The sequence below is a fragment of the Rhodosalinus sp. K401 genome, assembly GCF_041365735.1.
Lineage (GTDB): Bacteria > Pseudomonadota > Alphaproteobacteria > Rhodobacterales > Rhodobacteraceae > Rhodosalinus.
This window is the reverse complement of the sequence record NZ_JBGFSI010000017.1, coordinates 1-56,161: the sequence shown is the minus strand read 5'-3', so window position 1 is coordinate 56,161 and position 56,161 is coordinate 1. Positions and strand designations below refer to the sequence as shown.

The window sequence follows — 56,161 nt, the reverse complement described above, 5'->3', positions numbered from 1 at the left end:
GGTGTAGAGCCGCTCCACGTCCCAGTCGGCGAGCGCGGTTTCGGGGGCTGCTGTCCCGAGCCCCGCGGCGACCAGCAGTTCGGTCAGCCGGACGGCGGGGCGCGGCAGGGCGTGACCGGCGAGCAGGAGCGCCTCGTTCACGATGGCGTCGGCGGCGAGCGCGAAGCGCGCGGGATCGAACCCAGCGCCCTGGCGCGCGCCCATCGCCGCCTTGCGCGCGCCGTGGCCGAGCGCCGCGTGGAGCACGTGATGCCCGGCGAGTCCCACCTGTTCGGGCAGCGGGCGAAGCGGAAAGCCCGCGTCGTAGTAGATCGTCGCGCCCTCGCTGCGCATCTCGCCCGTCCCGTCGCGGTGGGCGCACCAGAGCGCGAGCGCGGCAAGCGCGGGGTCGGTCTCTGCGAGATGGGCGAGCGCGCGGCGTGCGCGGTCGGAATGCCCGCTCATTCGAGCCCCGCGGCGCGGCGTTCGGAAGCGTAGGCGGCGTAGGCCTCCGACCGCAGGAAGGCGTCCTGAAGCCCCGCTTCCAGCGCCTTGCGGATCAGCATCTCGAAGCCGAAGGCGGTGAGCTCGCCCAGCGGCAGGCGGCGGAACACCTCTTCCTCGCGGTGCTTCGGAAGCTCGCGGAGCCCCGCCATCACCTCGATCGCCGGGGCGATGCGTGCCGCGTCCGCCGCGCCTGCAAGCGCGTAGACCAGCGCGTTGAGCCCGTTCAGCGTGTCGGGGTAGAGCGCCCAGCGGTCCTTCGGCGGCGCGGCGAGCAGCGCGTCGAGTTCGAGCGAGGCCGCCACGTCCTCGGCCACCACGGCGAATTCCGCGGCCGGGGCCTCGCCCACGGTGCCCGCGATCATCGCCCGCGCGGGGCGGCCCCAGGGGACGCTCTTCATGATGTCGCTCACCCGCTCCCAGGCGCGGGGCGTGCAGGCGACGGTCAGCCCGCGCTTCAGCGTCTCCTCGGTGGTCTCCAGAAGGTCGGGGCGCGTGCGCAGGAAGGCGGTGACGGCCGGGTGAATGCCCCGGTCCACCGCGAAGTCCGACAGCCAGTCCTCCGCGCTGGCGCGGACGGCGAGGTGGATCAGCCGGTCCGAAAGCGCGGTGCCCATCTCGTAGGCAACCGCCCCGTCCTCCACGGTGTTGCCCGCCGCGACGACGAAGACCGAGGCGGGCAGGCGGTGCCGGCCCACGCGCCGCTCCTGCAGGAGCCCGTAGACCGTGGGCTGAAGCCAGGGCGCGGCGGAGGTGAGCTCGTCGAGGAAGAGGACGGCAGGCCGCTCCGGGTCGTCCGGCAGGTCTTCGGGGCGGTACCAGACGGTGCGCCGTGCCTCGTGATCGTAATAGGGCAGGCCGCGCAGGTCCTGCGGCTCGATGGTGGTGAGACGCAGGTCGTAGAGGTCCGCGCCGATCCGCCGCGCCAGCTCTGCCACCAACTGCGTCTTGCCCACGCCCGGCCGGCCGTGAAGCATCCAGGAGGCGGTGAGCCCGCCCGCGGACTGCGCGCGCCAGCCGGCCTCCAGCACCTCGAGCGCCTCGCCGGCCGAGACGGTCTGCGCGTTCACGCTCATGCCGGCACCTCGCGCGCGGGCGCGGCGTCCATCAGCGCGGCGAGCCGCGCATGGGCGGAGACGCCTTCGGCGGCGAAACCGACGTCGCGCAGGAACACGTCCTCGCGCAGGTTGGCGCGGTGCAGCGTCCGCTCGTCGAGACCCTCGGCAAAAAGCTCGGCGCGCAGCATCTCCTGTTCCGCCGTGTCGAGGGCCAGCACCTCGGCGCCCGGGCCCGCGCGTTGCACCGAGACGAGGGTGAGCGGCACGACACGGGCGAGTTCGGACTGCTCCACCACGAGATGCAGCTCTCCCTCCGAAAGCCCCCGCCGCGCGGCGATGCGCGAGAGTATCCGCGTGGCGCGGAAGCGCAGCGTGTCGAGCGCGCGGGCGGCATCGTCCTCGTCGATCACGTCCTTGCGGGCGCTCGCGGAGAGGCGCAGCACCTTCATCTCGACCACCCCCACGAGCAGCACCATCAGGATCGGGGCCTGGGCGATGGGAAAGGCGAGACGCGGCCAGATCAGCATGGCGGCGACGAAGGGCGCGAGCGCGCCGAGATAGCGCAGGAGTTGCGCGTCGAAGAGGATACGCGCCCATGCCGCCGGACCCGCGCGCCGGGGCAGGATCGCCACGCGGCGAAAAAGCTTCTTCGGCACGCGCCGGGTTTCCAGCGCGGCGGGGTTCAGGACGGTGTTGGGCGCGACGATCAGCATGGGTGTGTTCCTTGCCGGGCAAGCTAGGGCGCGGCGCGGCCCCGGTCGAGTGGTCAACCGGGCTTGCGCCGCCCGCCCGGCCTCCGGCAGTGTTCCTTCGGACGAAGCGGCGCGGACGGGAGGACCCATGGACCGCATCCTGTGCGTGAGCACGTTGCGCAACGAGGGGCCCTTCCTGGTCGACTGGGTGGCGCACATGCGCGCCATCGGCGTGACCGAGCTGCTCGTCTATTCCAATGACTGCGACGACCCCACGGCCCGGATGCTCGATCTCATGGCCCGCGCGGGGGCGCTGCGGCACCTGCCCCAGGAGGTGCCGCGCGGCGAGAGCCCGCAATGGCTGGCGCTGCGCGATGCCTGGCGCCAGCCCGAGCGCAAGGCGGCGGACTGGGCGCTGGTGGCGGACGCCGACGAGTATCCCAACATCCACGCGGGCGAAGGCCGGCTTGCCGACCTTTTCGCCCGGCTCGACGGGGAGGTGGAGGCGGTGGCGCTGCCCTGGCGGCTTTTCGGCGCGAACGGCCGCGCCCGGCTCGAGGAGGGGGCGGTGCCGGCGCTCTTCACGGCCTCGGCGGCGCCGGATCAGGATTTCCCCGTCGCCGCCACGCTTTTCAAGACGCTCTTCAGGCCATCGGGGCCGTTCACCCGGTTCGGCGTGCACCGCCCGGGCCAGCGCCGGGACACGGTCCCGGCGTGGCGGGACGGGGACGGGCAGCCGCTGGCGGGCCATGTCGCGGGGCGGGCCGGGCGGCTCTCGCTCTGGGGCGCGCCGGTGGCCCGGGGGCTGGCCGAGACGAACCACTACTCGCTCCGCTCGGCGGAGAGCTTCCTCGTCAAGCGCGACCGGGGCCTGCCCAACCGCTCGGCAAAGCGCGTCGATCTGCATTACTGGGTGGAGCGGAACTTCAACACGGTGGAGAACGCGACCATCGGGCGCAGCGCGCCCCTGCGCGCGGGCGAGCGGGCGGCGCTTCTGGCGATCCCCGGCCTCGCCGCGCTGGAGGAGGAGGCCTACGCCTGGCACCGGGCCCGCTTCCGCACGCTTCTGCGCGACGAGGCAGCGTATCGCCTTTACGCGCATTGCCTGCTGTCGGCGGCCAGCGCGCCCGTCTCGCCCGAAACCGCGCGATGGCTCATTGCCCGCTATGGCGAGATCGCGGGGTGAACGGCGGGGCGGCGCGCTCAGGCGCCCGCGCATGGGCGCCGATCCACGCGAGGGGGCGAAAGGGCCGCCGCGGCACGCGCCCCGCGCCGGGGCTTGGCTTCCGCGGGCGCCGGCTTATACCCGCACTGATCGGAGCGTTCCTTACGGAGGCCTCGAATGGACGACGCAGCTTACGACGTGGCCGTGATCGGGGCCGGGATCGCGGGAAGCACGCTTGCCGCGGAACTGGCCGCAAGCGCGCGCGTGGCCCTTCTGGAGCGCGAGGAGGCGCCGGGCTATCACAGCACGGGCCGGTCCGCGGCGCTTTTCACCATGAGTTACGGGCCCGGAGCCGTGCGCGCGCTGTCGTGCCTTTCCGAGCCCGTCTTCCGCTCGGCCACGGGCCCGGACGGGCATCCGCTGCTTTCACCGCGCGGGCTGCTTTTCGTCGCGCGGGAGGATCAGCGCGCGGCGCTCGACGCCTTCGCCGCGAAAGTGGGGAACGCGGTCGCGCCCGCGGGCACCGAGGAGGCGCAGGCCCGGCTGCCCATCCTGAAGCCGGGCTACGTCGCCGCCGCGCTTCTCGAAGCGGACGCCGCCGATATCGACGTGCACGCGCTTCACCAGCTTTACCTGCGCCGCTTCAAGGCGGCGGGCGGCACGCTTCTGTGCCGGGCGGAGGTGCAGGGCGTCGCGCGCCGGGGCGGGCGATGGGAGGTCGAGACGCCCGCCGGGCCCGTCCGGGCGGAGACGGTCGTCAACGCCGCCGGCGCCTGGGCCGACGAGGTGGCGCGCCTTGCCGGGGTCGCGCCGGTGGGGCTCGTTGCCAAGCGGCGCAGCGCCGCAATCGTCGCCACGCCGGGCGACGCGGACCCGTCGGGCTGGCCCATGCTCATGGATATCGACGAACAGTTCTACATGAAGCCCGATGCAGGCAAGCTCCTGGTCTCGCCCGCCGACACGACGCCCTCGGCGCCCTGCGACGCGCGCCCCGAGGAGATCGACATCGCCATCGCGGTGGACCGGGTGCAGCAGGCCTGCGAGCTGCCGGTGCGCCGGATCGAGCGAAGCTGGGCGGGGTTGCGCAGCTTCGTGGCCGATGGCGTGCCGGTGGCGGGCCATGCCGCGGACGCGCCGGGCTTCTTCTGGCTGGCGGGACAGGGCGGTTATGGCATCCACACCGCGCCGGGGCTCGCGCGGGTCGCCGCGGCGCTGGTGCAGGGCCAGCCCGCGCCGGCCGACGCGGCGGAGGCGGGGCTCGACACGCGCGCGCTCGACCCCGGGCGGCCCGGGATCGGCTGAGGCGCCCCCGGCGCGGGACGGGACGCCGGCGGACCGGCACGGGCGCGGGACGCGCGGAAACGGCGCGCGACCGCCACGCCCCTTCACGCCGAGAGGGCGATGCCGCGCGGCCTCATCCCGCGCGTGGCCGGGCCGCGAGGCGGATGAGCTCGGGCAGGAGCGGGTTCGGAAAGCGCCTTTCCAGCGTGACGGCGTGAAACGCTTCGGTGATGCCCGCAAGGGTCTGCGCCTCCTTCAGAACGCCGGTCGAAAGCTCGTCCGTCACCACGATGCTCGGCAGCACGGCGAGGCCAGCATCGGCGCGGGCCATGAGGCGCATCATCGCCATGTCGTCCACCTCGGCCGCGATCTGGGGGCGGATGCCCAGCCGGTCGCAGAGCGCGTCGAACCCGGTGCGCACGGGGCTCTCGGCGGTGGGAAGGATCACCGGCTCCCGGGCGAGCAGGGCGGCCGGGTCGCGCTCGCCCGCAAGCCGCGCGGGCGTGCCCACCAGGCTGACCGGCTGATCGTCCAGCCGGTGGGAGACGAAGGGGGTCACCGCGTCCTCCGCCGCCGCGCGGTTCAGGAGCGCCACGTCGAGGTTGAGCGTGGCCAGCCCCTGCATCAGCTCCGCCGGGCTGCCCGAACGCAGGACGATCTCGACATCGGCGCGGCCCAGAAGCGGGCGCAGGAAGCCCAGCGTGAAGTTGCGCGAGAGCGTCGCCATCGCGCCCACGCGAAGCGCCCGCCGCGCGCGCCCGGCCGCCTTGAGCGTATCGACGAGTTCGTCGCCCGCCGCGAAGATCTCGTCGGCGTGATCGAGCGCGATCCGGCCCGCCTCGGTCAGCACGAGCTGTCGGCCCCGCCGGTCGAAAAGCCGGTGGCCCAGGCGCTCCTCGAGCTTGCGGATCTGCGTGGACAGCGCGGATTGCGACAGGTTCAGCCGCTCGGCCGTGCGCGTGAGGTTCCCGTCATGGGCGACCGCGTGGAAATAGCGCAGGTGGTGGTAGTTCAGGCTGCTCATGATCGTTCTTTTTATTAGAACGACTTCGACCATACAATGAATTTATTATCCGGATCGGCCTCTGATACTGCATCGCGGCACGGGATTTTGCATCTGCGAGGGACAGACAGGCATGGACGTGTTTTCGATACCTCTACTGGCGCCGGCGGCGCTGATCGCGGCCGCCATCGCGGCCTTCATGAACCCCGGCGGCCGTCCTGGACTGGTGCCGCGCCTGGCCGAGGGCACCGCCATCGCCGCCTTCGGGGTGGCGGTCGTCTCGCTTCTGGTGCTGCTGACGCAAGGGGCCGGAACGGGCGTCGTCGCCGGTGTCGCCACGCGGCTCGACCCGGTCAGCGTGACGATGCTTCTACTGGTGAGTTTCGTGGGCTGGGTGGTACTGCGCTACACCGCGACCTACCTCGACGGCGAGGCGCGGCAGGGCGCCTTTACCGGCTGGATGGCGCTGACCCTCGCCGCGGTGCTGCTCTTCGTGCAGGCGGGCAGCCTCGCTGTCTTCGTAAGCGCCTTCATCGCAACCTCGGTCTTCCTGGCGCGGCTTCTTCTCTTCTACCCCGAGCGGGTGCAGGCGCAGCGGGCCGCGCGCAAGAAATTCGTGACCGCGCGCCTCGGCGACGCGTCGCTGATCGCGGCGGCCGTGCTGCTTTACACCGGCTACGGCACGGGTGACATCGGCGAGATCCTCGCCGCGGCCCGTGTGGGCGTGGCGCCCGACGCCGCGCTCTGGGCGGCGGGCTTTCTCGCCCTCGCCGCGCTTCTCAAGTCCGCGCAGTTCCCAACCCATGGCTGGCTCACCGAGGTGATGGAGACGCCGACGCCGGTCTCGGCGCTTCTGCACGCGGGCGTCATCAACGCTGGCGGGTTCCTGCTGATCCGCTTCGCCGACGTGATGGTGCTCGCGCCCGGGGTGCTGGCGGTGCTGGTGATGATCGGGGGCTTCACCGCGCTTTTCGGCGGGCTCGTCATGCTGACCCAGCCCGCGGTCAAGACCTCGCTCGCCTGGTCCACGGTGGCGCAGATGGGCTTCATGATCCTGCAATGCGGCCTTGCGCTCTTTCCGCTCGCGCTTCTGCACATCGTGGCGCATTCGCTCTACAAGGCGCATGCCTTCCTGGCCTCGGGCATGGCGGTCGAGGGTGTGGCCGCGACCCGGCGGCCGGGGCCGGTGGCGGTGCCCTCCGGCGGCGCGGTGCTGCGCGCCTTCGTCGCCGCGCTCGTGATCTACGCGGCGGTGGGCTTCGGTTTCGGCTTCGACGGCAAGTCGCCGCAGGCCATCGCGCTGGGCGCGATCCTGATCTTCGGCGTGGCCTACCTGCTGGCGCAGGGTTTCGCCGACGCCGCGCCCACGGTGCTGACCCAGCGCACCGCGCTGATGTCGGTGGCCGCGTCGGTGGCCTACTTCGCGCTGCAGACCGGGGCCGAGGCGCTGATGGCGGGCACGCTTCCCGCCACGCCCGTGCCGGGTCCGCTCGAATGGGCGCTGATCGTACTGGCCGTCATCAGCTTCGGCGCGGTGGCGGTTGCGCAGGCGATGTTCCCGCTCTGGGCCTATCACCCGGCCGCGGCGGGGCTGCGCGTGCACCTGGCGAACGGGCTCTACATGAACGCGGTCTTCGACCGCATCCTCGGCGGATGGCACATCCGGCGGATTGACTGACGATCTCGGGACGGAGCGAGCGACATGACCCATATCACCGAAAACACGTCTCTTCCCGCGGGAACCGTCATGGCGGCGGCCGGCGCGGCGGCGCGCGCGATCCCGCCGGTCTGGCCGCTGGCCTCTTCCGTGGCCGTCAACCCGTTTCTCGGCCAGACGGGCGAGACGCTGGCCGAGACGGGCGCAAGGCTCGCCCGGGTCGCGGGGCTGCCGGTGACCATGCCGCGCGAGTGGTATCTGTCCCGGCTGGAGGCAGGGCGGATCACCGACGCCGATCTGGAGGCAGCGCTCGCCGCGTCGTGCCACGCCGCCCGGCCGGCGAGCGTGAGCGATCTGAAGGAGGCGGCGGCGCGGCCACGGCGGCGGCCGCACGCCCTGCCGACGGTGGCGGAGATGGCGTCGGACCATTGCGGGCTCGACTGGCCCGGTCTCGTGGCGGACCGGGTCAGCCAGTGGGCGGCAAGCTTCTTCGACACGGGGCAGGCGCTCTGGAAGGCGCCCAAGCGCCGCGGCGCCTATGCCGAGTGGCGCGCCGTGGCGACCCATGACCTGACGCCGGAGATCCACGGCCTCGAGGGCTTCGCCGCCCATGTGGCCGAGGCGCCCGAACACGCCGAGGACGCGATCGCGCGCGCCGCGTCCCGGCTGGGCCTCGTCGACGCGGCGCTGCCCACCTATTTCCACCAGCTTCTCATGACGATGGGCGGCTGGGCGCAATACGCCCGCTACCAGCTCTGGCAGGCGGAGCTGGGCGGCGGGACCGATCCGGTGGTGACCGAGATGCTGGCGATCCGGCTCCTCTGGGAAGAGGCGCTCTTTATCCAGTATGAGGAGGCGATCCTGCACCGCTGGGAGCGCGTGCGCGCCTCTCACGCGGCGCCGCTGGCGCCGAGCGAGGATCTCGTGGTGGACGAGATCCTGCAGGAGGCGGCCGAACGCGCCGCGCAGCGCGAGATCGCCGCGACGCTCGCGACCCAGCCGCCCGCGCCGGCGACAGAGCGTCCGTCGCTTCAGGCCGCCTTCTGCATCGACGTGCGCTCTGAAGTGTTCCGCCGGGCGCTGGAATCGGTCGATCCGGGCATCGAGACGCTGGGCTTCGCCGGGTTCTTCGGGCTCGCCACGAAGCACCGCGGCTTCGCCTCCGACGTGGAGGAGCTGCGCCTGCCCGTGCTTCTGAACCCCGGCGTGTGCTCCGTCGCGGGCGGGCCCGAGATCGAGGAGGCCGACCGCCAGGCGCGTTTCACCGCGCGGGCGAAGCGCGCCTGGGGCCGGTTCAAGTTCGCCGCCGTCTCCTCCTTCGCCTTCGTGGAGGCGATGGGGCCGGTCTATGCCGGCAGGCTCGTGCGGGACGCGCTCGGCCTCGAGGAGGGCAAGCTGCCCGACGGGCCCGCGCCCCGGCTCGACCCGGCGCTTTCGCTGTCCGAGCGGGTCGGCGCGGCGGAAACCGTGCTGCGCGCCATGTCGCTCACCGAGGGCTTCGGCCGCATCGTGCTGCTGGCGGGCCATGGCGCGAACGTGACCAACAACCCGCACGCCTCGGCCTATCACTGCGGCGCGTGCGGCGGCTATTCCGGCGAGGTGAACGCCCGGCTTCTGGCCGCGCTGCTCAACGATCCGGAGGTGCGCCAGGGCGTCGCCGCGAAGGGCATCGAGATCCCGGGCGATACGCTTTTCGTGGCCGCGCTGCACGATACCACCACCGACACGGTGAAGCTTTACGAGGCGGACATCGACGCCGGCCAGCACAAGGCCCTGCTTGGGGACGTGAAGGGCTGGCTTGCCAAGGCGGGGCGCGTGGCGCGGGCGGAGCGCGCGCTGCGGCTGCCGCGCGCGGCTGGCGAGGCCGAGGTCGCGGCGCGCGCGCGCGACTGGGCGGAGGTGCGTCCGGAATGGGCGCTCGCCGGCTGCCGGGCCTTCATCGCGGCGCCGCGCACGCGCACCGGGGGCCGGTCGCTCGAGGGCCGCGCCTTCCTGCACAACTACGACTGGCGGGCCGACGAGGGCTTCGGCGTGCTGGAACTCATCATGACGGCGCCGGTGGTGGTGGCGAGCTGGATCAGCCTGCAATACTACGGCTCGACCGTGGCGCCGCAGGCGTTCGGCGGCGGCAACAAGCTGCTGCACAACGTCACCGGCGGGATCGGCGTGGTGGAGGGCAACGGCGGGCTGATGCGGGCCGGGCTGCCCTGGCAGGCGGTGCATGACGGCGAGGGCCTCGCGCATGAGCCCCTGCGCCTGTCGGTCTGCATCGAGGCGCCGCGCGAGGCGATGAGCGACATCCTGAAGCGCCACGACGGTGTGCGCGCCCTGTTCGACAACCGCTGGCTTCACCTCTTCGCCCTCGACGAGGCGGGGCAGGTGGCGTGGCGCTACACGGGCGACCTCGAATGGGAGGCCGTCGAGGGCGTGGCCCGGCCCGGGCCGGTGCTGAAGGCGGTGGGATGAGGGTGTCCGGGCCCGTGGGCCCGGCGCTCTGGGCCGGCCGGCGGGCGGTTCTGGCTACCATGCACGGGAAGCAGGCGGCCATCGCGCCGCCTCTTTCGCGCGTCGCGGGGCTGGCGTTGGAGGTGGCGCGGGGGCTCGACACCGACGCGCTCGGCACCTTCACGGGCGAGATCCCGCGCGCGGGCGGTCTGCGCGAAGCGGCGCTCGCCAAGGCGCGGCTCGGGATGCGGGCGGCGGGCTCGGACCTGGGGCTCGCCTCCGAAGGGGCCTACGGGCCGCACCCCTCCATCCCCTTCCTGCCGGCGGGGGCAGAAGTGCTGGTGCTCGTGGACGACGCCCGCGGCCTCGTCCTCTGGGAAGAGATCGTGGACAGCGCCCCGGTTTATGCCGCGACGGAGGCCGCGTCGGTCGAGACGCTGGAGAGCTTCCTCGCCGGGATCGGCTTTCCCCGCCAGGCGGCGGTGGTGCGGCCGAACGCGGGCGCGGGGCCGGTGCGCAAAGGGATCGCCGCGCGCGCGGCGCTCGCCCGCGCCGTGGAGGAAAGCGCCGCGGCCTCGCCCGACGGGCTCGCCCGCGTCGAGACGGACATGCGCGCCCACATGAACCCGGCGCGGATGTCCACCATCGCCCGGCTGGCCCAACGTTTCGCGGAGCGCCTGGCGCGGGCCTGCCCCGCCTGCGGCGCGCCGGGATACGGCCGCCTGCGCGCGGGGCCGGCGCGGCCCTGTGCGTGGTGCGGGGGACCGACGCTCCGCCCGGGGGAAGATGTGCTGGGATGCGTGGCCTGCGGCCACGAGGCCGCGCCCGCGGGCCACTCGCAACCGGGCGACCCCGGCGATTGCCCGGCCTGCAACCCCTGACGCGTCAGGAGCCGCGCCGCGTTCCGCGGCCCCCGCCGGGGGAGGTCCAGCCGGGGCTACGGGCGCCGAAGAAGCTTTCCAGCCCCTCGCGCCCTTCCGCGCTTTCGATCTGGTCGGCGAAGACGTCGGCCGCCATGTCGAGCTGCTCGTCCGGCAGCAGGCCGGGCAGGTCCAGCAGCAGGCGCTTGGTGGCCGCGACGGCGCCCGGCGCGCAGAGCGTCAGGCCGTCGCGGATCCGCGCGATCTCGGCGTCGAGGGCGGCGCTGTCGGGAAAGACGGCATCCGCCAGGCCGATATCGAGCGCCGCGCGCGCGTCGACATGCTCTCCCAGCAGAAGCAGGCGGCGCGCCGCGCGATGCCCCAGCCGCGCCAGCATGATCGGGGCGATCTGCGCGGGCACCATCCCGCGCCGCGTGTCGGTGAAGGCGAACTCCGCGCCCTCGGCGGCGAGCACCAGGTCGCCCGCAGCGGCAAAGCCGCAGCCCGCAGCGTGCGCGGGCCCTTCGACGGCCATCACGGTCAGCTGCGGCAGCGTGGCGACACGCCGGAGGAGCGCGCCGAACGAGCGGCTGGCCTGCACGAGCGCCTCGCGGTCGATGTCGCGGTTGGCCCCCGCGCGCAGCACGTCGCCGAGCGCGCCCTCGCAGAACACGCCGCCACGGCCGCGGAAGAGCACGCCGCGAATGTCGGGGCGCAGCGCCAGCCCGTGCGTCAGTCGCGCCAGTTCGGCGATCCGGGTCCGTCCGAGGGCGTTGCCGTTGGTAGGGTCATCGAACCACACCGTCAGCCACGGGCCATCCTGTTCCAGCGCGAGCGTCCGGGACCGGGGCAGTTGCTGATTCATGCCGCACCTCGCGGCGCGGACCCGGCCGGGCGCCCGCCCGAGACAGTTATCGATCGCGACTGCTGCCTCCGTCCCGTTTCCATGCGTCCCTCCCGCGTGGGCGCGGCCGCCGGAGTCGCGACCCCCTTTGTCCTAGACCTAGCATATCATGCGCACAAAACGAGGGGGCGCGTGAAGATCGGGCCCTCGGGGGATGGCTCAGGCGTCGCGCTCGGGCGGGAACAGCAGCGACTGGACCGTGTAGACGAGAATCGCCGCGCCGACCGCGCCGGCCGCCGCGACGCCGAGCATCACGATCACGTCGATCGGGCCCCCGATATCGGACATGCCCGAATCCGTGATCGCCATCACGAACCACACGGCGGCGACGGCGCCCACGGGCATCGCGAGCTGGGCCGCCAGGAATTTCTGCCAGCTCACTGCGCGGTCGCGGATCAGAACGTAGATGTAGCCCAGCGTGACCACCGCCGCGGCGATCACGAGGGCCCAGAACAGCACCGGTCCGAACATTTCTTCGAACACGGCGATCATGGTCTCGAAGGTGAGTTCCTGCATGGGGTATCCTCCTCAGGCCTTGCCGCGCAGCATGGCGTTGTAGGTGGCCTTCAGCGCGACCTCCTTCATGAGCCAGCTGATCCAGAGCTCCTCGAGCGGCGCGATCACGCCGGGGAAGCTCGGGGTGAGGTCGTTGTTGTAGTCGAACTCGATCAGCATGGCCCGGCCCACGCGCGTGATGAGCGGGCAGGAGGTGTAGCCGTTATAGGCCGCGTCCGTCGTGTCGCCCGCGATCTGGGCGACCAGATGCGCCTCGACCACCGGCACCTGCCATTTCACGCTCGCGGCGGTCTTGCCCTTGGGTACGCCGGCCACGTCGCCCACGGCGAACACGTCGGGGTAGCGGCGGTGGCGCAGGGTCTGCTGGTCCACTTCCACCCAGCCCTGGTCGGTCCACCGGTCGGCCCAGGAAAGCCCCGACTGCCGCACGACGTCGGGCGCGCGCATGGGCGGGATCACGTTGGTGAAATCGTAGGGCATCTCCGTGTCGCCGTCGGGCGTGGCGAAGGTCAGCAGCTTCCGGCCGGGGTCGATCGCCTTCAGCACGTGATTCTTGCGCGTCTCGATGCCCTTGTCGTCGAAGAGCATCCGCACCTTTTCGTGCACGATGGGCACGCTGAAATAGCTGCCCGAATGCGCGGCGTAGGTGATCTTCGTATTCGCGCGGTTGCCCTTGCGGCGCGCGTAGTCGTCGGTGAGGAAGGTGTATTTGAGCGGCGCGCCCGCGCATTTCATCTCGGTCGCGGGCCGGAAGAACACCGCCTCCCCGCCCTCGTCGGTGAAGCGGTCCATGGCTTGCCATGTCTTCGCGGCATGTTCGGGGCCCGCGTAGACCGCGCCGATGCCGTTCTGGCCCACCATGTCGAGAGAGAAGCCCTCGACCGCGTCCCAGTCTAGCGAGATGCCCGACGCCACGATCAGGTAGTCGTAGTCGAGGCTCTCGCCGCCGGAGAGGCCCACGCGCTTCGCCTCCGGGTCGATCTCGGCGGCGTATTCCGGCCTGAGCGTCACGCCCTGGGGCAGCCATTCGGTGGTCGTGCTGACCGAATATTCCGCCGGTTTCAGCCCCGCGGCGATCAGCGTCCAGCCGGGCTGGTACCAATGCTCGGCTCGGCCGTCCACGATGGTGATGCGCGCGCCCTCGAGGCGCTGCACAAGGCGGTTGGCGAGCGAGGTGCCGGCGGCGCCGGCGCCCAGGATGACGATATGGGCGTTCGTGGGCACGCGCGCCTGCGCCTCGGCGCCGGGCCCCGCGAGGGCGAGCGCGCCGGCCCCGGCCGCGAGGCCGAGAAAGCCGCGACGGCTGGCTTTCGGGAGTCGGGTATCGGTCATGTGCATCCTCCGCGTCATATCGCGGCTATGGAATACAACAGCATACCCTTCGTTGATCCAGATCAAGAAAGCTGAGTTTCGCGTGCGTCTTTCGGCGCGTCCTTACGTCACGCCTCGGCCCGGAGCCGGCCCGCCGCCTCGATCACCAGCGGGTCGAGGCCCGCGCCGCCGCGCTCGATGAGCGCGAAGAGGTCCTTGCGCATGCGCGGTTCCCAGAAATCGGCAAGGTGTCGGGCCACCTGTGCCGCGCGGTCCGCGTCGTGTTGCGAGTGGAAGAAGGTGGCGATCTGGTTCGCCATGCGGACGAGTTTTTCCTCGGTCATTCGATCGCTCCCTCGGTCAGTCGGTGCGGGTGGGCGTAAACCCGCGCGGTGTGCTTGAGCCCGGCCAAGAGCGTCAACCCCGCGGCCTCGGCCATCTCGACGGCGAGCGCGGTGGGCGCGGAGACGGCGACAACCGCCTCGGCGCCCATCGCGGCGGCCTTCTGCACCATCTCCACCGACACGCGGGAGGTCAGCACCACGGCGCGGCCGCGCCCCGTCTCGCCGGCGGCGAGGCAGGCGCCCGCCACCTTGTCGAGCGCGTTGTGCCGGCCCACGTCCTCGCGCGGGAAGAGGAGACCGCGCCCCGGTTCCCAGAGCGCGGCGGCGTGCATGGCATGGGTCGCGTCATGGCCCGGCTGGCGCCGGCGCAGCGCCTCGGGCGCGGCGCGCAAGTCGGGCGCCGAAAGGCGCAGCGCGTCGGTGGCGACCTGCGCGGCGGGGCGAAGCGCCGTCTCGATCGAGTCGATGCCGCAGAGCCCGCAGCCCACCGGCCCCGTCATCGCGCGCCGGCGCGCGGCGAGCCGCCCCGCCGCCGCCTCGGGCAGCCACATCCGCGCCTCGAACCCGCGCCCGTGGTCGACGATCTCGATTTCCTCGATCTCGTCGGCCGCCGTGACGATCCCCTCGGTCAGCGAGAAGCCTCGCGCGAAATCCTCCAGATCGCGCGGCGTGGCCATCATCACCGCCTGCGTCTCGCCGTTGTAGACGAGCGCCACGGGCACCTCGTCCGCCAGCGGCAGGGCGGCCCGGGGGCCGATCTCGATGCGCGGATCGCGGGTCATGTCACTCCGCCGCCGGCAGCACGCGGCGTGCCCGGTCCGCCATCGCCGCGTAGTCCTCCTGCCACTCCGTCGGCCCGTTCGAGGGGCTCACCTGCACAGCCGTCACCTTGTATTCCGGGCAGTTGGTCGCCCAGTCGGAATAGTCGGTCGTCACCACGTTGGCCTGCGTGTCGGGGTGGTGGAAGGTGGTGTAGACCACGCCCGACGCCATCCGCTCTGTCAGGTGCGCGCGCAGCGAGGTCTCGCCCTTGCGGGACGCGATCTTCACCCACTGGCCCTCGCGGATACCACGCAGTTCGGCGTCGTTGGGGTGGATTTCCAGCACGTCCTCTTCATGCCACACCGTGTTCGCGGTGCGCCGGGTCTGGGCGCCCACGTTGTACTGGCTGAGGATCCGCCCAGTGGTGAGCAGAAGCGGGAAGCGCGGGCCGGTCCGCTCTTCGGTGGGCACGTATTCGGTCAGCACGAACTTGCCCTTGCCGCGCACGAAGCCGTCGATGTGCATCACCGGCGAGCCCTCGGGCCTGGCCTCGTTGCAGGGCCACTGGACGGACCCCTTTTCCTCGAGCACCGCGTAGGAGACGCCGGCGAAGGAGGGGGTGGTGGCGGCGATCTCGTCCATGACCTCGGCGGGATGCGTGTAATCCCAGTCCGCGCCCATGGCGTTCGCCAGCATCTGGGTGATCTCCCAGTCGGCGAACCCGTTCTTCGGCTCCATCACCTTGCGAACGCGGTTGATCCGGCGCTCGGCGTTGGTGAAGGTGCCGTCCTTCTCCAGGAAGGTGGAGCCCGGCAGGAAGACATGCGCGTAGTTCGCGGTCTCGTTCAGAAAGAGGTCGTGGACGATCACGCACTCCATCGCGGCAAGGCCCGCGGCGACGTGGTGCGTGTCGGGATCGGATTGCAGGATGTCCTCGCCCTGGATGTAGATGCCGCGGAACTCGCCCGAGACGGCCGCGTCCAGCATGTTGGGGATGCGCAGGCCCGGCTCGGGGTCGATCGTCGCGCCCCAGATCCGCTCGAACACCTCCCGCGCCGCCTCGTCCGAGACATGGCGGTAGCCCGGCAGCTCATGCGGGAAGGAGCCCATGTCGCAGGCGCCCTGCACGTTGTTCTGGCCCCGGAGCGGGTTCACGCCCACGCCCGGCCGGCCGATGTTGCCGGTCGCCATGGCGAGGTTCGCGATCGCCATCACGGTGGTGGAGCCCTGGGAGTGCTCGGTCACGCCGAGCCCGTAGTAGATCGCCCCGTTGCCGCCCGTGGCATAGAGCCGGGCCGCGGCGCGGAGCTCGGCCGCCGGCACGCCGGTGAGCGCCTCGGTGGCCTCGGGCGCGTGCCGGTCCTCGGCGACGAAGCCCGCCCAGTCCTGGAACTCGTCCCAGTCGCAGCGCTCGCGCACGAAGCCCTCGTCCAACAGACCCTCGGTCACGATGACATGGGCCAGGGCGGTCAGCACCGCCACGTTGGTTCCCGGGCGCAGCGGCAGGTGATGCGCGGCCTCGATATGGGGCGTGCGCACGAGGTCGATCCGCCGCGGGTCGACCACGATGAGCTTCGCGCCCGCGCGCAGGCGCTTCTTGAGCCGCGAGGCGAAGACCGGGTGCCCGTCGGTCGGATTGGCGCCGATCACCAGCACGACGTCGGTGTGCTCCACCGAGTCGAAATCCTGCGTGCCCGCGGAGGTGCCGAAGGTGGTCTTGAGCCCGTAGCCCGTGGGCGAGTGGCAGACCCGCGCGCAGGTGTCGGTGTTGTTGTTGCCGAAGACGGCGCGGATCATCTTCTGGACGAGGTAGGTCTCCTCGTTGGTGCAGCGGCTCGACGTGATGCCGCCGATGGCCTGGCGCCCGTGCGCCTCCTGGATGCCGCGCAGGCGCCCGGCGGTGAAGGACAGCGCCTCGTCCCAGGACACCTCGCGCCAGGGTTCGTCGATCGTCTCGCGGATCATCGGGTTCAGGATGCGGTCGGGGTGGCTCGCATAGCCGTAGGCGAAGCGGCCCTTCACGCAGGAATGTCCCCGGTTGGCCTTGCCCTGCTTCCAGGGCACCATGCGCACGAGCTGGTCGCCGTTCAGCTGCGCCTCGAAGGAGCATCCCACCCCGCAATAGGCGCAGGTGGTCACGACCTTGCGCTCGGGCGTGCCGAGCTCGATCACGGATTTCTCCTGCAGCGTCGCCGTCGGGCAGGCCTGCACGCAGGCGCCGCAGCTCACGCATTCAGAGTTCAGGAAATCGTCGCCCGCCATGCCCGCCGACACGCGGCTGTCGAAGCCGCGGCCCTCGATGGTCAGCGCGAAGGTGCCCTGCACCTCCTCGCAGGCGCGCACGCAGCGTGAGCAGACGATGCATTTCGACGGATCGTAGGTGAAATAGGGGTTCGACTCGTCCTTGGGCAGGTAGCGCGGGTTCGCCTCGCCGTTCGAGCGCGCGACGGCATGGTTCTCGCCCTCGTAGCCGTAGCGCACGTCGCGCAGGCCCACCGCGCCGGCCATGTCCTGCAATTCGCAGTCGCCGTTCGCGGCGCAGGTCAGGCAGTCGAGCGGGTGGTCGGAGATGTAGAGCTCCATCACCCCCTTGCGGAGCTTCTGCACCTTGGGCGTCTGGGTGCGCACCACCATCCCCTCGGCCACCGGCGTGGTGCAGGAAGCAGGCGTGCCGCGCCGCCCCTCGATCTCCACCACGCAGAGCCGGCAGGAGCCGAAGGCCTCCAGGCTGTCGGTCGCGCAGAGCTTCGGCACCTGGATGCCCGCCTCGGCGGCCGCGCGCATGACGGAGGTGCCCTCGGGCACCGTGACGGCGATCCCGTCCACGCTGAGCGTCACCGGCGCGCCGGTTTTCGCCGGCGTGCCCTTGTCCGCGTCGTCCCAGGGAATGACGAAATCCTTCATTCGCCCAGTTCCTTCTTCTTGGCCCAAATACTCAGGGGAGACGTCAGTGCCGCGCCAGCTCTCCGCGCGGCGAAACCGGCCCCGGGTCTCATTCCGCGGCCTCCCGCGCGGCGCCGAACTCCTCGGGGAAGTGGCGCAGCGCGCTCATCACGGGGTAGGGGGTGAACCCGCCCAGCGCGCAGAGCGAGCCGTCCTTCATCGTCTCGCAGAGGTCGGCGAGCAGCTCCACCGCCGCACCGTCGCCGGCGCGGATGCGCTCGAGCGTCTCGACGCCGCGCACCGCGCCGATCCGGCAGGGGGTGCACTTGCCGCAGCTCTCCACGGCGCAGAACTCCATGGCGAAGCGCGCCATCTCCAGCATGTCGGCGCTCTCGTCGAAGACCACGATGCCCGCATGGCCGATGAGCCCGCCCTGGCCGTCGAATTCCTCGTAGCCGAAGGGCGTGTCGAACTGGGAGGCGTGCATGTAGGCGCCGAGCGGGCCGCCCACCTGCACCGCCTTCACCGGCCGGCCCGAGGCGGTGCCGCCCGCGATCTCCTCGACGAGGGTTCCGAGCGGCATGCCGAAGGCGGTCTCGAACAGCCCGCCGCGCGCCACGTTGCCCGCGATCTGCACCGGGATCGTGCCCTTCGACCGGCCGAGCCCGAAATCGGCATAGAAGGCCGCGCCCTTCTCGAAGATGACCGGCACGGTGGCGAGGCTGATGACGTTGTTGACCACCGTGGGCCGGCCGAGGAAGCCCTCGAGCGCCGGGAGCGGCGGTTTGGCGCGCACCACCCCGCGCTTGCCCTCGAGCGAGTTCAGCAGAGAGGTCTCCTCGCCGCAGACATAGGCGCCCGCGCCCACGCGGATCTCCATGTCGAAGGCGCGGCCGGAGCCGAGCAGGTTGTCGCCCAGCACGCCCGCCGCCTGGGCGCGGCGGACCGCCTCCTCCATCACCTCGATGGCGTCGGGGTATTCCGAGCGGAGGTAGACGTAGCCACGCGTGGCGCCCGTGCCGAGCCCGGCGATCGCCATGCCCTCGATCAGGCAGAACGGGTCACCCTCCATGATCATGCGGTCGGCGAAAGTGCCGCTGTCGCCCTCGTCGGCGTTGCAGACGATGTATTTCTGCGGGCCCTCGGCGTTCAGGACGGTGTTCCACTTGATCCCCGTGGGAAAGCCCGCGCCGCCCCGTCCGCGAAGCCCGCTCTCGGTCACTTCCTGGACGATCTCCGCGGCCGTCATGCCGAGCGCCCGGCGCAGCCCGGCAAGGCCGCCATGGGCCTCGTACTGGCCAAGGTCGAGCGGGTCGATCACGCCGCAGCGCTGGAAGGTGAGCCGGGTCTGCCGCTTCATCCAGTCGAGCTCTTCCACGGGCCCCAGCGCCTTGGGGTGGGCATCCTCGGTCTCGAAGAGCGCCGGCACATCCGCCGCCGTCATCGGCCCGAAGCCGTGGCGCTGGCCGTCGCGCTCGATCTCGAGAAGCGGCTCCAGCCAGATCATGCCGCGCGTGCCCGTGCGAACGAGCTCGAGCGGAACGTCGCGGCGGTCGGCCTCGGCGCGCAGGGCTTGCGCCACGGCCTCGGCGCCGAGCGCCTTCGCGGCGGCGTCGCGGGGAAGATGGACCTTCATGCGTCGCGCTCCTTCACCGTGGCCTCGATCCGCGCCGCGTCCGCGCGCCCGACGATCTCGCCGTCCACCATCGCCGCCGGGCCGCAGGCGCAGAGCCCGAGGCAATAGACCGGCTCCAGCGTCACGGCGCCGTCCGCCCGCGTCTCGCCCATGGCGACGCCGAGGCGCGCCTCGGCCTCCGCGGCGAGCGCGTCCGCGCCCACGGCCTTGCAGGCCTCGGAGCGGCAGAGCTTCACGACCCTGCGGCCGGCGGGCGCCTCGCGGAAGTCGTGATAGAAACTCACCACCCCGTGCACCTCGGCGCGGGTAAGGTTGAGCCTGTCGGCGATGGCCGGGATCATCTCGGCGGGGATGTGGCCCCACTCCGCCTGAACGTCGTGCAGGATGGGCAAAAGCGGCCCCTCGCGCCCGGCATGGGAGCGCACGATCTCGTCGAGCCGGGCGAGGCGCGGATTGGCGGCGGCGGCGTCGAGGGCCATGAGGCGCACTCCTTGGCGATATTCTCGCTCTGCGGATGCCGCGGACGGCGCTGCGGTTCAATGTCGCAGTTTCGTCGTTTGATAGGTATCTTCTATCAAGCGGTCGCAAACCCCTCGCATGACGTCGCGCAGGGGATTTCGGTCGCGAAAGGGTGAACGGAGACGAGGCCATGATCGACAAGCTGGAGATGTTCATCGCGCTCGCGCACGAGCAGCATTTCGGCCGCGCGGCGGAGGAATGCGGCGTGACGCAGCCCACGCTCTCGGCCGGGATCAAGCAGCTCGAGGACCAGCTCGGCGTGATGCTGGTCTGGCGCGGGTCGCGCTTCCAGGGGCTCACGCCGGAAGGCCAGCGCGTGCTCGACTGGGCGCGGCGCATCGTGGCCGACAGCCGCGCCATGCGCGCCGAGATGCGCGCGGCGCGGCAGGGGCTTTCGGGCAACCTGCGCCTCGCGGTGATCCCCACCGCGCTTTCCACGGTGGAGCGGCTGACCACGCCGTTCCGCACGCGGCATCCCAACGTGCGCTTCTCGATCTACTCGCGCAGCTCGGCGGAGATCCTCGCTATGCTCGACGACCTCGAGGCGGAGGCGGGCATCACCTACCTCGACAACGAGCCGCTGGGGCGCGTGGCCTCCGTCCCGCTCTACCGCGAACGCTACATGGCCGTCGCGCCCGAGGGCGGGCCGCTTGCGGGGCGGGCGCGGCTGGGCTGGGCGGAGCTTGCCGACCTGCCGCTCGCGCTCCTGACGCCCGACATGCAGAACCGGCGGATCGTCAACCAGCACATGGCCGAGGCCGGGCGCACCGCCGACCCCGTTCTGGAGGCGAGCTCGGTGGTCACGCTGGTCAGCCATGTCCGCGCGGGCGGCCTCGCCACGGTGCTGCCGAGCCGCCTGGCGGAGCTCTTCGGCGCGATGGGCGGGCTGCAGTCGGTGCCGCTCGTGGCGCCCGAGGCCGAGCATCTGATCGGCCTCGTCGCCCCCGAGCGCGACCCGACGACGCCGGTCATCGCGGCGATCCTCGACCAGGCGCGCAAGGTGTCCGAGTGCGGCGGCTGACCGGACATTTCCCTTGCCCGCGCGGGCATATGTTTTATGACGGTGCGACGCCCGCGGGCACGGTCCGCGGGCACGGAACCAAGGGAGGATCCAATGAAAACGCTTCTTTCGACCGCAATCGCGGCGAGTGTCGCGGCCGGCGCGGCCGTCGCGCAGGACTATGACCGCACCGGCTGGCCCGACAGCTTCACCGTCGGCACGGCGAGCCAGGGCGGCACCTACTTCGCCTACGGCTCGGGCTGGGCCAACCTCGTGGCCGAGGAACTCGGCCTTTCGGGCGGCGGCGAGGTCACCGGTGGCCCGATGCAGAACATGGCGCTGGTGCACACCGGCGACGCCGCCTTCGGCATGACGACGATGGGGCCGGCCGCGGAATCCATGGCCGGCGACAACCCGATCGCACCCGGCCTGCAGATGACCAACGCCTGCGCGATGTTCCCGATGTACCAGACGCCGTTCTCGATCACGGCGCTGTCGTCCTCGGGCATCTCGTCGATCTCCGACATCCCGGACGGCGCGCGCATCGGCTTCGGCCCGGCGGGCTCCACTTCCGACACCTATTTCCCGCGCATGATGGAAGAGCTTGGCGTGAACTTCGACCGCCGCAACGGCGGCTGGTCGGATCTCGGCGGCCAGCTTCAGGACGGGCTTCTCGACGTGATCGCCTTCGCGGCCGGCGTGCCCGTCCCGGCGGTGAGCCAGCTCGAGGTGCAGACCGACATCAACATCATCGAGTTCACCGAGGAGGAGCAGGCGACCATCCTCGAGGCGTTCCCGGTCTCGCAATTCGAGATCGCGGCGGACACCTACCAGACCCTCGAGGCGCCGGCGCGCTCGGTCTCGATGTGGAACTTCGCCATCGCCAACTGCGACCTTCCCGAGGAGTTCGTCTATGCGGCGACCGACGTGGTGATGTCCGACAACGAGCGGATGGTGAACATCCACCGCGCGGCCCGGTCGACGATCCCGGAGAACTGGGACAAGAACAACGTGCTCATGTGGCACCCGGGCGCGGCGCGCTGGTTCAAGGAGAACGCGGACGCCGATATCCCGGACGACATGATCCACGGGATGTAAGCCACACCCGAGACTCTGCGGGCCGCGTCCGGAAGGGATGCGGCCCGCGCCTTCGCGCGTCGCGCGTGGCCATCGCCCGCGCGACGTTGCCCGCCCAGACCGCATGACGGACGAGGCCCATGAGCTCCCAGCCCGCAATCGATCCCCAGCAGGTCATCGCCGAAGGCGTCGACGAAGAGCCGGTCGAGAAGAACCGCCGCCTCTACACGGGCGCCGCCTACACCTTCGTCACGGTGTTCTCGGGGCTTTACGCGGCCTTCCACATGGCCGCGCTAAACGGGATTTCGGTCGAGGCCCTGACCGGCGTCGAGATCCCGTTCCTGCCGCAATTCCCCATGGAGACGTGGAATTTCCGGATCGTGCACATCGCGGGGGCGCTCGTGATCGGGTTCCTGCTCTACGCCTCGGCGAGTTTCCGCGACGAGGAAATGCGCGAGACGCCGCTGCTGGGTGGCCTCGCCATCCTGCTCATGGCGCCCGCGCTCTTCTCGCTGGGCGCGGGCGTCTGGTTCGCGACCCTCATCCGCGACGGGCTGATGTGGAACGGCATCGACGAGACGCTGCGCTTCCGCGAGATCTGGTATTTCGGCGTGCCGCTGCTGGTGGCCACCTTCGGCGGCATCCTGATCGGCTGGGCGCACCGGCGCCGCCGGTCGGCGTTTGCCGCGCCGGACATCCTTCTGGGGATCTGCGCGGTCTCGGTCGCGGTCTACCTGGTGACGATCTACGGCACCCTGATGCGCAACTCCACGGGCACGCCCTTCGCGCCCATCGGCATCTCGATCGCCGCGGTGGCGGGCACCGCCCTCATCATGGAGCTGACGCGGCGGGCGGCGGGCCTCGCGCTCGTGATCATCGCCGGCGTCTTCCTCGCCTATGTCTTCACCGGCCAGTACATGCCGGGCTTCCTCAATTCTCCCGCGGTGAGCTGGCAGCGCTTCTTCAGCCAGGTCTACACCGATGCGGGCATCCTCGGGCCGACCACGGCGGTGAGCTCGACCTACATCATCCTTTTCATCATCTTCGCCGCCTTCCTTCAGGCATCGAAGGTGGGCGACTACTTCGTGAACTTCGCCTTCGCCGCGGCGGGCCGCGCGCGCGGCGGGCCGGCCAAGGTGGCGATCTTCGCCTCGGGCCTCATGGGCATGATCAACGGCACCTCGGCGGGCAACGTGGTGGCGACCGGCTCGCTCACCATCCCGCTCATGAAGAAGGTGGGCTACAAGAAGCAGACCTCGGGCGCGGTGGAGGCCGCGGCCTCCACCGGCGGGCAGATCATGCCGCCCATCATGGGCGCGGGCGCCTTCATCATGGCCGAGATCACCGGCATCCCCTACCAGGAGATCGCCATCGCCGCGATCATCCCCGCGGTACTCTACTTCGTGTCGGTCTACTTCATGGTCGACTTCGAGGCGGCGAAGCTCGGGATGCGGGGGATGCGCGACGACGAGCTGCCGCGCCTCGGCGATATGGCGCGCCGCGCCTTCCTGTTCCTGCCGATCGTGATCCTCATCGCGGCGCTCTTCATGGGATACTCGGTGATCCGCGCGGGCACCTACGCCACCGTCGCCGCCGCGGTGGTGAGCTGGCTCACCCCCTACCGGATGGGCCTCAAATCCGTCGGCAAGGCGTTCGAGATCGCCGGCACCATGTCGATCCAGATCATCACGGTCTGCGCCTGCGCGGGCATCATCGTTGGGGTGATTTCGCTCACCGGGGTGGGGGCGCGGTTCTCGAACCTGCTGCTGGGCCTCGCCGGCGTGAGCCAGCTTCTCGCGCTCTTCTTCGCGATGTGCATCGCGATCCTGCTCGGCATGGGGATGCCCACCACGGCGGCCTACGCGGTGGCGGCCTCGGTGGTGGCGCCGGGGCTCGTCAATCTCGGCATTCCGACGCTCACCGCGCATTTCTTCGTGTTCTACTTCGCGGTGCTCTCGGCGATCACGCCGCCCGTGGCGCTGGCGAGCTACGCGGCGGCGGGCATCTCGGGCGCCAACCCGATGGAGACCTCGGTCGCCTCCTTCAAGATCGGCATCGCCGCCTTCGTCGTGCCCTTCATGTTCTTCTACAACTCCGCCCTGCTCATGGACGGGACTTGGCCCGAGGTGGGGCGCGCGGCGCTCACCGCGACCGTGGGCGTGTTCCTGCTCTCCTCAGGGGTGCAGGGCTGGTTCCTCGGCGCGCGCGCGGCCTGGATGGTGCGCCTTGCCATCCTGGTGGCGGCGCTTTTCATGATCGAAGGGGGGTGGCTCACCGACCTGATCGGCATCGGCCTGGCCGCGGCGGGCTTCTTCATCCAGCGCGTCTTCCACCCGGATCCCGACGCGCCCATCGAGGTGCGCGGCGCGGACTGAGGGGCGCGCCCAAACGCCGCCGGGATCAGGCCCCGGGCCACACCGAGGCGCGGGCCGGAGGCATCCCGCGGCGTTTGCGAGCGGCAGGTCCGGCGTCGCTCTGACCGCGCCGTCGCGCGACGGCAAGGATGCGGCCCCGGCGCTGGCCGTCCCGCTCAGGTCCGTTCGACCAGGGCCGCCGCCTCGGCGGGCTGCGCGTCGATCCCGGCCCAGGGATCCTCGGTCTGGCCCAATCGGCGGAAGATGTTGGCGACGGTGTATTTTCGGGGTGTCATGTCGCCCGAGAGCGCCTCCTTCCAGGTGAGCGGCGTGGCGACGGGCGCGCCCGGGCGCGCGCGCACCGCGTAGGGCGCGACGGCGGTCTGCCCGTAGGCGTTTCGCAGCCAGTCGAGGAACACCCGGTCGCCGCGGGACGCCTTGCGCTGCGCCACCGTGGCGAGGGCGGGGGCGTCTTCGGCCACGGCCTCGGCCAGCCGCCGCGCGGCGGCGCGCACGGGGTCGAAGGGCGCGGAGCCGTCGAGCGGGACCACCAGATGCAGCCCGCGCGAGCCGGTGGTCTGCACGAAGACGGGAAGATCCAGCGCCTCCAGCCGGGCGCGAAGCCGCTCGGCCGCCTCCTGCACCTTGCCGAAATCGTCGTCGGAGGGGTCGAGGTCGAAGATCAGCCGGTCTGGGCGGTCCGGCGCGTCGGCGCGGGCGAGCGCGAGGTGTGGCGTGATGCAGCCCTGGTTGGCGATGTAGACGAGGGTCGCGGCCTCGTTGGCGAGGATGTGGGTGACGGTCCCGCCTTCCTTGGGCAGGTTCGCGCGCGCGATCCAGTCGGGGAAGTGGCCGGGGATGTCCTTCTGAAAGAAGCCGTCCTCGCCGATCCCGTCCGGGAAGCGGTGCATCGTGAGCGCACGCTCCCGCCAGTGCGGCAGGGCGATGCCGGCGATCCGCCGGTAATGGTCCACGAGGTCGCCCTTGGTGATCCCGTCATCCGGGAAGAACACCTTGTCGAGGTTCGAGAGCGCGATCTCGCGCCCGTCCACCGTGATCGTCTTCTCGCTCATGCCGCCGGGCGCTCGCGCGTGACGTCGCGCGGGTCCTTGTCGTCGCGCAGCCCGAGAAAGCGGGGATGGCGCAGCTTGCCGTGGGAGGTCCACTCGGTGAAGCCGATCTCGGCCACGAGCTCGGGAGAGAGCCAGGTCACGTCGTCGCCCGCGGGTGGGTCGTCGAAGGGCGCCGTCTTGCGGGAAATCCCGTCGAGCTTCTGCCGGAAGCTTTCGAGGAACGCGTCGTCGAACCCCGTGCCCACCTTGCCCGCGTAGCGCAGCGCGCCGTCCTCGTAGTAGCCCACGAGCAGCGCGCCGAAGCCCTTGCGGCTGCCCTCGGGCTCGGTGAAGCCGCCGATCACCAGCTCCTGCCCGTTCGCGCACTTGAACTTCAGCCAGTCCCGCGAGCGGCTGCGGACGTATGGTGCGTCCGCGCGCTTGGCGATGACGCCTTCCCAGCCCTTGTCGCAGGCCTCGCGGAAGAAGGCCTCGCCCTCCTCGACGCGATGGGGCGTGAAGCGAATCGGGTCGGCGAAACCGAAGGCGCGTTTCAGCACCGATTTGCGCGCGCGCAGGGGCAGGGCGGTCAGGTCCTGCCCGTCGAGGTGCAGCAGATCGAAGAGGTAGTAGAAGACGCGCACATCGCTTTGCCGCGCCGCCTCGGCGTCCTTGATCTGCATGCGGGCCTGAAGCCGGGAGAAGCTCGTGACGCCGCCCTCGAAGGCGACGATCTCGCCGTCGGCCACGAAGTCCTCCGGCGTCGCCGTGCCGAGCGCCTCGGCGATTTCCGGGTAGGTCTGGCCCAGATCCTTGCGGTTCCGGGTGAGCAGGCGGACGCGGTCGCCGTCCCGGAAGGCGAGGGCGCGCTCGCCGTCGAGCTTGCGCTCGTAAAGCCAGCCGGGATCGGAGAAACGGTCGTCGGTGAGCGTGGCCAGCATCGGCGCCGTCCAGTCCGGGTGGGGCGCGTCCCGAAGCGCGTCCCGCTCCGTGTCGGAGAGCGCGTCGAAGGGGCCACTCACCGCTCCGCCCCCGCGTCGGCGATCTCGTCGAGATCGCGGCCCGAGAGCACCGAAAGCGGCTCGGTGGAGACGGGGTTGCGCCGCGCGTCGGCCGCCTCGTCGTCCATCTTCACGAGAAGCCAGCGCGCGTCCTCGCCCGACCCCGTGCGCTGAAACGCGTAGCCGCCCTGCAGCTTCTCGCCATGGAGTCGCACCAGCACGTGGCCGTCCTCGATCGCCTTGGCCATGGGGCGCAGGCCGTCCTCCTTCTCGGTGATGTTCTCGTAGGGCCCCGTGTCCCAGACGAGCACCGTGCCGGCGCCGTATTCGCCCTCGGGGATCACGCCTTCGAAATCGGCATAGTCGAGCGGATGGTCCTCGGTGGGCAGCGCCAGGCGCTTCTCGCTCGGATCGGTGGAGGGGCCCTTGGGCACCACCCAGGATTTCAGCACGCCGTCGACCTCGAGACGGACGTCGTAGTGGAGCGTGGAGGCGTCGTGCTTCTGGATCACGAAACGCGGAGCGTTTTCGGACATGCTGCCGCCTCCCTCGGGTTCTGGGCTTTTCGAGAAATCCCGCCGCGCGCGGTATCGGGCCAGCCGGTCATTTTCCCGGCTCATGGCGCGCCCCACGCAGGCGCGCCCCGCCTTGCCACGTCCTCGCCGATCATGGGTTTAGTCTACGGCGCAGGGCCGTCGCCATCAATGCCGTCGCGCGACCGTGCGCGTCGGCGCCCCTTCGGCAGGCGCGGCGCGGCGAGCCCGGCCGATGGGCCCGAGTGTTGCAAAATCACGGCATCTGCGCCATCTGGGCGTGATCCGGGGGCGCCCGCGAGCGTGGCGGGCGGCCGCATCCCGGGCCCCGCGACGCGCCCGCCGCGCGCCCGGAGCCTTCAGGAAGGACGTGGACCGTGCCGATGGAACAGCAAGAAACGGCCTGCCGCCTGTCCGTCGCACCGATGATGGACTGGACCGACCGGCACTGCCGGGTCTTCCACCGGCAGCTGTCGCGCCGGACGCTTCTTTATACCGAGATGGTGACCGCGCCCGCGCTGGTGCGGGGCGGCGCGCTGCATCTTCTGGACCACAGCCGCGAGGAGCATCCCGTCGCGCTTCAGCTCGGCGGCTCCGATCCGGAGGAACTCGCCCAAGCGGCGCGGCTCGGCGCGGAGGCGGGCTACGACGAGATCAACCTCAACGTGGGCTGCCCGTCGGACCGCGTGCAATCCGGCACCTTCGGCGCGGTGCTCATGCGCGACCCCGCGCGCGTGGCCGACTGCGTGGCGGCGATGCGCGCCGCCGTCGCGGTGCCGGTGACCGTCAAGTGCCGCATCGGCGTGGACGAACAGGACCCGGAGCGCGTGCTGCCGGATTTCCTGGCGCGCATGGCCGAGGCCGGCGCGGCGCAGGTCACGGTGCACGCCCGCAAGGCCTGGCTCGAGGGGCTGAGCCCCAAGGAAAACCGGGACGTGCCGCCGCTCGATTACGATCTCGTGCGGCGGATGCGCGACGCCTTCCCGGCACTTTCGATCGCCCTCAACGGCGGCGTGCAATCGCTCGACGAGGTCGAGGCGCATCTCGAAGACGGTTTCGCGGGCGTGATGGTGGGGCGCGCCGCCTATCACCGGCCCTGGGACATCCTGGGCGAGGCCGACCGGCGGCTCTGGGGCGAGGCGCGCCAGACCACGCCCGAGGCCGCGGCGCGGGCCATGCTGCCCTACATCGAGGCGCATCTCTCGGCAGGCGGGCGACTCAACCAGGTCACGCGGCATATGCTGGGGCTCTTCGCCGGCAGGCCGGGCGCGCGGCACTGGCGGCAGATGCTCTCCGAGGGCGCGTCCTGCCCGGATGCGGGCCCAGAGCTGGTGGAACGGGCGCTGGCACAGGTCCCGCCCCTCGCCGCCGATTTCACGGAGGCGCGGCGCAGCGCCTGAGCGCGCCCCGTCGCCCGGGGGGCACCGGATGCACGGATTTCCCGTTGTGGCCGCCCGGAAAACACTGTCTACCTGACGCCCGCCGAAACCGCCGGACCGCGCGAGGAGCCCCATGCCCGACCCGATGTTGCTTGCCCAGATGATCGCGCTGCTTCTGGTGATCGGCGCGGTGGCGGGCGTTCTTGCCGGGCTTCTGGGCGTGGGCGGCGGCATCGTTCTGGTGCCCGCCTTCTTCTACGCTTTCCAGACGCTGGGATATGGCGGGCCGCAGCTCATGCAGATGTGCCTCGCCACCTCGCTGGCCACCATCGTCGTGACCTCGGCGCGCTCGGTGTTGAGCCACAACCGCAAGGGTGCGGTGGAGTGGGAGATCCTGAAGACTTGGGCGCCGGGCATCGCGGTGGGCGCGGTGCTCGGCGTGATGCTGGCCGCGGTGCTGCGCTCCACGGTGCTCCAGGGGGTCTTCGGGGGGCTCGGCCTGGTGATCGGGCTCTATCTCGGGCTCGGCCGGGCGGAGTGGCGGCTCGGCCCAGAGATGCCGCGCGGCTGGCGGCGGGCCGCGCTTTCGCCGCTCGTGGGCTTCCTTTCGGTTCTGATGGGCATCGGCGGCGGCAGTTTCGGCGTGCCGCTGATGAGCCTTTACGGCGTGCCCATCCACCGGGCGGTGGCGACGGCCGCGGGCTTCGGAATTCTGATCGCCGTGCCCGGCGTGGCGGGGTTCCTGCTCTTCGAGATCGCGCCGGAGAACCGCCCGCCCTTCACCGTGGGCGCGGTGAACCTGCCTGCCTTCGCGGTGGTGATCGCGATGACGCTTCTCACGGCACCGCTCGGCGTCAGGCTCGCGCACGCCATGAACCCGAGGCCGCTCAAGCGTGTCTTCGCGGTGTTCCTGCTCCTGGTGGCGGGCAACATGCTGCGGAAATCGCTGGGGTGGTAGACGGGCTTGCCGCGCGCGGCTGGGCGCGGCTCGGCCCCGATCCGGCGCTGGCGGGCTGGGCCGCCGCCGCACTGCCGGCCGCCCGTGCCGCGGTCGCGGACCCGGCGCTGCGGGCGGCATGGCTCGACTGCGAGGGAACGTGGTTCGTGGGCGTGGACGCGCTGCTCACCGATGCCGAGGGGCGGCTGCCTGGCGGCCCGCCCTTGCCCCGCGCCGCGCGGGCGCCCCTCGAGGCCGTTCTCGGCCCGCTGCCGCCCTTGCACCGGGCGCAGCTTTCGGTGGTCTGGCCGGGCTATCCGCGCCCGCGCCGCGGCGAAAGCTCGGCCGCCTTCGGCTATCGCGCGCGGCGCGACGCGGCCCATGTGGACGGGCTGCTGCCCGAGGGACCCGAGCGGCGGCGCCACCTGCGCGAGCCCCACGCCTTCATCCTGGGCCTGCCGCTCACCGAGGCGGGGAGGGGGGCGAGCCCGCTCGTCGTCTGGGACGGCAGCCACGAAATCATGCGCGCCGCCTTCGCCGCGGCGCTTCGGGGTCGCGCGCCGGAGCGGTGGGGCGAGGCCGACCTGACCGATACCTACCAGGCCGCGCGCCGCCGTGTCTTCGAAACATGCCGGCGGGTGGAGGTGACGGCGCGGCCGGGGGAGGCGATCGTGGTGCATCGCCTTGCGCTCCACGGTGTGGCGCCCTGGGCGGAGGGCGCCGAGGCCCCGCCGGAGGGGCGGATGATCGCTTATTTCAGGCCCCAGTTCGCCGATCCCGCGCGCTGGCTGGAGGCGCCCTGAGGCCCGCGCGGAAGCGCGGCTCAGCCGCCGCGCCGCAGGGGGGGGGTCGTGGGTCGCGATGGCGTCGCGCTGACCGGCGTTCCGGCCGGTTCTGTGGTCCCCTAAGGGAAACGATGGTTCGGATCGCGGTGGATCGTTGATCGGAGCGGGACGGTGGCGGGGCGACACATCGCGTCCCGAGAGGACCTCGCGGGTCGCGGCGCGAAGGGGAAATCCGGTGACGAACACCGATTGCACGGCAGCGCCCGGGACGGGACTGCCCGCGGTGCCCGTTGCGCCGCGATCCCGCCGCGGGCCCCCGGCTGCCATGGCCTTGCAGGCCGGGTCAGCCCCGCGCGCGGCGCGTGGCGCGCCCGCCGCGCCGCTTTTTCAGAAGCGCGCCACGCGACGGCAATTCCGCCATTACGGCACGGCGCGCCTCTGGCGTCATGCGCGACCAGGCGGTGATCTCGTCGATGCTGCGGTGGCAGCCGGCGCAGATCCGCGCCTCGGGGTGGATCACGCACAGCTTCACGCAGGGCGATTCGATCTCGTCGCGTTTCCAGACCTCGTCGGTCATTCCGCCTGCTCTCCCGCCAGCCTCAGGTGCCGGATCCGGTCCAGCGCTCCTTGAAGGATATAGGACGCGGCGACGTGGTCGATCACCTCGGCGCGACGTTTTCGTGTCGCATCCGCCTCCAGAAGCGCGCGTTCGGCCGCCACGGTGGAGAGCCGCTCGTCCCAGAAGACGATGGGACTGTCGCGCAGACGCGCGAGATTGCGCGCGAAGGCGCGGGTGGACTGGGCGCGCGGCCCCTCGCTGCCGTCCATGTTGCGCGGCAGGCCGAGCACGATGCCGCCGATCTCGCGCTCGTCGAGGATCGAGAAAAGCGAGACGGCGTCGGCGGTGAACTTGCTCCGCCGGATGGTGCGCAGGGGGGTCGCGACGGCGAGGCCACGATCCGACACTGCCACGCCCAGCGTCTTCTCGCCGAGGTCGAGCCCCGCAACCGCCCGGCCCGGGGGCAGGGCGGCGGCGAAATCGGCGATGCCGTCGTGGATCATTCCTCGAGGCCGGCCTGCCGCGCGGCGTCGCGCAGGCGTCCCAGCGCAGCCTCGTCGCCCGCGAAGGTGGAGAGCGCCTCGTCGAAGATCGCCTGCGCGCGCTCGCTCTCTCCCAGCACGCCCAAGGCGCCGATGAGCCGCGCCCATTCCTCGGCGGTCCCGCCCTGCGTGGCGAGCCGTTCCGAAAGCCCCTCCACCATGCCGCGCACCATCGCCATGCGGTCCTCGGGGCTCATGTCCTCCGCCGCCGCCATGTCCTCGGCCGACGGGCCGGCAAGCCCGGCCACGGGCGCCTCGGCGCGCGTCGGCGGCGTGTAGTCGGTCTGCCCGGCTAGGCGCGCCAGCCGGCCGATCCCCGCCTCGACCGGGGCAATCCAGGGCGCGTCGGGCGGGCTTTGACGCAGAAGCCTGTCCCAGGCGCGGAACGCCCGGTCGGGCCGCCCGGTCTGGTCGAACATGACGCCGGTGTAGTAGAGCGCCACGCCGTTGTTCGGATCGCGGTTGAGCGCGGCGGCCAGCGCGGTCTCGGCCTCGGGCGAGACGTAGCCCCCGGCCGCCATCACCAGCATCTCGGCGTAATCGGCGTAATCCTGCGCGGTGGCCTGCTCGCCCCGCAGTGCGAGCACGCGCTGCTGCGCCGTGTAGGCGGCCTCGAAGTTCCCGAGCGCGGCTTCGTTGCGGGCGAGAAGCGCATGGCCCTGAAGATCCGTGGGCCGATCCTCCAGCGCCGCGCGAAGCCGGGTCATCAGTTCGGCGTAATCCTCGGGCACGTCGGTCGCGGGCGCGGCGGGCACGCCGGCCTCGGCGGTTTCCTGGCTCGGGCGGTTCTGCCGCGCTTCCTCGGCCCGCGCGATGCGTTCGGCGAGCGCCATGTCGGGATAACCCGGCGTGCCGATCGCGGAATAAAGCGCGAGCGCCCCGCCGACCACCCCGAAGGCGAGGAACACGACGATCGCGATGCCGGCCCAGGCGGGCTGGCGCGTGTCGCCCCGGCGCGCGGCCTTGGCGGCGGTGTCGGCGGCCAGGATGCGCCGCGACACCTCGGTGCGCAGCCGCTCGGCGTCGGCTTCGTCGATGACGCCGCGCGCGAGATCGCGCTCCACCTCGTTCAGCTGGTCGCGATAGACCTTCAGGTCGTAGTCGGCGGCCTCCGCCTCCTGCGCGCGCGCCCTGAGCGCCACGAGCCCCAGAAGCAGCCCCACGACACATGCGAGCCCGACCACGCCGATCCAGAAAACCATGGTTCCTCCAAAAGATTTGTCCCTGATTTATGCGGTCGGACCCCGCGACGGAAGGGCAAACCGCCCGCGCGGAGCGTCATGTCGCAACCGGCGCCCATTGTGACGCATGGAAGCAGGGTTTATCCCGCGCCAAGGTCCAGTTATCGCCCACGCCGCATCACGGATTCGAGGCCCATGAAACGCTATTCCGCCTTCGCCGTCGCCCGGGAAGCCTTTCGCAACCACACCGGCTGGGAACGCGCCTGGGCCAATCCCGCGCCGAAGAAGCGTTACGACGTGATCATCGTGGGCGCGGGCGGCCATGGCCTCGCCACCGCCTACTACCTCGGCAAGAACCACGGCATCCGCAACGTCGCGGTGCTGGAGAAGGGCTGGCTCGGCGGCGGCAACACCGGGCGCAACACGACCATCATCCGCTCGAACTATCTTCAGGATCCCTCGGCGGCGATCTATGAGAAGGCGCGCAGCCTCTACGAGACGCTGAGCCAGGAGCTGAACTACAACATCATGTTCAGCCCGCGCGGCGTGATGATGCTGGCGCAGACCGAGCACGAGGTGCGCGGCTACCGGCGCACCGCGCAGGCCAACGCGCTGCAGGGCGTGGACACCGAGTTCGTGGACCGCAAGCGCGTGAAGGAACTCTGCCCGATCATCAACATCGACGGGCCGCGCTATCCCGTTCTGGGCGCGCTCTGGCAGGCGCGGGCGGGCACGGCGCGCCACGACGCGGTGGCCTGGGGCTATGCGCGGGCCTGCTCGGACATGGGGATGGACATCATCCAGAAATGCGAGGTCACGGCCGTCCGCCGCGAGGGCGGCCGCGTCGTCGGCGTGGACACCACCCGCGGGCCGATCGACTGCGAGAAGCTCGGGATCGTCGTCGCCGGGCATTCGGGCCAGCTTGCCGAGATGGCGGGGTTCCGCCTGCCGATCGAGTCGGTGGCGCTTCAGGCGCTCGTTTCCGAGCCGATCAAGCCCTGCATGGACGTGGTGGTGATGGCCAACACGGTGCACGGCTACATGAGCCAGTCCGACAAGGGCGAGATGGTGATCGGCGGCGGTGCGGACGGCTACAACAACTACACCCAGCGCGGCAGCTTCCACCATGTGGAGGAGACGGTGCGCGCACTGGTCGAAACCTTCCCCGTGATCTCCCGGCTCAAGATGCTGCGCTGGTGGGGCGGGATCGTGGACATGACCGGCGACCGCTCGCCCATCCTGTCGAAGACGCCGGTGGAGGGTGTCTTCATCAACTGCGGCTGGGGCACGGGGGGCTTCAAGGCGATCCCCGGCTCGGGCTGGGCCACCGCCGAGATGATCGCCCGCGGAGAGCCCGGCCCGCTCGCCGCCGAGTTCTCGCTGGACCGCTTCCGCGAGGGCCGCTTCATCGACGAGAGCGTCGCGGCGGGGGTGGCGCATTGATGGTGCAGGAAGCGCGCAAAATTCTTGGAAGAATTTTGCCAAGGATCTTCGAAGATCCTTGGCGCCCGATTGCAGGAGCCACGCGATGCTGATGCTCGAATGCCCCTATTGCGGCGTGAAGGCCGAGGAGACCGAGCTTGCCCCCGGCGGCGAGGCGCATCTGACGCGCGTCGGCCCCGAAGGATCGGACGACGAGTTCCACGACTACCTGTTTTCCAAGGAGAACCCCAAGGGCGTGCATTTCGAGCGCTGGCGCCACGCCCATGGCTGCGGCAAGTGGTTCCACGCCGCGCGCTGCACCGCCACGCTCGAGGTCTTCGGCACCTACCCGGCCCAGACCACCGAGCCGCCGAAGCACATCCGCGACGCCATCTCCGCCAAACGCCCCGGCTGGACATGGAGGGCCTTCTCTTGACCCGCCGTTCCGACACCGCCGCGCGGCCCGTTACGTCTTTCAGGGGGCTCACCGCATGAGCACGCGTCTCGCCACCGGCGGGCGGCTTCTCGACCGTTCGCGCCGCATCCCGTTCAGCTTCAACGGCAAGCGGTTCTCCGGCCATCCCGGCGACACGCTGGCCTCGGCGCTTCTGGCCAACGGCCAGATGCTGATGGGGCGCAGCTTCAAGTATCACCGCCCGCGCGGTCCCGTGGCGAGCGGCGCGGAAGAGCCCAACGCGCTCGTCAATCTGGGCGAGGGCGCGCGGCACGAACCCAACCAGCGCGCGACCACGACCGAGCTTTTCGAGGGGCTCGCCGCCACCTCCCAGAACCACTGGCCGAGCCTCGAATTCGACGTGGGCGCGATCAACACCGCGCTCGCACGTTTCCTGCCGGCGGGCTTCTACTACAAGACCTTCATCCACCCGCGCCCCTTCTGGAAACATGTCTACGAGCCCTTCATCCGCCAGTCGGCGGGGCTCGGCAAGGCGCCGGCGGAGGCCGATCCGGACGAGTACGAGCATTTCTACGCCTTCGTGGACGTGCTGGTGGTGGGCGGCGGCGTCGCGGGCCTCGCCGCGGCGAAGGCGGCGGCGCTCTCGGGCGCGAAGGTGATGCTGATCGAGCAGACGGCCCATTGGGGCGGGCGCGCGCCGGTGGACGGCGGCGAGATCGACGGCGTTCCCGCGGCGGAGTGGGTGGCGCGCACCGTTTCCGAGCTGGAAACGATGGAGAACGTGACGCTGCGCACCCGGACCATGGGCGCGGGGATCTACGATCACGGCTATGTCCTCGCCTATGAGCGCGTGGCCGATCACAAGCTCGGCGGCGAGGCGCCGCGCCACCGTCTGTGGCGTATCCGCACCGCGCAGACCGTGACCGCGACCGGCGCGATCGAGCGGCCGCTGTCCTTCGCCGGCAACGACGTTCCGGGCGTGATGCTGGCCTCGGCGGTGCGCGACTACGTCGTCAACTGGGCGGTGTCGCCCGGCGACCGGACCGTCGTCGTGACCAACAACGACGACGCCTACCGTACCGCGCTGGCGCTGAAGGAGGCCGGGCTCGTGGTCGCCGCCGTGATCGACGCCCGCGCCGAGGGCGGCGGCCGGCTGATGGACGCCGCGCGCGACGCCGGCATCCGCGTCGAGACGGGCCGCGGCATCGCCAAGGTGAAGGGCGGCAAGCGGGTCGAGGGGGTGCTGACCTGCCCGCAGGCGGGCGAGGGCACCGCCACCGAAGAGATCAAGTGCGACGCGGTGGCCATGTCGGGCGGCTGGTCGCCGGTCGTGCACCTGTGGTCCCATTGCGGTGGAAAGCTTCTATGGGACACGGCGGAGGCAGCCTTCCGCCCGGATCCGGACCGCGCGCCCACCGGGGCCGACGGGAAGCCGATGGTCGTCACCGCCGGCGCGGCGAGCGGGGCGATGGGGCTGGGCGACGTGCTCGCGGATGCCCACGCCGCCGGCCTCGCCGCCGCCGGGGCGGCAGGCCGCGCGCCCGCCGATGCCGAGGCGCCCGCGGGCGAGGCGCGCGACGAGGCACCGCTCGCGCCGGTGTGGATGATGCCGCAAGGCGCGGGGCCCGCGCTGCGCGCCAAGGCGTGGCTCGACTACCAGAACGACGTGAAGGTGTCGGACGTCCAACTCGCCGCGCGCGAGGGGTTCGAGAGCGTGGAGCACGCCAAGCGCTACACCACGCTCGGCATGGCGACCGATCAGGGAAAACTGTCGAACATCAACGGCCTTGCCGTGCTCGCGGGCGAGCTTGGCGCCGACATTCCCGCGGTCGGCACCACCACCTTCCGCCCGCCCTACACGCCCATCTCGATGGGCGCGATCGCCGGGCCGGCGCGGGGCGCGACCTTCCAGCCGATCCGCCGCACGGCGATGCATGACTGGCACGAGGCCCATGGCGCGGACTGGGAGCCGGTGGGCCAGTGGCGGCGTCCCTACACCTACAGGCGGGACGGCGAGAGCCGCGAGGCGGCGGTGAACCGGGAGGTGAAGAACACCCGGGACGCCCTTGGAATGCTGGACGCGTCCACGCTCGGCAAGATCCTCGTGAAGGGGCCGGACGCGCCGCGCTTCATGGACATGCTCTACACCAACATGATGAGCACCCTGAAGCCCGGGCGCTGCCGCTACGGCCTGATGTGCAGCGAGAACGGCTTCCTGATGGATGACGGGGTGGTGGCGCGGCTCGATCACGACACCTTCCTGTGTCACACCACCACGGGCGGGGCGGATCACGTCCACGCCCACATGGAGGAATGGCTTCAGACCGAGTGGTGGGACTGGAAGGTCTGGACGCTCAACGTCACCGAGCAATGGGCGCAGATCGCGGTGGTCGGGCCCAACGCGCGCAAGGTGCTGGAAAAGCTGGGCGGCATGGACGTCTCGAAGGAGGCGCTCTCCTTCATGGGCTGGGCGGAGGGCACGCTGGGCGGCTTTCCGGTCCGGGTCTTCCGCATCTCCTTCTCGGGCGAGCTGTCCTACGAGATCGCGGTGCCGGCGAGCCACGGCCGCGCGCTTTGGGAGGCCATCCACGAGGCCGGCCAGGAGTTCGGCGTGATGCCTTATGGCACCGAATGCCTGCACGTCCTGCGCGCCGAGAAGGGCTTCATCATGATCGGCGATGAGACCGACGGCACGGTGATCCCGCAGGATCTGGGTCTCGACTGGGCGATCTCGAAGAAGAAGGACGACTACATCGGCAAGCGCGCGCAGATGCGCAGCCACATGGCCGATCCCGAGCGCTGGAAGCTCGTGGGCCTCGAGACCGTGGACGGCTCGGTGCTGCCCGAGGCCGCCTATGCCACCGCGCCCGGCACGAACGGCAACGGCCAGCGCAACACGCAGGGCCGCGTGACCTCCACCTATCACTCGGCCAATCTGGGGCGCGGGATCGCCATGGGGCTGGTGCACCGCGGGCCCGAGCGCATGGGCGAGGTGCTGGAGTTCCCGAAGGTGGACGGCACAGTGGTGAAGGCGAAGATCGTGGAACCGGTGTTCTACGACAAGGAAGGGACGAAGCAGGATGTCTGAGCCGGCAGGCCCGCTCGCGGGTGAAAGCTATGAGGGCTACGTCACCGTCCGGGCGCTTCCGCCGCAGGGCATGATCTCCGTCCGGGCCGATCTCTCGGCCGAGGGGGAGGGCGCGGCCATGGCGCTTCTGGATGCGCTCGGCGCCGAGATGCCGGACCGCCGCGGCATCGCGGAAGGGCGGGACGGCGCGGTCCTCGCCTGGATGTCGCCGGACGAGGCGATGGTGTTGTGCAGCTTTGACGGCGCGCGCCAGCTTGCCGCCGGACTCGATGAGGCGCTCTCGGATCAGCATGTGCTGGTGGCCGACGTCTCCGACGCCCGCGCCGTGATCGAACTCGAGGGCGGGGCGGTGCGCGAGGTGATCGCCAAGCTCGCGCCCGTGGACATGGACGCCTTCGCCCCCGGAGAGATCCGCCGCACGCGGCTCGCGCAGGTGCCCGCGGCCTTCTGGATGCCCGAGGAGGGACGCCTGCGGCTGGTCTGCTTCCGGTCGGTCGCGCGGTATGTCTTCGACCTGCTGGCCACGGCGGCGCGCCCGGGCCGTGAGGTTGCGAAGGGCTGATCGCGTCGCGGGCGGGGCTTGACCTTGCGCGCCGGCAAGCCACACATACGCGGGAGACGTTATCGCAAACACCAAAAAAGGGGGCCCAAATGGCTTTCGAACTTCCCGATCTTCCCTATGCCCATGACGCGCTGGCCGATCTGGGCATGTCGCGCGAGACGCTCGAGTATCACCACGACATCCACCACAAGGCCTATGTCGACAACGGCAACAAGCTCGTCTCCGGCACCGAGTGGGACGGCAAGAGCGTCGAGGACATCGTGAAGGGCACCTACGACGCCGGCGCGGTGGCGCAGTCCGGCATCTTCAACAACGCCTCCCAGCACTGGAACCACACGCAGTTCTGGCAGATGATGGCGCCCGGCGCGGACAAGAAGATGCCCGGCGAGCTTGAAAAGGCCATCACCGAATCCTTCGGCTCGCTCGACAAGTTCAAGGAAGAGTTCTCGGCCAAGGGCGCGGGTCAGTTCGGCTCGGGCTGGGCGTGGCTGGTGAAGGACACCGACGGCAGCCTCAAGGTCACGAACACCGAGAACGGCGTGAACCCGCTCTGCTTCGGGCAGACGGCGCTTCTGGGCTGCGACGTGTGGGAGCATTCCTACTACATCGATTTCCGCAACAAGCGGCCCGCCTACCTCACGAACTTCCTCGACAAGCTCGTGAACTGGGAAAACGTCGCCTCGCGTCTCTGACGGCCGACGCGTTCGAGACAAGCACGCCCCGCGCGCCGGCCCGGCCGCGGGGCGTGCCGCGTTCAGGGGCTTGCAAACCCGCGCGGAAAGGCATTCATGTGGGCGCCGTGAACGCGCGACCGCATTGCAGGAGAGACGAGATGACCGAGCTGACCAACGGGACCTGGGTGCTGATCGCCGACGGCGAAAAGGCGCTTTACCTTCGCAACATCACCGACGCCGAGAACCCCAACCTCGAGGTCGTGCGCAAGGAAGAGCAGGAAAACCCCTCCACGCGCGAGCAGGGCACCGACCGGCCCGGCAGGATGCCCGACGACAGCCAGAGCCACCGTTCCGCGATGGACGAGGCGGACTGGCACCGCCTTGCCAAGGAACGCTTCGCCCACGATCTCGCCGATCATCTCTACGAACTCGCCTACAAGAACGTGTTCGAGCGCATCGTCCTCGTGGCCCCGCCGCGCGTGCTGGGCGAGCTGCGCGATCACCTGCACCAGGAGGTGACCCGCCGCGTCGTGGCCGAGATACCCAAGGATCTGACCCAGCATCCCGTGGGCGATATCGAGCAGAACCTGAAAAAGACGCTGGCCGGGGAAGAGTAGACCGCGACGGGTGCGCATGCCGGAGCGCGGGGTGAGCGAGGCCGCAAGGGGCGTGGCCGCGATGGTGGCGGCCTGCACGATCTGGGGCCTCTCGCCCATCTACTATCGCCTGCTCGACCACATTCCGCCGCTGGAGGTGCTCGCGCACCGCACGATCTGGTCGCTGGTCTTCTTCGCCGGCGTGCTGGCGCTGCAAGGGCGGCTGGGTGCCCTCGGCCGGGCGCTCGGCTCCCTCGGCGCGGTCTGGGTGACGGCGCTTGCGGCGCTCTTCATCTCGTCGAACTGGTTTCTCTTCATCTACTCGGTGCAGATCGGGCGCACGACGCAGACGAGCCTGGGCTACTACATGTTCCCGCTGGTGGCGGTGCTGATCGGCCGGGTGGTCTTCAAGGAGCGGTTGGGCCACGCGCAGTGGCTCGCCGTCGCGCTCGCGGCGGCGGCGGTGGTCGTGCTGACCTTCGGGACGGGCACCGCGCCCTGGATCGCGCTGACGCTGGCGGCGACCTTCGGGCTTTACGGGCTGATGAAGAAACGCCAGCCGGCGGGGCCGGTGGTCTCGGTCACGGCGGAGGTGCTGCTGCTCTCGCCCATCGCGGCGGCGGTGATCTGGGCGGCCCATGCGGGCACGGGCGGCGCCTTCGGGGCGGGCGGGCAGGACACGGCGCTTCTGATGCTGTCGGGGCCGATCACGGCGACGCCGCTCATCCTGTTCTCCTACGCGGCGCGGCGCGCCGCGCTCGCGACCGTGGGGCTCGTGCAGTATCTCAACCCGACGCTGCAATTCTTCTGCGCCGTGGCGATCTTCGGAGAGCCGTTCGGCCTGTGGCAGGGCGTGGCCTTCCCGATGATTTGGACGGCGCTCGCGATCTATTCCTGGGCGGCGCTTCGCGTCTCGAGGGCCTCGCCGAGGCCGGCCACCAGCGCGGAGGTGCCTTCCGCCGTTCTCACCAGCCCGCGCAGCGAGGGATCGGCGAAGCCCTGATCGATCACGTGGTCGATGAGCGCGAGGAGCGGCTGCCAGTAGCCCGCGACGTCCAGCAGGAAGATCGGTTTCGCGTGAAGCCCGAGCTGCGCCCAGGTGAGCACCTCGAAGAACTCGTCGAGCGAGCCCGCGCCGCCGGGCAGCACCACCACCGCGTCCGAGTTCATGAACATGACCTTCTTCCGCTCGTGCATGTTCTCGGTCACGACGTGATTGGGCGCGGGACCCGACAGTGCCTCGCGCGCCACGAGGTGCTGGGGAATGACCCCGAGGGTCAGCCCGCCCGCCGCCTTCGCCGCAAGCGCCACGGCCCCCATCAGCCCGACATCGCCGGCCCCGTAGACGAGCCGCCAGCCCCGGGTGGCGAGCGCGTGGCCAAGTGCCGTCGCCTCCTCGGCATAGCGGGGATCGGCGCCGTTGCGCGATCCGCAATAGACGCAAACGGAGGTGAGCGGCATGGCAGGCCCTTCGTCTCGGTGCTTTTGACCCGTGATACCGGCGTTGCTAAGGTGCTGCAATCGCGCGCGCCGAAGCGCCGGGCGGAAGGGGGAAAATGAACGCGAAGCCGGGCCGCTCATGGGTTGGCGCCGTGACCGCGGCGGCGATCGCCGCCGTGGCGCTCGCCATGGCCGGCCTTTACGTAGTGGGCCTTTTCACCGCCCGCCCCGAGCCCGTTCCGACGGAGGCGGCAGAGCGCCCGCGCGACGAGGTCGTACCGTCCCCGGAGACGGCGGATGCAACGCCGCCAGAGCCGACGCAGGGCGGCGCGGCGCAAGACGCCCCCGCGGCGCGTGGCGAGATGGCGGAGGCTGCCGAGGCGAGCGCCCCGCCCGATACCGCGGCCGGCGGATCGGCGGCAGGGACGGACGACGCGTCAGCGCCCGAGCGGGATCGTCCCGCAACGGTTGGTTCCGCGCCGCCCGCCTTCGACCTCGTGCGGGTGGAGCCCGACGGCGAGGCGCAGATCGCCGGGCGGGCCGCACCGGGGTCCGAGGTCACGATCCTCGTCGACGAAAAGCCGCTGGCGCGGGCCACAACCGACGCGGCGGGACGCTTCTTCACCTTCCTGTCGCTCGGGACCAGCGCGGCGCCCCGGCTTCTGAGCCTCAGCGAGGCGCTGGACGGGGAGGAGCGCCTCTCCGACGACGCCGTGATCCTCGCCCCCACCGCCGCGCCGGTCCGCGACATGGCGGAGGCGCAGGCCGGTGACGAGACGTCGGAGAACATGGAGCGCGCGGCGAAGCCCCCACCGGATGCGGGCGCGCCCGGTGCCGAGGTGACGCCCTCGGCCGAGCCAGGGGCAGAGACCGCGATGATCGCGCCCGCCCCCGATGTTGACGGGCCGGCCCCGCGGCGCGCCGCGCCCGACGATCCCGACACAGGCGACCCGGCGCTCATGAGCGCGCAGCCGGAACCGGAAACCGATCCCGGCGCGCCGCTCCTGCCCGGGGGGGAGACACGCGCCGCCGCGCCGCCGCCCGACCTGCCGGCGGAAGCCGCTGCGCCGGCCTCTCCGGCCGCGCCCGCCGCGCCGCTTGTGACGGAGGCGCCCGCCCTCGCTGGCCCGGCCCCGGAAATCGCGGCGGCGCCCGCGGTGATCGTCGCCGGCCCCGACGGGGTGCGCGTGGTCCAGAGTGGCACGCCGGGCCCGGACAGCCCGGTCAGGGTCGCGCTCGACGCGATCAGCTATGACGGGACGGGCGCGGTGCGGCTTTCGGGGCGCGCCCGGCCGGGCGGTTTCGTGCGCGTCTACGTCGAAAACCGCCCCGTCGCGATGGTGGAGGTGGAGCCGGACGGCGCCTGGGCGAGCGGCCTTCCGGGCGTCGGGGCCGGCGTCTACACGCTGCGCCTCGACGCGCTCGATGCCGAAGGGGCGGTCGCCTCGCGGATCGAACTGCCGTTCAAGCGCGAATCCGCCGCGGCGCTCGCCGCGGCGGAGGCGGCGGCCGAGATGGCGGACCCGGGCGCGGGGCCGGTGCGCGCCGTCACGGTTCAGCCCGGGAACACGCTCTGGGGCATTTCGCGCCGGAACTACGGGGAGGGGATCCTCTACGTCCGGATCTACGAGGCCAACCGCGACCAGATCCGCGACCCGGATCTGATCTATCCCGGGCAGGTGTTCAGCATCCCGCGCTAGGGGCTGGCCAAGCGCCGCCACCCGGCCTAGCTAGGGCGAAGCGTCAAGGAGCCCCGCCATGCCCCCCGAGACACCCCCTGCCGACGAAGCGCTTCAAGAGCGCCGGTCCGGCTGGCGCACGGTTCGGAAAGTGGCACCCTATCTCTGGCCCGAGGACCAGAGCTGGGTGAAGCGTCGCGTCGTGATCGCGGTTCTGGCCCTCGTCGCGGCGAAGCTCATCGCGGTGGGCACGCCCATGATCTTCAGCGCGGCGGTGGACACGCTGTCGGAGGAGGGCGCACCGGACCTTCTGCTGGGCGCGGTGGGGCTGACGGTGGCCTACGGTCTGGCGCGCCTGATGTCGAACGGGTTCCAGCAGCTGCGCGACGGGGTCTTCGCCAAGGTGGGGCAGCGCGCGCTGCGACAGCTCGCGCTCGAGACCTTCACGCATATCCATCGCCTGTCGCTGCGCTACCATCTCACGCGCAAGACGGGCGGGCTATCGCGGATCATCGAGCGCGGCGTGAAGGGCGTCGATTTCCTGTTGCGCTTCATGCTGTTTTCGATCGCGCCGCTCCTGCTGGAGTTGCTGCTGATCGGGATCGTGCTGCTGTTTCTCTTCGACATCTGGTATCTCGTCGTGGTGGCGGGCACGATCGCGCTCTATGTCTGGTTCACCTTCGCGGTGACGGAATGGCGCGTGCGGTTGCGGCGCGAAATGAACGCGCAGGACACCGACGCCAATCAGAAGGCGATCGATTCGCTTCTGAATTTCGAGACGGTGAAGTATTTCGGCGCCGAGGCGCGGGAGGCCGCGCGCTACGACCGCGCCATGGCGGGCTACGAGGTCGCGGCGATCAAGACCGCCACCTCGCTCGCCCTGCTGAATTTCGGGCAGACCTTCCTGATCACGGGCGGGCTGGTGATCGTGATGGTCATGGCCGCGATCGGCGTGGAACGCGGGGCGCTCAGCGTGGGCGACTTCGTCATGGTCAACGCCTACATGATCCAGATCACCATGCCGCTGGGCTTTCTCGGGACCGTCTACCGCGAAATCCGCCAGAGCCTCGTGGACATGGGCGAGATGTTCGACCTGCTGGAGCAGCCGCGGGACGTGGCGGACAAGCCGGGCGCGCCCGCGCTCTCGGTGCGGGGCGGCGCGGTGGCGTTCGACGGCGTGGATTTCGGCTACGACGCGGCGCGGCCGATCCTGCGCGACGTCACGCTTCGGGTGGGCCCGGGCGAGAAGGTGGCGCTGGTCGGGCCCTCGGGGTCCGGCAAGTCCACGATCGGGCGCTTGCTCTTCCGGTTCTACGACGTGACAGGGGGCGCGGTGCGGATCGACGGGCAGGACGTGCGCGACGTCACGCAGGACAGCCTGCATGCGGCGCTCGGCGTGGTGCCGCAGGACACCGTGCTTTTCAACGACACGATCCGGTACAACATCGCCTATGGCCGCGACGGCGCCTCGCAGGAAGAGATCGAGGCGGCGGCCCGCGCCGCGCAGATCCACGAGTTCATCGTCGCGCTGCCCGACGGCTACGAGACGCAGGTGGGCGAGCGCGGCCTGAAGCTTTCGGGCGGCGAGAAGCAGCGCGTGGGCATCGCGCGCACGCTTCTGAAGGACCCGCCGATCCTGCTGCTGGACGAGGCGACCTCGGCGCTCGACACCGAGACGGAGGCGGAAATCCAGGACGCGCTCCGCCGTGCGGGCGAGGGCCGCACGGTCATCACCATCGCGCATCGCCTGTCCACCATCGCGGATGCCGACCGGATCGTGGTTCTGGAGGCGGGGCGCATCGTGGAGGAGGGCACGCATGACGCCTTGCTGTCGCGGCGCGGGCGATATTCGCAGCTCTGGGCCCGTCAGCAGTCAGAGCGCGACGCGGCGGCGTGACCGCATCTCTCCCCGCGTCACGTTCAGGTGACGGCAGGGTGCATGCGCCGGGCGCTGTGATAGTCTCGCAGGTCACGACACGCTTGACGAAGAAACGGAGGATGGCCGCATCATGACGAGAGCGAGCGAAGCGCCGCCGGACGCACCGCAGAAACCGGGCTACGCCGTCGAGGTCACCGGCGAGGGGATCGACGAACGCCTGGCCGAGGTCTACCCGAATGGCTTGCCCAACATCTACCGCATGTTGTCGCGCAACCCTCAGGTGATGGGCGGGCTCTTGTCGATGAAAGCGCATCTCGCCGCCGGCCGGCTGAGCGAGATCGAACGCAGCCTCGTGGCGCTCGAGGTCGCCCATCACTCCGGCTGCAAGTACTGCGAAGCGGCGCTTTGCCACTCCGCTACCGAGGAGCTTGGCGTGCCCGAGACCATGCTTGCGCATGCCGGCACCGCGGAACTGCCCGCGGATCCGGGCCTTGCGGCGATCGTCCGCGCCGCCCGCGCGCTGCTGGAAAAGCGCGGCCAGCTCGGCCGGGCCGAGATGGCGGAGTTCGCGCGGAAGGGTGTCGACTTCGACAAGATCCTCGAGATCATCGGGGTGATCTCGGAGTACACGCTCGCCACATATTCGGCGAACCTCGATCGCACCCGGATCGACCCGGAATACCGGCAGAGCTGATCAGGCCGGGGCGGGCAGCGTCACACGGAAGCAGGTGCCCTCGGGCCCCGTCTCCTCGAGTTCGAGCGCCCCGCCATGTCCGCGGCAAAGCTCGGCCGCGATGGAGAGGCCAAGGCCAGTGCCCATGACGCCCGCAACGCCGTGCTTTTCGGTTTGCAGGCGCGCCCTCATGCCGTCCGGCAGGCCCGGCCCGTCATCGCGCACCCAGATTGTCGCGCCGGTGCTGTCGTGCCGGCCCCAGATGCGCAGCTCCCGCGCGCCGGCGTCGAAGGCATTGCGCGCGAGGTTCAGCAGGATCCGGTAGGTCTGGTCGAAATCGGCGTCGAGGATCACGGCGTCGCCGCTTGCATCGACCAGACGGCGCGCCGTGCTTCCCGGGTCGAGCACGGTGACCTCCAGTTCCTCCAGCACGTCGGCCAGCAGGAACCGTTCCCTTTCCGGCGCGCTGGCCGGCCCGGTGCGGCTGGCTTGCGCGGTCTCGGCGCAAAGCCGCGTCGCGCGTTCGAGCGAGCGGGTCATGCTTTCGGCGGCCAGCCGCACCTTGTCGTCCTCGTGCGCCGCCAGCCGGTCGCATACCAGCTGCGCGGTGCTGAGCGCGTTCTTGAGGTCGTGGGCAAGCTGGCGCACGGCACCGCCCAGCCGCGCCAGTTGGTGGTCGCGCTGGTCGCGTATGACGATCAGCACGCGCGGCCCGGCGGCGCGTCGCACCACGTCGGCACGGATCAGCGCCGGAACGGTGCGTCCGTCGCGCAGGCGGCAGGACAGGTCGTCGGCCGTTTTCCGCCCTTCGCGGAGAATGTCGCGGAAAAACGCGTCGATCCGCGACAGTTCGTGCGGATGGATGTCGGCCGGGCTCATCTCGCGGAGTTCGGCCTCGTCATAGCCCAGGAAGCGCAGCGCGGCGGGGTTGGCCGCGACGAAGCGGTCGCGCGCGGGGTCGATCAGGACGGCCGGGTCGAGCAGGGTCGCGAAGAGTACGTCGAAAGCCTCGTCGACGGGGTCGACCGTCAGATTCGCGTCCTCGACCATCGCTGCGTCCTCGCGCCTCGCAGAGAGGATGGAGGATGCAGCGCGCAGGTCAAGCGTCGATCCCCGTCAGGCCGATTTCACGATACGGATCAGCACGAGCAGCACGACCGCGCCCAGCGTGGATTGCAGGATCGTCGCGATGAGCCCGCCGCCCACGCCGAAGCCTATGGCCGGAAACAGGAACCCCGCGATCACCGCGCCGACCACGCCGACGACCATGTTGCCGAGCAGGCCGAAACCGCCGCCGCGCACGAGCGTGCCGGCGAGCCAGCCCGCGACGACGCCGACGATCAGCATGGCGAGTATGCTGGAAAATTCCATGGGGTCCTCCCTCGGGGGCCGGTTATTCCGCGGCGCGAAGCGGCTTTCCGTCGCCGCCGTCGGGACCTTCGTCGTCCTTGTGCCGCGTCGCGTCAAGGACGCGCTTCAGGTCGGCGAGGCGCGGCTCCTGCGGCGGCGCGTCGGGATCGTCTGTCGGGGCGCTCACGGTCGGCCCGTCGCTTCCGTCGTCCCAGATGATCTCCGGCGCGCGCAGGCGCCGCGCGGCGCGGCGCAGCGCCCAGTCTTCCGCAAGCCGGCTCGACCGGCCCGCGCCGGCTCGCGCCAGCGCGCGCGCGACCCATTGCGCGTAGATCACGATCCAGACGCGGACGGAGAGCGCCGCGGGCGTCACGACGAGCGTGAGCACGGTGGCGATTCCCAGCCCGAACACCACCGCGGTGGCGAGCTGCTTCCACCAGAGCGCCGTGGGGCTGTCGATGGTGTAGCCGCCGCCGAAGAAGTCGAGGCTGAGGCCGAACATCATCGGCGCGAGGCCGGCCATCGTGGTGATCGTGGTCAGCAGGACAGGCCGCAGCCGGTCCTCGGCGGTGCGCGTGATCGCCTCGAGCCGCGGCATGTAACGCGCGTAGTCCTGAAAGGTGTCGATCAGCACGATGTTGTTGTTCACCACGATGCCCGCCAGCGCGACGATGCCGGTGCCGGTCATGATGATCGAGAAGGGCTGTTCCATCACCACCATGCCGATCAGCACGCCCGTGGTCGAGAGCACCACCGCGAGAAGCACCAGCGCGGCGTTGTAGAAGCTGTTGAACTGCGCCAGCAGGATGATGAACATGAGGCCGAGCGCGCCGGCGAACGCCTTCATCAGGAACTGGCCGCTTTCGGCCTGGTCCTCCTGGTCGCCCGTCCACTCCCACGCGATGCCGGCGGGCAGGGGGTCGCTCTCCAGCCATTCGGTGAGCAGCTCGATACGCTCGTTGGCGTTGACCGTTGCGGTGGTCGCGCCGTCCCAGCCGGAACCGTCCCCGGCGGCCGCGGCGATGCGCGCCTCCGCCTCCTCGGCCTCGTGCAGGCCCAGATCCGTCCCGTCCGCGGCGCTCACCCGCACGAGACCCGGCGCCACGTCCGCCTTCACGTCGAGGTAGCGCGTCTGGTTCACGCGGTTGATTTCTGCGAGCTTCTGCACGGGCTTGCGGGTGATGAAATTGGCCAGCGGCACCAGCCCGTCCTCGGTGCGCACGCGCAGCGTGTCGAGGGTGGAGAGCACGCGGTCCTCCTCGGGCAGGCGCACACGGATGTCGATCTCCTCGTCCGAGCTGGGCACCCGCATGGTGTCGAGCAGAAGCCCGCGGGTCACGAGCTGGACCATGGCGCCGACGGTGGCCACGTCGGTGCCGAAGCGGCCGGCCTTCTCCACGTCCACGTCAATTTCCCAGTCGATGCCGGGCAGGGGCCGCGTGTCCTCGATCAGGGTCAGCGCCCCGGTTGCCTCGAATTCTGCCCGGGCGATGCCCGCGGCCTCCACCAGCCGGCCAAAGTCGTCGCCCTTGAGCCGCAGGTGCACGGGCTTGGCCGAGGCGGGCCCGCCGGTGCTTTCGAGGATCTCGGCGTCGATGCCGGGCAGGCGGTCGAGCTCGGCCGAGATCTCTGCAAGTACCGTGTCGCCGTCGAAGGCCGGGTCCTTGACGCGGTATTCGTAGTCGAAAAGGCCGAAGAAACTTGCCGTGGCGCGGGCGTCGGGCCGCTCGTCCCAGGGGATCGTCTCGAGCTGGATCTGCCCGATCGTGTCCTTGGGCGCCTCCGCGCCGCCGGTGTTGGAATCGAGCCCGCCCTCGCCGGCGAAGGCGAAGGCCGAGCGCACGGCGGGGTGTGAAAGCACGATCTCCTCGGCCTCGCGCACCATCGCGTCCTTCTCGGCGAGGCTGAAATTGCCGCGTGCCTTGACGTAGACGATGGCGCGTTCCGGTTCGCTCTCCACGAAGAACTCGACGCCGCGGTTGTTCTCTCCGTAATAGGAGAACACGCCCAGAACGAAGGCGACCACCGCGCCGATCGTCACCAGCGGCATGACCGGGTTGCCGGTCACGAAGCGGATGAGATGACCGAAGGGGGTGCGCCGGTGGCCCGCGCGGATGCGCTTGCGCCGCGTGGGCAACCGGGCGGCGCCCATCGTGACCGATAGCGCCACGGCCGACAGCAGGAAGATGGCGACGCCGGGCAGCGCGCCCCAGGCGCCCGGCAGCGGTGGCCTGCCGCCGAAGAGATAGCCCGGGTTGAGCACCTGCATCGCGCTTAGGAAGAGCGCGTAGCCCGCCAGCGGCACGAGCGCGGCGCGCACCACCCAGGGCAGGCCGCGCCGCAGCGCGTGAGAGGCGCGCGAGAAGCCGCGGCTGAGCCGCCCGCTCACCCCGCCCATCACCGGCAGGTAGACCAGCGCCACGACCAGCGAGGCCGACAGCACGAAGATCAGCGTGACGGGCAGCATCCCCATGAACTCTCCCGGCACGCCGGGCCAGAAGAGCATCGGCAGGAAGGCGCAGAGCGTCGTCGCCGTGGAAGAGACGATGGGCCAGAACATGCGCTTGGCGGCCTCGACATAGGCGCGCATGGGGCCGGACCCTTCCCGGATCCGCTTGTCGGCATATTCGACAACCACGATGGCGCCGTCCACGAGCATCCCCACGGCCAGGATCAGGCCGAACATGACGATGTTCGAGACCGCGACGCCCATCACCGCGAGCAGCGCGAAACAGAGCAGGAAGGAGGTGGGGATCGCGAAGCCCACCAGAAGCGCCGCGCGCGTGCCGAGCGAGGCCAGCACGACGATCATCACCAGCGCCACCGCCGTCAGCACCGATCCCTCGAGCTGGCTGACCATCGAGGCCACCTCGCGCGAGGTGTCGTTCGACGTGCCGATCTGCACCGCGGCGCGCAGTTCGGGCGGCCAGTCGGCCCGCGCCTCGTCGACGAGCGCGCGCACCTCGGCCGCGGTGTCGATGATGTTGAAGCCCTTGCGCTTGACCACCTGCAGCGCCACGGTCGGCGCGCCGTCGAAACGCGCGGTGCCGTCGCGGTCCTCGAAGGTCAGGTTGATCGTGGCGATGTCGCCCAGCGTGACCACCCGCTCGCCGTTCGTCTTGACCGGAAGCTCGTAGACGTCCCGGGGCTCGTCGAAGCTCGACGGGATCTTGACCGCGAAGGCGCCCTGCGCGGTCTCGACCTCGCCCGCCGCGATGAGCTGGTTGTTGTTGCGTACCACGTTGACCAGTTCGGACGCCGTCACGTTGTAGGATTCGAGCCTGAGCGGGTCGATCACCACCTCGAGCATCTCGTCGCGATCGCCCGCGATCCCGGCCTCGAGCACCGGCTCCAGCCCCTCGATCCGGTCCTGCAGGTCGCGTGCCACGCGGAACATGGTGCGCTCGGGCACCGGGCCGGTCAGGTTGACGATGAGGATCGGGAATTCGGAGAAGTTGATCTCGTTGATGGAATACTTCTCGAAGCCGTCGGGAAACTGGCCTTCGGCAGTGTTCATCGCGTCGCGCACGTCGGCCAGCGTCTTGGACTTGTCCCAGCCGAACTCGAACTCGAGGGCGACGCCGGCGTACCCTTCGGCGGCGGTGCCGGTCATGGTATCGAGCCCGTCGAGATCCGACAGCTCCGTCTCCATCGGCTTGACGAGCAGCGACTCGGCGTCCTCCGCCGAGATGCCGGGGAACGGCACCGACACGAAGAGCGCGGGGATCTCGATATCGGGCTCGCCTTCCTTGGGCAGCGCCCAGTAGGCGTAGCCGCCCGCGACGAGCGAAAGCGCGATGAAGGCCAGAACCATCCGCGCGCGGGTTGCCGCCCAGTCGACGATACCGGTCATTGGGTGGCCTCCGCCTCGCGGTATTCGGGACGGACGCGAACGCCGTCGGTGACGTATTCCTGGCCGCGCACGATCACCGCCGCGGTGTCTGGCAGGCCCGCGATCCAGACGCCGTCCACCGTGTCGCGCAGAAGCGTGACCGGCGCGAAACGGGCGCGGTTGTCCGCGTCGACGACACGCACGCCGAGCCGCCCATCATCGTCGAGCGTGAGCGCCGATTGCGGCAGCAGATGCGCGGGCTCGCCGTCGGCTGCGATCACGATCTCCACCGTCTGGCCGGCGCGCACGGAGAGATCGGGGTTGGGCAGGTCCACCTCCACCCGGAAGGTCCGCGTCTCGGGGTCGGCGGAGCGTGACACGAACGCCACGCGCCCCTCCACCTCGCGCCCCGAGACGAAGCGGGCGCGGGCCGGCGCGCCCGGTTCGACGCGATCCACGGACATTTGGGGCACGAAGCCCACCAGCCGGATCGGGTCGAGCTGCAGGACGCGCGCGCAGAGCTTGCCGGGCTGCATCAGGCTGCCCAGCTCGGCGGTGTCGCTGTCGAGAAGCCCGGCGAAGGGTGCGGCGATGGTCAGCCGCCCGATCTCTGTCTCGGCGCTCTGGACCGCGGCGCGCGCGGCCTCGATGCCCGCGCGCACGCTTTCCAGCTGGCCGATCGCGGCCTCCAGCCCCGCCTCGGCGGCGCGCGCCTCGGCGCGGGTCGCGGCGACGCGCGTCTCGGCGGCGAAACCGCTCTCCGAGAGGCGCGCGGCGGCGGTGGCGTTGAGGTCCGCCGCCTCGAGGCGGGCGCGCGCCTCGGTCACCCGGGCCGCGGATTCGGGCACGCGGGCCTCCGCCTCCGCAAGCCGCGCCCGGGCCTCGTCGAGCGCGGCCTCCCGCGCGCCGGGGTCGAGCCGGCATAGCACGTCCCCCTCCTCGATCATGGCGCCCTTGCGCAGCGGCGTACCGATCACCCGGCCCGACGTCTCGGCCATGATCTCGACGACCCGCCGGGGCTCGGTCTCGCCGCGCAGCATCACCGCGCGGTCGAGTTGGCGCGCCTCGGAGCGCAGCGCGAGCACGCGAACGGCCTCGACCGAAGCGTCCGCCGATGTCGAGGATGCCGTGTCCTGCGCGGCGGGCGCGGCCCCGCCCGGCGTGCCTTCGGCGGAGGTGGCGGCGCCCGGCGCCGCGTCGCGCCCGGCGAATTGAAGCAGCGCATCGCGCTCGAGCACGATCAGGTAGAGCGTCGCGGCCACAGCCAGCGCGGTCAGGATGGAAAGTCGTCGCATCGCGTATCTTTCATGACGCCGCACCGGCGCGCGCCGGTTGTGGCGCGTAACTTGTGAACCTTACGCTGAACCGTTTCGTTCAGATTAGACTTTTGCGCCAGGTGGTGCAAGGCTGAACCGATCGGTTCAGTCTTGCCGCGGCCGGTCGGCCTTGGCACCGTGCCGGCGAGGCGTTAAGACACGCCCAAAGCGCAGGAGGCGATCTTGAGCGACGGGGACAGCTTCATCGAGGAAGTGGCCGACGAGGTCCGACGCGACAGGCTCTATGGGGCGATGCGCCGCTACGGCTGGATCGCCGTGGTCGTCGTGCTTGCCATCGTGGGCGGCGCGGCCTTCAACGAGTGGCGCAAGGCCGACGCGGCGCGCGCGGCCGAGGCGACGGGCGACGCGATGCTGAGCGCGCTGCAACGGCAGACGCCGGAGGCGCGGGCCGAGGCGCTGGCCGGGATCGATGCGCCGTCCCCGGGGGCCGCGGCGGTGGCCGCGCTGCTGCGCGCGGCGGAGCTGGGCGAGGCGGGCGAGACGGCCGCGGCCGCCGACACGCTCGCGTCGGTCGGTGGTGCGGGGGATCTGCCGGACATCTACGCGCGGATCGCCGCCTTCAAGGCGCTGCTTCGGCAGGGCGACGCCTTGCCGGCGGAGGAGCGGCGGCTGCGTTACGAGGCGCTCGCAGAGCCCGGCAACCCGCTGCGTCTGCTGGCCGAGGAGCAACTCGCCCTCATCGACGCCGAGCAAGGCGATCAGGAGGCCGCGATCGCCCGTCTGGAGGCCGTGCGCGAGGATGCCGAGGCGGGCGCGGGCTTGCGTCGGCGGGCAACTCAGTTGATTGTGGCGCTCGGCGGCACGCCACGAGCGTTCGCGGACGGCTGAGACCAGGGCGCGGTACGGCAGAGCGGCACGACAGAAGGGCGACACGGCGGATGAGGGCAGGCGGTTTGAGGTCTCTGGTGCATCTGGCGGCGCTGTCCGGGCTGACCGTGCTGGCCGCCTGTTCCGAACGGGAGGTGATCCTTCCCGGCGAGCGGGTGGGCCTGCGCGCGGTGCTCGACGGCCCGACCGCCGTGCCCGATACCGAGATCGCGGAGCCCGAAAACCGGGCCGAGGCGATTTCTCTCCCGCCGGCGCGGGCGAACGCGGATTGGCTTCAGGCCATCGGCACGCCGAGCGCGCGCCCGGAGCATCCCGCCCTCGGCCGCACGCTTCAGCGCGCCTGGAGCGCGCCCATCGGCGACGGAGACGCCCGGCGCCGCCGCATCACCACCGACCCGGTGGTGGCCGATGGCCGCATCTTCACCCTCGACAGCCGCGTGCAGCTGTCCGCCACCTCGGCGGGCGGGGAGACGCTCTGGACCCGCAACCTCACCCCGCCGCGCGATCGCGCGGGCGAGGCCTCGGGCGGCGGGCTCGCGGTCGGTGGCGGACGGCTTTACGCCAGTTCGGGCTATGGCTCCGTCTCGGCCCTCGATCCGGCGAGCGGGGACCTGATCTGGGAACAGAAGCTGCGCGCCCCCGCAACCGGCGCGCCCACCTATTTCGACGGGGTGCTGTACCTCGTGGCCGGCGACAGCAGCGCCTGGGCGATCGAGGCCGACACTGGACGTGTGCGCTGGCAGATCGACGCCGTCGCCGACGCGAACAACGTGGCCGGCGGACCGGCGCCCGCGCTCGGCGGGGATCTCGCCGTGTTCGCCTTCGGCAGCGGAGAGATCCAGGCGGTCTTCCGCAAGGGCGGGCTGCGGCGCTGGAACGCCATCGTCTCCGGCGAGCGGCGCGGCCGCACGCTGAACACGGTCAACGACATCACCGGATCCCCAGTCATCGACGGGCGCCGGGTCTATGCGGGCAGCCATTCGGGACGCCTCGTGGCGGTCGACCTGGAAAGCGGCGAGCGGCTCTGGACCGCGGAGGAGGGCGCGGCGGGGCCCGTATGGCCGGCGGGTGGTGCGCTTTTCCTGATCAACGACCGCAACCAGCTTCTGCGCCTCGACGCCGAGGACGGCAGCCGCGTCTGGGCGGCCGAGCTTCCGGGGTTCACGCGCGACCGCCCCCGCCGCCGCGCCGAAATCCATCCAAGCTACGGCCCGGTGCTGGCCGGGGGGCGCATCATCGTGGCGTCGGGCGACGGCGTGTTGCGCGTGTTCGACCCGCGGGACGGCGGGCTCGTGCAGGCGGTCGATATCCCCGGCGGCGCGACGAGCGCGCCGGTCGTCGCGGGCGGCACGCTCTACGTCGTGTCGCGCAACGGGCGTCTGCACGCTTTCCGCTGAGCGCGAAATGCGCTATCGGGCCGGGTCTGACCGACCGGAGCCTTCCTTATGAGCTTTCGCCTCGCCATCGTGGGCCGCCCCAATGTGGGCAAGTCCACGCTCTTCAACCGTCTCGTGGGCAAGCGGCTGGCGCTGGTGGACGACCAGCCCGGCGTCACCCGTGACCTGCGCGAGGGTGCGGCGCGGCTCGGCGCGCTGAGGTTCACCGTGATCGACACGGCCGGCCTCGAGGAGGCGACGGACGAAAGCCTACAGGGCCGGATGCGCCGGCTCACAGAGCGCGCGGTCGAGCAGGCGGATGCCTGCCTTTTCCTGATCGACGCGCGGACGGGCGTCACCCCGACCGACGAGGTCTTCGCCGAGATCCTGCGCAAGAAGGCCGATCACGTGATCCTCGCGGCCAACAAGTGCGAGGGCACGGCGGCCGAGGCTGGCCTGATCGAGGCCTGGGGCCTCGGGCTGGGCGAGCCCCTCGCGCTGTCGGCCGAGCACGGTGAAGGGATGGCCGACCTCGCCGCCGCGCTCTTCCCGCTCGTCGAGGCCAAGCAGGAAGAGATGGAGGCCGAGGCCCCGCTCACCGATCTCGACGTGGACGAGGAGGGCCGGGCCGAGGGCGCGGGCGGCCCGACCGTGGCGCGGCCCTTGCAGATCGCCGTGGTGGGCCGGCCCAACGCCGGCAAGTCCACGCTCGTCAACCGCATCATCGGCGAGGAGCGGCTGCTGACCGGCCCGGAGGCCGGCATCACCCGCGACGCGATCTCGGTCGCCACGCGGTGGGACGGGCTGCCGGTGCGGATCTTCGACACGGCGGGGATGCGCCGGAAGGCCAGGGTGCAGGACAAGGTCGAGAAGCTCTCGGTCGCGGATGCGCTGCGCGCGGTGAAGTTCGCCGAGGTGGTGGTGGTGCTTCTGGATGCCGCGATTCCCTTCGAAAGCCAGGACCTTCGCATCGCCGATCTGGCCGAGCGGGAGGGCCGCGCCGTGGTCGTCGCGGTCAACAAGTGGGACGCCGAGACCGACAGGCAGGAAAAGCTGCGCGACCTGCGCGAGGCGTTCGAGCGGCTTCTGCCGCAGCTCCGCGGCGCGCCGCTCGTCACCGTCTCGGCCAGGACGGGGAAAGGGCTCGACCGGCTGCGCGCGGCCGTGGCGCGCGCCCATGATGTCTGGAACCGCCGCGTGCCCACGGCGCAGCTCAACCGCTGGCTCGGCGAGATGGTGGCCGCGCACCCCCCGCCCGCGCCGGGCGGGCACCGCATCAAGCTGCGATACATGACGCAGGCCAAGACCCGGCCGCCCGGCTTCGTCGTGATGTGCTCCCATCCAGACAAGATGCCCGAAAGCTATTCGCGCTATCTCGTCAACGGGTTGCGGGACGATTTCGACATGCCGGGTACGCCGATCCGGCTGTGGATGCGCAGCCAATCCGACCGGAACCCCTACAAGGCGAAGAAGAAAGCGCAGCCTTCGAAGCTGCGCAAGCATCTCGACGGGCGCTCGGGGCGTTAGCGGCGGCGCAGGACCACCGCGGCGGCCACCGCGATCGCGCCGGCCCCGGCGAGCGCGGCGACGAGCGGTTCCGGCCGCGACAGGTTCGCCACCGTGACGCCCGCGAGCGCCCAGATCACCGCCGCGCCGTATTCCGGCGCGCGGGTCACGCGCAGTTGCACGGCAAGCGCGATGCCCAAGGCCAGGGCGAGCATGGCGAGGGCGGTCGGCACGGGCGCCAGAACGCCGTAGCCGCCCAGGACGACGCCGAGCCCCACGCAGCTCGCCGCCGTGAGCCAGCCCGCGTAAAGCGCGACGGGCGCTTCCTGCCAGAGCCGGTCGGTGCGCCCCGTCCGCGCGAGGGCGAGCAGGGCGAGCGCGAGCATCGCCCAGATGAGCACGGTGGCCCAGATCGCGGAGAGCTGCGCCACCCCGAGCCAGGCCGCGCCAAGCACGAGGCTGCCGGTGAGCGGCCAGCGCATCGGCGCCCAGTCGTCGCTGTCGGGCCGCGCGAAAAGGCCGAAGGCGGTGCCGGCGACGAGCCAGAGATAGATCAGGCCCCAGATGGCGAAGGCCCAGCCCGCCGGCTGGACCGGCGGATCCTCCAGCGGCACCGGGAAGGCCGCGGTGTCGAACCCGTCGAAGCCGGGGTTCACGAAGGGCGAGGCGGCGAAGAACACCGCCGCGGTGAAGCAGAGAATCGCGGCCATCCTGTCCATGCGGCGCACAGCACACCACGCGGGGGGACGGTGCAAGCTCAGTCTTCGGCCGGCGCGAAGCGCAGCCTGCGCCCGCCGAGATCGCGGAACGCCCGTTGACGGCAGGACAGCACGAGGATCTGGATGTCGCCGGCCTGCCGGTGGAGCGCGTCGAACATCCGCTCGATACGCTCGTCATCGGTGAAGACGAGCGCGTCGTCGAGGATGACCGGCGCGTGACGGCCCTGTGCCGCAAGCATCCGCGCGAAGGCGAGGCGCACGAGCAGCGCCAGCTGTTCCTGCGTACCGCCCGAAAGGATGTTCATCGGCTCTTCCTGGCCATCGCGGATCAGCGCGCGGGGCAGAAGGGTGTCATCGGCCCAGACCAGCTCCGCCTCGGGCCAGAGCAGATGAAGAAGCGGGCGCAACTCACGGGCGACAGGCCAGAAATAGCGCTCCCTAGCGGCCTTGCGCGCGTCCTCCAGCGCGCCTTCCAGCCGTTGCAGCGCGGCGACCTCGCCGGCATAGGCCGCCGCGCGGGCCTCGGCGGCGGCATGGCGGGCGCGTGCGTCGGCGAGTTCTTCCTCGACCGCCTCGCCCGCGGCCTGACCGATCCGCGCGTCGAGCGCGGCGAGGCGCAGGCGAAGCTCCTGCGCCTCGGCCTGGGCGCCGGTCACCACGTCCCGGGCCCGGCGCAGCCGTGCGCGCGCGGCCTCGAGGTCGGGCGCATCGCGTTCGAGCGCGGAAAGCGCCGCCGCGGCCTCGGCGTCCTTCGCCTCGAGCGTGGCGCGTTCGGCATCGAGCGCGGCCTCGTCCGCGTCCCCGATCCGGGCGAGCGCGGCCGCCGCCGTCTCCAGCCTGTCGCGCGCCGCGCGGGCGCGGGCGTC

At 71.1% G+C, this 56,161-nt stretch carries 49 protein-coding genes (1 of these 49 cut by a window edge); 24 read left to right on the top strand and 25 right to left on the bottom strand.

Annotated elements, in window-relative coordinates; translation table 11 throughout:
* The 3 genes in view from AB6A66_RS15330 to AB6A66_RS15320 are tightly spaced (each overlapping or abutting the next) and all read right to left on the bottom strand, a layout consistent with a single transcriptional unit that may run on beyond the window.
* A protein-coding gene (locus AB6A66_RS15330; RefSeq protein WP_371056573.1) for a VWA-like domain-containing protein crosses the window boundary here: on the bottom strand, window positions 1–444 show its 5' end (the start). 786 nt of this gene lie to the left of the window's left edge; only the first 444 of its 1,230 coding nucleotides appear in the window; the start codon lies at window positions 442–444; its stop codon lies beyond the left edge, outside the window.
* Complete coding sequence (locus tag AB6A66_RS15325; protein ID WP_371056572.1) at window positions 441–1,559, bottom strand: AAA family ATPase; 1,119 nt, start codon at window positions 1,557–1,559, stop codon at window positions 441–443. Before AB6A66_RS15325 ends, AB6A66_RS15330 begins: the two co-directional genes overlap by 4 nt.
* The gene (locus AB6A66_RS15320) at window positions 1,556–2,254 is read right to left on the bottom strand and encodes a hypothetical protein (protein ID WP_371056571.1); all 699 of its coding nucleotides are present in this window, start codon (window positions 2,252–2,254) and stop codon (window positions 1,556–1,558) included. Before AB6A66_RS15320 ends, AB6A66_RS15325 begins: the two co-directional genes overlap by 4 nt.
* A gap of 127 nt (window positions 2,255–2,381) precedes the next feature.
* Between AB6A66_RS15320 and AB6A66_RS15315 the strand changes: the two genes are divergently transcribed.
* Both AB6A66_RS15315 and AB6A66_RS15310 read left to right on the top strand, forming a co-directional pair.
* Entirely contained in the window at window positions 2,382–3,419 is a 1,038-nt protein-coding gene (locus tag AB6A66_RS15315) for a glycosyltransferase family 2 protein (protein ID WP_371056570.1), read from the top strand.
* A gap of 156 nt (window positions 3,420–3,575) precedes the next feature.
* Window positions 3,576–4,700, top strand: coding sequence for an NAD(P)/FAD-dependent oxidoreductase (locus AB6A66_RS15310; RefSeq protein ID WP_371056569.1), 1,125 nt, complete (start codon window positions 3,576–3,578; stop codon window positions 4,698–4,700).
* 112 nt (window positions 4,701–4,812) lie between these two features.
* Here AB6A66_RS15310 and AB6A66_RS15305 read toward each other — a convergent pair whose 3' ends face one another.
* Window positions 4,813–5,703 carry a LysR family transcriptional regulator gene (locus AB6A66_RS15305; RefSeq protein WP_371036340.1) on the bottom strand — a complete coding sequence of 297 codons (891 nt, stop codon included), beginning with the start codon at window positions 5,701–5,703 and terminating at the stop codon, window positions 4,813–4,815.
* Between the two features lie 112 nt (window positions 5,704–5,815).
* On the opposite strand from AB6A66_RS15305, the gene AB6A66_RS15300 reads away from it, so the two are divergent.
* From AB6A66_RS15300 to AB6A66_RS15290, 3 genes are read left to right on the top strand one after another with little or no spacing between them, the layout of a single operon-like run.
* Complete coding sequence (locus AB6A66_RS15300; protein ID WP_371036339.1) at window positions 5,816–7,360, top strand: proton-conducting transporter membrane subunit; 1,545 nt, start codon at window positions 5,816–5,818, stop codon at window positions 7,358–7,360.
* A gap of 33 nt (window positions 7,361–7,393) precedes the next feature.
* Entirely contained in the window at window positions 7,394–9,805 is a 2,412-nt protein-coding gene (locus AB6A66_RS15295; RefSeq protein WP_371056581.1) for a YbcC family protein, read from the top strand.
* A complete protein-coding gene (locus AB6A66_RS15290) occupies window positions 9,802–10,665 on the top strand; it encodes a DUF6671 family protein (protein WP_371056568.1) in 864 nt (287 codons plus the stop codon). Before AB6A66_RS15295 ends, AB6A66_RS15290 begins: the two co-directional genes overlap by 4 nt.
* 4 nt (window positions 10,666–10,669) lie before the next feature.
* Here the strand turns inward: AB6A66_RS15290 and AB6A66_RS15285 are convergent, their stop codons facing one another.
* The 8 genes from AB6A66_RS15285 to AB6A66_RS15250 all read right to left on the bottom strand — a co-directional run bounded on the left by AB6A66_RS15285 (window position 10,670) and on the right by AB6A66_RS15250 (window position 19,479).
* Window positions 10,670–11,509, bottom strand: coding sequence for an enoyl-CoA hydratase-related protein (locus tag AB6A66_RS15285; protein ID WP_371056566.1), 840 nt, complete (start codon window positions 11,507–11,509; stop codon window positions 10,670–10,672).
* 198 nt (window positions 11,510–11,707) lie between these two features.
* Entirely contained in the window at window positions 11,708–12,064 is a 357-nt protein-coding gene (locus AB6A66_RS15280; RefSeq protein WP_371036336.1) for a DUF5368 domain-containing protein, read from the bottom strand.
* 12 nt (window positions 12,065–12,076) lie between these two features.
* Window positions 12,077–13,396 (bottom strand): NAD(P)/FAD-dependent oxidoreductase, encoded by a 1,320-nt coding sequence (locus AB6A66_RS15275; protein WP_371056565.1) that lies wholly within the window; start codon window positions 13,394–13,396, stop codon window positions 12,077–12,079.
* Window positions 13,397–13,503: 107 nt separating this feature from the next.
* Window positions 13,504–13,719, bottom strand: coding sequence for a formate dehydrogenase subunit delta (locus tag AB6A66_RS15270; RefSeq protein ID WP_371056564.1), 216 nt, complete (start codon window positions 13,717–13,719; stop codon window positions 13,504–13,506).
* A complete protein-coding gene (gene fdhD / locus AB6A66_RS15265) occupies window positions 13,716–14,501 on the bottom strand; it encodes a formate dehydrogenase accessory sulfurtransferase FdhD (protein WP_371056563.1) in 786 nt (261 codons plus the stop codon). The genes AB6A66_RS15270 and fdhD overlap by 4 nt, the downstream gene beginning before the upstream one ends.
* Window position 14,502: 1 nt before the next feature.
* A complete protein-coding gene (gene fdhF / locus AB6A66_RS15260) occupies window positions 14,503–17,385 on the bottom strand; it encodes a formate dehydrogenase subunit alpha (RefSeq protein WP_371056562.1) in 2,883 nt (960 codons plus the stop codon).
* Between the two features lie 88 nt (window positions 17,386–17,473).
* On the bottom strand, window positions 17,474–19,000 hold the full coding sequence (locus AB6A66_RS15255) for a formate dehydrogenase beta subunit (protein ID WP_371056561.1): 1,527 nt from the start codon (window positions 18,998–19,000) through the stop codon (window positions 17,474–17,476).
* The gene (locus AB6A66_RS15250) at window positions 18,997–19,479 is read right to left on the bottom strand and encodes a formate dehydrogenase subunit gamma (protein ID WP_371056560.1); all 483 of its coding nucleotides are present in this window, start codon (window positions 19,477–19,479) and stop codon (window positions 18,997–18,999) included. Before AB6A66_RS15250 ends, AB6A66_RS15255 begins: the two co-directional genes overlap by 4 nt.
* Before the next feature lie 170 nt (window positions 19,480–19,649).
* Between AB6A66_RS15250 and AB6A66_RS15245 the strand changes: the two genes are divergently transcribed.
* The 3 genes from AB6A66_RS15245 (at window position 19,650) to AB6A66_RS15235 (ending at window position 23,971) form a co-directional block, all read left to right on the top strand.
* The gene (locus AB6A66_RS15245; RefSeq protein WP_371056559.1) at window positions 19,650–20,540 is read left to right on the top strand and encodes a LysR family transcriptional regulator; all 891 of its coding nucleotides are present in this window, start codon (window positions 19,650–19,652) and stop codon (window positions 20,538–20,540) included.
* A 93-nt stretch (window positions 20,541–20,633) separates the two neighbouring features.
* Window positions 20,634–21,617, top strand: a complete 984-nt coding sequence (locus AB6A66_RS15240) for a TAXI family TRAP transporter solute-binding subunit (RefSeq protein WP_371036328.1) — start codon at window positions 20,634–20,636, stop codon at window positions 21,615–21,617.
* Window positions 21,618–21,736: 119 nt separating this feature from the next.
* Window positions 21,737–23,971, top strand: coding sequence for a TRAP transporter permease (locus AB6A66_RS15235; protein WP_371056558.1), 2,235 nt, complete (start codon window positions 21,737–21,739; stop codon window positions 23,969–23,971).
* A 155-nt stretch (window positions 23,972–24,126) separates the two neighbouring features.
* Here the strand turns inward: AB6A66_RS15235 and ligD (AB6A66_RS15230) are convergent, their stop codons facing one another.
* From ligD (AB6A66_RS15230) to AB6A66_RS15220, 3 genes are read right to left on the bottom strand one after another with little or no spacing between them, the layout of a single operon-like run.
* Window positions 24,127–25,023 (bottom strand): non-homologous end-joining DNA ligase, encoded by an 897-nt coding sequence (gene ligD / locus AB6A66_RS15230; protein ID WP_371036326.1) that lies wholly within the window; start codon window positions 25,021–25,023, stop codon window positions 24,127–24,129.
* Window positions 25,020–26,024, bottom strand: a complete 1,005-nt coding sequence (gene ligD / locus AB6A66_RS15225; RefSeq protein WP_371056557.1) for a non-homologous end-joining DNA ligase — start codon at window positions 26,022–26,024, stop codon at window positions 25,020–25,022. The genes ligD (AB6A66_RS15230) and ligD (AB6A66_RS15225) overlap by 4 nt, the downstream gene beginning before the upstream one ends.
* Entirely contained in the window at window positions 26,021–26,623 is a 603-nt protein-coding gene (locus AB6A66_RS15220) for a DNA polymerase ligase N-terminal domain-containing protein (RefSeq protein WP_371056556.1), read from the bottom strand. Before AB6A66_RS15220 ends, ligD (AB6A66_RS15225) begins: the two co-directional genes overlap by 4 nt.
* A 296-nt stretch (window positions 26,624–26,919) precedes the next feature.
* Between AB6A66_RS15220 and dusA the strand changes: the two genes are divergently transcribed.
* The 3 genes from dusA to AB6A66_RS15205 all read left to right on the top strand — a co-directional run bounded on the left by dusA (window position 26,920) and on the right by AB6A66_RS15205 (window position 29,655).
* A complete protein-coding gene (gene dusA / locus AB6A66_RS15215) occupies window positions 26,920–27,936 on the top strand; it encodes a tRNA dihydrouridine(20/20a) synthase DusA (RefSeq protein ID WP_371056555.1) in 1,017 nt (338 codons plus the stop codon).
* A 112-nt stretch (window positions 27,937–28,048) separates the two neighbouring features.
* A complete protein-coding gene (locus AB6A66_RS15210) occupies window positions 28,049–28,873 on the top strand; it encodes a sulfite exporter TauE/SafE family protein (protein WP_371036322.1) in 825 nt (274 codons plus the stop codon).
* Window positions 28,867–29,655 (top strand): hypothetical protein, encoded by a 789-nt coding sequence (locus AB6A66_RS15205; RefSeq protein WP_371056554.1) that lies wholly within the window; start codon window positions 28,867–28,869, stop codon window positions 29,653–29,655. The genes AB6A66_RS15210 and AB6A66_RS15205 overlap by 7 nt, the downstream gene beginning before the upstream one ends.
* A gap of 325 nt (window positions 29,656–29,980) precedes the next feature.
* Here the strand turns inward: AB6A66_RS15205 and AB6A66_RS15200 are convergent, their stop codons facing one another.
* Genes AB6A66_RS15200 through ccmI form a run of 3 tightly spaced genes read right to left on the bottom strand, consistent with a single transcriptional unit; the run spans window position 29,981 to window position 31,940 of the window.
* Window positions 29,981–30,214 carry a DUF1289 domain-containing protein gene (locus tag AB6A66_RS15200; RefSeq protein WP_371036320.1) on the bottom strand — a complete coding sequence of 78 codons (234 nt, stop codon included), beginning with the start codon at window positions 30,212–30,214 and terminating at the stop codon, window positions 29,981–29,983.
* The gene (gene ruvX / locus AB6A66_RS15195) at window positions 30,211–30,699 is read right to left on the bottom strand and encodes a Holliday junction resolvase RuvX (RefSeq protein WP_371056553.1); all 489 of its coding nucleotides are present in this window, start codon (window positions 30,697–30,699) and stop codon (window positions 30,211–30,213) included. Before ruvX ends, AB6A66_RS15200 begins: the two co-directional genes overlap by 4 nt.
* A complete protein-coding gene (gene ccmI, locus AB6A66_RS15190; protein ID WP_371056552.1) occupies window positions 30,696–31,940 on the bottom strand; it encodes a c-type cytochrome biogenesis protein CcmI in 1,245 nt (414 codons plus the stop codon). Before ccmI ends, ruvX begins: the two co-directional genes overlap by 4 nt.
* A 174-nt stretch (window positions 31,941–32,114) precedes the next feature.
* On the opposite strand from ccmI, the gene AB6A66_RS15185 reads away from it, so the two are divergent.
* From AB6A66_RS15185 to rarD, 7 genes are all read left to right on the top strand, one after another.
* Window positions 32,115–33,362, top strand: a complete 1,248-nt coding sequence (locus AB6A66_RS15185; RefSeq protein ID WP_371056551.1) for a sarcosine oxidase subunit beta family protein — start codon at window positions 32,115–32,117, stop codon at window positions 33,360–33,362.
* Between the two features lie 85 nt (window positions 33,363–33,447).
* Window positions 33,448–33,777, top strand: coding sequence for a sarcosine oxidase subunit delta (locus tag AB6A66_RS15180; protein WP_371056550.1), 330 nt, complete (start codon window positions 33,448–33,450; stop codon window positions 33,775–33,777).
* Between the two features lie 55 nt (window positions 33,778–33,832).
* Entirely contained in the window at window positions 33,833–36,844 is a 3,012-nt protein-coding gene (locus AB6A66_RS15175; RefSeq protein WP_371056549.1) for a sarcosine oxidase subunit alpha family protein, read from the top strand.
* Window positions 36,837–37,406, top strand: a complete 570-nt coding sequence (locus AB6A66_RS15170; protein ID WP_371036314.1) for a sarcosine oxidase subunit gamma — start codon at window positions 36,837–36,839, stop codon at window positions 37,404–37,406. The genes AB6A66_RS15175 and AB6A66_RS15170 overlap by 8 nt, the downstream gene beginning before the upstream one ends.
* A gap of 89 nt (window positions 37,407–37,495) precedes the next feature.
* Entirely contained in the window at window positions 37,496–38,098 is a 603-nt protein-coding gene (locus AB6A66_RS15165) for a superoxide dismutase (protein ID WP_371056548.1), read from the top strand.
* A 140-nt stretch (window positions 38,099–38,238) separates the two neighbouring features.
* Window positions 38,239–38,697 carry a host attachment protein gene (locus tag AB6A66_RS15160; protein WP_371056547.1) on the top strand — a complete coding sequence of 153 codons (459 nt, stop codon included), beginning with the start codon at window positions 38,239–38,241 and terminating at the stop codon, window positions 38,695–38,697.
* Window positions 38,698–38,728: 31 nt separating this feature from the next.
* Complete coding sequence (gene rarD / locus AB6A66_RS15155) at window positions 38,729–39,679, top strand: EamA family transporter RarD (protein ID WP_371036311.1); 951 nt, start codon at window positions 38,729–38,731, stop codon at window positions 39,677–39,679.
* On the opposite strand, the gene AB6A66_RS15150 is transcribed toward rarD, so the two are convergent.
* Window positions 39,565–40,137 (bottom strand): TIGR00730 family Rossman fold protein, encoded by a 573-nt coding sequence (locus AB6A66_RS15150; RefSeq protein WP_371056546.1) that lies wholly within the window; start codon window positions 40,135–40,137, stop codon window positions 39,565–39,567. The two genes, rarD and AB6A66_RS15150, sit on opposite strands and share 115 nt — an antisense overlap.
* 95 nt (window positions 40,138–40,232) lie before the next feature.
* Here AB6A66_RS15150 and AB6A66_RS15145 point away from each other — a divergent pair, with 95 nt between their 5' ends.
* The 3 genes from AB6A66_RS15145 to AB6A66_RS15135 all read left to right on the top strand — a co-directional run bounded on the left by AB6A66_RS15145 (window position 40,233) and on the right by AB6A66_RS15135 (window position 44,368).
* A complete protein-coding gene (locus AB6A66_RS15145) occupies window positions 40,233–41,816 on the top strand; it encodes a LysM peptidoglycan-binding domain-containing protein (protein ID WP_371056545.1) in 1,584 nt (527 codons plus the stop codon).
* 58 nt (window positions 41,817–41,874) lie between these two features.
* Complete coding sequence (locus AB6A66_RS15140) at window positions 41,875–43,692, top strand: ABC transporter ATP-binding protein/permease (RefSeq protein WP_371056544.1); 1,818 nt, start codon at window positions 41,875–41,877, stop codon at window positions 43,690–43,692.
* Between the two features lie 112 nt (window positions 43,693–43,804).
* Window positions 43,805–44,368 (top strand): carboxymuconolactone decarboxylase family protein, encoded by a 564-nt coding sequence (locus tag AB6A66_RS15135; protein ID WP_371036307.1) that lies wholly within the window; start codon window positions 43,805–43,807, stop codon window positions 44,366–44,368.
* On the opposite strand, the gene AB6A66_RS15130 is transcribed toward AB6A66_RS15135, so the two are convergent.
* The 4 genes from AB6A66_RS15130 to AB6A66_RS15115 form a co-directional block, all read right to left on the bottom strand.
* A complete protein-coding gene (locus tag AB6A66_RS15130; RefSeq protein ID WP_371056543.1) occupies window positions 44,369–45,397 on the bottom strand; it encodes an ATP-binding protein in 1,029 nt (342 codons plus the stop codon). It abuts the gene before it with no gap.
* Window positions 45,398–45,463: 66 nt separating this feature from the next.
* Window positions 45,464–45,718: a GlsB/YeaQ/YmgE family stress response membrane protein gene (locus tag AB6A66_RS15125; protein ID WP_371036305.1), complete on the bottom strand. Its 255-nt coding sequence runs from the start codon at window positions 45,716–45,718 to the stop codon at window positions 45,464–45,466.
* Between the two features lie 22 nt (window positions 45,719–45,740).
* A complete protein-coding gene (locus tag AB6A66_RS15120) occupies window positions 45,741–49,550 on the bottom strand; it encodes an efflux RND transporter permease subunit (protein ID WP_371056542.1) in 3,810 nt (1,269 codons plus the stop codon).
* Window positions 49,547–50,824, bottom strand: a complete 1,278-nt coding sequence (locus AB6A66_RS15115; RefSeq protein ID WP_371056541.1) for an efflux RND transporter periplasmic adaptor subunit — start codon at window positions 50,822–50,824, stop codon at window positions 49,547–49,549. The genes AB6A66_RS15120 and AB6A66_RS15115 overlap by 4 nt, the downstream gene beginning before the upstream one ends.
* Before the next feature lie 204 nt (window positions 50,825–51,028).
* On the opposite strand from AB6A66_RS15115, the gene AB6A66_RS15110 reads away from it, so the two are divergent.
* The 3 genes from AB6A66_RS15110 (at window position 51,029) to der (ending at window position 54,597) form a co-directional block, all read left to right on the top strand.
* Entirely contained in the window at window positions 51,029–51,694 is a 666-nt protein-coding gene (locus tag AB6A66_RS15110; protein WP_371056540.1) for a hypothetical protein, read from the top strand.
* A gap of 65 nt (window positions 51,695–51,759) precedes the next feature.
* On the top strand, window positions 51,760–53,091 hold the full coding sequence (locus tag AB6A66_RS15105; protein WP_371036301.1) for a PQQ-binding-like beta-propeller repeat protein: 1,332 nt from the start codon (window positions 51,760–51,762) through the stop codon (window positions 53,089–53,091).
* A 48-nt stretch (window positions 53,092–53,139) separates the two neighbouring features.
* A complete protein-coding gene (gene der, locus AB6A66_RS15100; protein ID WP_371056539.1) occupies window positions 53,140–54,597 on the top strand; it encodes a ribosome biogenesis GTPase Der in 1,458 nt (485 codons plus the stop codon).
* Here der and AB6A66_RS15095 read toward each other — a convergent pair.
* Together AB6A66_RS15095 and AB6A66_RS15090 are read right to left on the bottom strand one after the other, a co-directional pair.
* Window positions 54,594–55,286: a hypothetical protein gene (locus AB6A66_RS15095; protein WP_371036299.1), complete on the bottom strand. Its 693-nt coding sequence runs from the start codon at window positions 55,284–55,286 to the stop codon at window positions 54,594–54,596. The genes der and AB6A66_RS15095 overlap by 4 nt on opposite strands.
* Window positions 55,287–55,333: 47 nt before the next feature.
* The coding region (locus AB6A66_RS15090; RefSeq protein ID WP_371056538.1) for an ATP-binding protein at window positions 55,334–56,161 on the bottom strand (828 nt) is incomplete at its 5' end.

Coding starts and splice junctions, on each gene's coding strand:
- AB6A66_RS15325 (WP_371056572.1), bottom strand. CDS start 1,559: ATGAGCGTGAACGCGCAGACCGTCTCGGCCGGCGAGGCGCTCGAGGTG.
- AB6A66_RS15320 (WP_371056571.1), bottom strand. CDS start 2,254: ATGCTGATCGTCGCGCCCAACACCGTCCTGAACCCCGCCGCGCTGGAA.
- AB6A66_RS15315 (WP_371056570.1), top strand. CDS start 2,382: ATGGACCGCATCCTGTGCGTGAGCACGTTGCGCAACGAGGGGCCCTTC.
- AB6A66_RS15310 (WP_371056569.1), top strand. CDS start 3,576: ATGGACGACGCAGCTTACGACGTGGCCGTGATCGGGGCCGGGATCGCG.
- AB6A66_RS15305 (WP_371036340.1), bottom strand. CDS start 5,703: ATGAGCAGCCTGAACTACCACCACCTGCGCTATTTCCACGCGGTCGCC.
- AB6A66_RS15300 (WP_371036339.1), top strand. CDS start 5,816: ATGGACGTGTTTTCGATACCTCTACTGGCGCCGGCGGCGCTGATCGCG.
- AB6A66_RS15290 (WP_371056568.1), top strand. CDS start 9,802: ATGAGGGTGTCCGGGCCCGTGGGCCCGGCGCTCTGGGCCGGCCGGCGG.
- AB6A66_RS15285 (WP_371056566.1), bottom strand. CDS start 11,509: ATGAATCAGCAACTGCCCCGGTCCCGGACGCTCGCGCTGGAACAGGAT.
- AB6A66_RS15280 (WP_371036336.1), bottom strand. CDS start 12,064: ATGCAGGAACTCACCTTCGAGACCATGATCGCCGTGTTCGAAGAAATG.
- AB6A66_RS15275 (WP_371056565.1), bottom strand. CDS start 13,396: ATGACCGATACCCGACTCCCGAAAGCCAGCCGTCGCGGCTTTCTCGGC.
- AB6A66_RS15270 (WP_371056564.1), bottom strand. CDS start 13,719: ATGACCGAGGAAAAACTCGTCCGCATGGCGAACCAGATCGCCACCTTC.
- fdhD (WP_371056563.1), bottom strand. CDS start 14,501: ATGACCCGCGATCCGCGCATCGAGATCGGCCCCCGGGCCGCCCTGCCG.
- fdhF (WP_371056562.1), bottom strand. CDS start 17,385: ATGAAGGATTTCGTCATTCCCTGGGACGACGCGGACAAGGGCACGCCG.
- AB6A66_RS15255 (WP_371056561.1), bottom strand. CDS start 19,000: ATGAAGGTCCATCTTCCCCGCGACGCCGCCGCGAAGGCGCTCGGCGCC.
- AB6A66_RS15250 (WP_371056560.1), bottom strand. CDS start 19,479: ATGGCCCTCGACGCCGCCGCCGCCAATCCGCGCCTCGCCCGGCTCGAC.
- AB6A66_RS15245 (WP_371056559.1), top strand. CDS start 19,650: ATGATCGACAAGCTGGAGATGTTCATCGCGCTCGCGCACGAGCAGCAT.
- AB6A66_RS15240 (WP_371036328.1), top strand. CDS start 20,634: ATGAAAACGCTTCTTTCGACCGCAATCGCGGCGAGTGTCGCGGCCGGC.
- AB6A66_RS15235 (WP_371056558.1), top strand. CDS start 21,737: ATGAGCTCCCAGCCCGCAATCGATCCCCAGCAGGTCATCGCCGAAGGC.
- ligD (WP_371036326.1), bottom strand. CDS start 25,023: ATGAGCGAGAAGACGATCACGGTGGACGGGCGCGAGATCGCGCTCTCG.
- AB6A66_RS15220 (WP_371056556.1), bottom strand. CDS start 26,623: ATGAGCCGGGAAAATGACCGGCTGGCCCGATACCGCGCGCGGCGGGAT.
- dusA (WP_371056555.1), top strand. CDS start 26,920: ATGGAACAGCAAGAAACGGCCTGCCGCCTGTCCGTCGCACCGATGATG.
- AB6A66_RS15210 (WP_371036322.1), top strand. CDS start 28,049: ATGCCCGACCCGATGTTGCTTGCCCAGATGATCGCGCTGCTTCTGGTG.
- AB6A66_RS15200 (WP_371036320.1), bottom strand. CDS start 30,214: ATGACCGACGAGGTCTGGAAACGCGACGAGATCGAATCGCCCTGCGTG.
- ruvX (WP_371056553.1), bottom strand. CDS start 30,699: ATGATCCACGACGGCATCGCCGATTTCGCCGCCGCCCTGCCCCCGGGC.
- ccmI (WP_371056552.1), bottom strand. CDS start 31,940: ATGGTTTTCTGGATCGGCGTGGTCGGGCTCGCATGTGTCGTGGGGCTG.
- AB6A66_RS15185 (WP_371056551.1), top strand. CDS start 32,115: ATGAAACGCTATTCCGCCTTCGCCGTCGCCCGGGAAGCCTTTCGCAAC.
- AB6A66_RS15180 (WP_371056550.1), top strand. CDS start 33,448: ATGCTGATGCTCGAATGCCCCTATTGCGGCGTGAAGGCCGAGGAGACC.
- AB6A66_RS15175 (WP_371056549.1), top strand. CDS start 33,833: ATGAGCACGCGTCTCGCCACCGGCGGGCGGCTTCTCGACCGTTCGCGC.
- AB6A66_RS15170 (WP_371036314.1), top strand. CDS start 36,837: ATGTCTGAGCCGGCAGGCCCGCTCGCGGGTGAAAGCTATGAGGGCTAC.
- AB6A66_RS15165 (WP_371056548.1), top strand. CDS start 37,496: ATGGCTTTCGAACTTCCCGATCTTCCCTATGCCCATGACGCGCTGGCC.
- AB6A66_RS15160 (WP_371056547.1), top strand. CDS start 38,239: ATGACCGAGCTGACCAACGGGACCTGGGTGCTGATCGCCGACGGCGAA.
- AB6A66_RS15150 (WP_371056546.1), bottom strand. CDS start 40,137: ATGCCGCTCACCTCCGTTTGCGTCTATTGCGGATCGCGCAACGGCGCC.
- AB6A66_RS15145 (WP_371056545.1), top strand. CDS start 40,233: ATGAACGCGAAGCCGGGCCGCTCATGGGTTGGCGCCGTGACCGCGGCG.
- AB6A66_RS15140 (WP_371056544.1), top strand. CDS start 41,875: ATGCCCCCCGAGACACCCCCTGCCGACGAAGCGCTTCAAGAGCGCCGG.
- AB6A66_RS15135 (WP_371036307.1), top strand. CDS start 43,805: ATGACGAGAGCGAGCGAAGCGCCGCCGGACGCACCGCAGAAACCGGGC.
- AB6A66_RS15130 (WP_371056543.1), bottom strand. CDS start 45,397: ATGGTCGAGGACGCGAATCTGACGGTCGACCCCGTCGACGAGGCTTTC.
- AB6A66_RS15125 (WP_371036305.1), bottom strand. CDS start 45,718: ATGGAATTTTCCAGCATACTCGCCATGCTGATCGTCGGCGTCGTCGCG.
- AB6A66_RS15120 (WP_371056542.1), bottom strand. CDS start 49,550: ATGACCGGTATCGTCGACTGGGCGGCAACCCGCGCGCGGATGGTTCTG.
- AB6A66_RS15115 (WP_371056541.1), bottom strand. CDS start 50,824: ATGCGACGACTTTCCATCCTGACCGCGCTGGCTGTGGCCGCGACGCTC.
- der (WP_371056539.1), top strand. CDS start 53,140: ATGAGCTTTCGCCTCGCCATCGTGGGCCGCCCCAATGTGGGCAAGTCC.
- AB6A66_RS15095 (WP_371036299.1), bottom strand. CDS start 55,286: ATGGCCGCGATTCTCTGCTTCACCGCGGCGGTGTTCTTCGCCGCCTCG.